32 protein-coding genes and 1 tRNA gene are annotated in these 45,729 nt (G+C 37.8%); 16 read left to right on the top strand and 17 right to left on the bottom strand.

What is annotated here, in order from left to right; genetic code table 11:
• Positions 1–93: 93 nt before the first annotated feature.
• Positions 94–1,020, bottom strand: coding sequence for a DUF58 domain-containing protein (locus FEDK69T_RS13170; RefSeq protein WP_023574670.1), 927 nt, complete (start codon positions 1,018–1,020; stop codon positions 94–96).
• A 78-nt stretch (positions 1,021–1,098) separates the two neighbouring features.
• On the opposite strand from FEDK69T_RS13170, the gene FEDK69T_RS13165 reads away from it, so the two are divergent.
• Positions 1,099–1,461, top strand: coding sequence for a nuclear transport factor 2 family protein (locus tag FEDK69T_RS13165; protein ID WP_035630720.1), 363 nt, complete (start codon positions 1,099–1,101; stop codon positions 1,459–1,461).
• Positions 1,462–1,613: 152 nt separating this feature from the next.
• Positions 1,614–4,418: an AsmA family protein gene (locus FEDK69T_RS13160; protein WP_023574668.1), complete on the top strand. Its 2,805-nt coding sequence runs from the start codon at positions 1,614–1,616 to the stop codon at positions 4,416–4,418.
• Positions 4,419–4,490: 72 nt separating this feature from the next.
• Here FEDK69T_RS13160 and FEDK69T_RS13155 read toward each other — a convergent pair whose 3' ends face one another.
• The gene (locus FEDK69T_RS13155; RefSeq protein ID WP_023574667.1) at positions 4,491–5,294 is read right to left on the bottom strand and encodes a bestrophin-like domain; all 804 of its coding nucleotides are present in this window, start codon (positions 5,292–5,294) and stop codon (positions 4,491–4,493) included.
• Between the two features lie 226 nt (positions 5,295–5,520).
• A tRNA-Phe gene (locus FEDK69T_RS13150) sits at positions 5,521–5,593 on the bottom strand.
• A 130-nt stretch (positions 5,594–5,723) separates the two neighbouring features.
• Between FEDK69T_RS13150 and FEDK69T_RS13145 the strand changes: the two genes are divergently transcribed.
• The 4 genes from FEDK69T_RS13145 to FEDK69T_RS13125 all read left to right on the top strand — a co-directional run bounded on the left by FEDK69T_RS13145 (position 5,724) and on the right by FEDK69T_RS13125 (position 10,670).
• Complete coding sequence (locus tag FEDK69T_RS13145; RefSeq protein ID WP_035630719.1) at positions 5,724–6,458, top strand: type III pantothenate kinase; 735 nt, start codon at positions 5,724–5,726, stop codon at positions 6,456–6,458.
• Positions 6,451–7,707: an OmpP1/FadL family transporter gene (locus FEDK69T_RS13140; protein WP_035630718.1), complete on the top strand. Its 1,257-nt coding sequence runs from the start codon at positions 6,451–6,453 to the stop codon at positions 7,705–7,707. The genes FEDK69T_RS13145 and FEDK69T_RS13140 overlap by 8 nt, the downstream gene beginning before the upstream one ends.
• 47 nt (positions 7,708–7,754) lie before the next feature.
• On the top strand, positions 7,755–8,282 hold the full coding sequence (gene lptC / locus FEDK69T_RS13135; protein WP_023574665.1) for an LPS export ABC transporter periplasmic protein LptC: 528 nt from the start codon (positions 7,755–7,757) through the stop codon (positions 8,280–8,282).
• A gap of 285 nt (positions 8,283–8,567) precedes the next feature.
• A complete protein-coding gene (locus FEDK69T_RS13125; RefSeq protein WP_023574663.1) occupies positions 8,568–10,670 on the top strand; it encodes a peptidylprolyl isomerase in 2,103 nt (700 codons plus the stop codon).
• A 57-nt stretch (positions 10,671–10,727) separates the two neighbouring features.
• Here FEDK69T_RS13125 and FEDK69T_RS13120 read toward each other — a convergent pair whose 3' ends face one another.
• Genes FEDK69T_RS13120 through FEDK69T_RS13110 form a run of 3 tightly spaced genes read right to left on the bottom strand, consistent with a single transcriptional unit; the run spans position 10,728 to position 19,526 of the window.
• On the bottom strand, positions 10,728–11,642 hold the full coding sequence (locus tag FEDK69T_RS13120; protein ID WP_023574662.1) for a GYDIA family GHMP kinase: 915 nt from the start codon (positions 11,640–11,642) through the stop codon (positions 10,728–10,730).
• A 6-nt stretch (positions 11,643–11,648) separates the two neighbouring features.
• A complete protein-coding gene (locus tag FEDK69T_RS13115; protein ID WP_023574661.1) occupies positions 11,649–12,965 on the bottom strand; it encodes a hydroxymethylglutaryl-CoA reductase, degradative in 1,317 nt (438 codons plus the stop codon).
• Between the two features lie 54 nt (positions 12,966–13,019).
• Positions 13,020–19,526: a PAS domain S-box protein gene (locus FEDK69T_RS13110; RefSeq protein ID WP_023574660.1), complete on the bottom strand. Its 6,507-nt coding sequence runs from the start codon at positions 19,524–19,526 to the stop codon at positions 13,020–13,022.
• A 228-nt stretch (positions 19,527–19,754) separates the two neighbouring features.
• On the opposite strand from FEDK69T_RS13110, the gene FEDK69T_RS13105 reads away from it, so the two are divergent.
• The 6 genes from FEDK69T_RS13105 (at position 19,755) to FEDK69T_RS13080 (ending at position 27,931) form a co-directional block, all read left to right on the top strand.
• Positions 19,755–21,926, top strand: a complete 2,172-nt coding sequence (locus FEDK69T_RS13105) for a S9 family peptidase (RefSeq protein ID WP_023574659.1) — start codon at positions 19,755–19,757, stop codon at positions 21,924–21,926.
• 37 nt (positions 21,927–21,963) lie between these two features.
• Positions 21,964–23,640: a peptide MFS transporter gene (locus tag FEDK69T_RS13100; RefSeq protein WP_023574658.1), complete on the top strand. Its 1,677-nt coding sequence runs from the start codon at positions 21,964–21,966 to the stop codon at positions 23,638–23,640.
• Between the two features lie 71 nt (positions 23,641–23,711).
• On the top strand, positions 23,712–25,364 hold the full coding sequence (locus tag FEDK69T_RS13095) for a peptide MFS transporter (RefSeq protein ID WP_023574657.1): 1,653 nt from the start codon (positions 23,712–23,714) through the stop codon (positions 25,362–25,364).
• A 9-nt stretch (positions 25,365–25,373) separates the two neighbouring features.
• A complete protein-coding gene (locus FEDK69T_RS13090; protein WP_023574656.1) occupies positions 25,374–26,912 on the top strand; it encodes a peptide MFS transporter in 1,539 nt (512 codons plus the stop codon).
• Positions 26,913–26,961: 49 nt separating this feature from the next.
• Positions 26,962–27,438 (top strand): thioredoxin family protein, encoded by a 477-nt coding sequence (locus FEDK69T_RS13085; RefSeq protein ID WP_023574655.1) that lies wholly within the window; start codon positions 26,962–26,964, stop codon positions 27,436–27,438.
• 4 nt (positions 27,439–27,442) lie between these two features.
• Positions 27,443–27,931, top strand: a complete 489-nt coding sequence (locus FEDK69T_RS13080; RefSeq protein ID WP_023574654.1) for a thioredoxin family protein — start codon at positions 27,443–27,445, stop codon at positions 27,929–27,931.
• On the opposite strand, the gene FEDK69T_RS13075 is transcribed toward FEDK69T_RS13080, so the two are convergent.
• The 4 genes from FEDK69T_RS13075 to surE form a co-directional block, all read right to left on the bottom strand.
• Positions 27,928–29,949, bottom strand: coding sequence for a ComEC/Rec2 family competence protein (locus tag FEDK69T_RS13075; RefSeq protein WP_023574653.1), 2,022 nt, complete (start codon positions 29,947–29,949; stop codon positions 27,928–27,930). The two genes, FEDK69T_RS13080 and FEDK69T_RS13075, sit on opposite strands and share 4 nt — an antisense overlap.
• A gap of 76 nt (positions 29,950–30,025) precedes the next feature.
• Positions 30,026–31,138 carry a lipid-A-disaccharide synthase gene (lpxB, locus tag FEDK69T_RS13070; RefSeq protein WP_023574652.1) on the bottom strand — a complete coding sequence of 371 codons (1,113 nt, stop codon included), beginning with the start codon at positions 31,136–31,138 and terminating at the stop codon, positions 30,026–30,028.
• Positions 31,139–31,140: 2 nt separating this feature from the next.
• Positions 31,141–31,413, bottom strand: coding sequence for a hypothetical protein (locus tag FEDK69T_RS13065; RefSeq protein WP_023574651.1), 273 nt, complete (start codon positions 31,411–31,413; stop codon positions 31,141–31,143).
• 15 nt (positions 31,414–31,428) lie between these two features.
• Positions 31,429–32,190: a 5'/3'-nucleotidase SurE gene (gene surE / locus FEDK69T_RS13060; RefSeq protein ID WP_023574650.1), complete on the bottom strand. Its 762-nt coding sequence runs from the start codon at positions 32,188–32,190 to the stop codon at positions 31,429–31,431.
• 175 nt (positions 32,191–32,365) lie between these two features.
• Between surE and FEDK69T_RS13055 the strand changes: the two genes are divergently transcribed.
• Positions 32,366–34,537 carry a carboxy terminal-processing peptidase gene (locus FEDK69T_RS13055; protein ID WP_023574648.1) on the top strand — a complete coding sequence of 724 codons (2,172 nt, stop codon included), beginning with the start codon at positions 32,366–32,368 and terminating at the stop codon, positions 34,535–34,537.
• Between the two features lie 52 nt (positions 34,538–34,589).
• Here the strand turns inward: FEDK69T_RS13055 and FEDK69T_RS15895 are convergent, their stop codons facing one another.
• Positions 34,590–35,033: a hypothetical protein gene (locus FEDK69T_RS15895; protein ID WP_023574647.1), complete on the bottom strand. Its 444-nt coding sequence runs from the start codon at positions 35,031–35,033 to the stop codon at positions 34,590–34,592.
• 178 nt (positions 35,034–35,211) lie between these two features.
• Here FEDK69T_RS15895 and FEDK69T_RS13045 point away from each other — a divergent pair, with 178 nt between their 5' ends.
• A complete protein-coding gene (locus FEDK69T_RS13045) occupies positions 35,212–35,934 on the top strand; it encodes a DNA/RNA non-specific endonuclease (protein ID WP_023574646.1) in 723 nt (240 codons plus the stop codon).
• On the opposite strand, the gene rodA is transcribed toward FEDK69T_RS13045, so the two are convergent.
• Genes rodA through purH form a run of 6 tightly spaced genes read right to left on the bottom strand, consistent with a single transcriptional unit; the run spans position 35,935 to position 43,196 of the window.
• Positions 35,935–37,191 (bottom strand): rod shape-determining protein RodA, encoded by a 1,257-nt coding sequence (gene rodA, locus FEDK69T_RS13040; RefSeq protein ID WP_035630717.1) that lies wholly within the window; start codon positions 37,189–37,191, stop codon positions 35,935–35,937. It lies immediately after the preceding gene.
• Positions 37,188–39,251: a penicillin-binding protein 2 gene (gene mrdA, locus FEDK69T_RS13035; RefSeq protein WP_023574644.1), complete on the bottom strand. Its 2,064-nt coding sequence runs from the start codon at positions 39,249–39,251 to the stop codon at positions 37,188–37,190. The genes rodA and mrdA overlap by 4 nt, the downstream gene beginning before the upstream one ends.
• Positions 39,248–39,754, bottom strand: a complete 507-nt coding sequence (locus FEDK69T_RS13030; protein WP_035630716.1) for a hypothetical protein — start codon at positions 39,752–39,754, stop codon at positions 39,248–39,250. Before FEDK69T_RS13030 ends, mrdA begins: the two co-directional genes overlap by 4 nt.
• Entirely contained in the window at positions 39,747–40,574 is an 828-nt protein-coding gene (gene mreC / locus FEDK69T_RS13025) for a rod shape-determining protein MreC (protein ID WP_023574643.1), read from the bottom strand. Before mreC ends, FEDK69T_RS13030 begins: the two co-directional genes overlap by 8 nt.
• Before the next feature lie 11 nt (positions 40,575–40,585).
• Positions 40,586–41,614 carry a rod shape-determining protein gene (locus FEDK69T_RS13020; protein WP_023574642.1) on the bottom strand — a complete coding sequence of 343 codons (1,029 nt, stop codon included), beginning with the start codon at positions 41,612–41,614 and terminating at the stop codon, positions 40,586–40,588.
• 55 nt (positions 41,615–41,669) lie between these two features.
• Positions 41,670–43,196: a bifunctional phosphoribosylaminoimidazolecarboxamide formyltransferase/IMP cyclohydrolase gene (gene purH, locus FEDK69T_RS13015; RefSeq protein WP_023574641.1), complete on the bottom strand. Its 1,527-nt coding sequence runs from the start codon at positions 43,194–43,196 to the stop codon at positions 41,670–41,672.
• 290 nt (positions 43,197–43,486) lie between these two features.
• Here purH and FEDK69T_RS13010 point away from each other — a divergent pair, with 290 nt between their 5' ends.
• On the top strand, positions 43,487–44,752 hold the full coding sequence (locus FEDK69T_RS13010; protein WP_023574640.1) for an ABC transporter permease: 1,266 nt from the start codon (positions 43,487–43,489) through the stop codon (positions 44,750–44,752).
• Between the two features lie 142 nt (positions 44,753–44,894).
• Positions 44,895–45,674, top strand: a complete 780-nt coding sequence (locus FEDK69T_RS13005) for a hypothetical protein (protein ID WP_131494763.1) — start codon at positions 44,895–44,897, stop codon at positions 45,672–45,674.
• Positions 45,675–45,729 lie beyond the last annotated feature (55 nt).

The following is a 45,729-nucleotide window of genomic DNA, read 5'->3' as shown; positions in this document are numbered from 1 at the left end:
CCAAACCAGTGCTTTATTGCGGATGCAAATATACAATCATTTTCAAGTCTTCCAAATGTTTTGCTGAAAATAATTTAATTTTTTTTAATGTGTTTATCCAAACTTTTGTTTTTCAATAAGATAAGTGGTTAGTATTTTTTCGAATTTCTCGTCTACAGAAACGGGAACGTATTTTATTTTGTATTGCGAACAGGTATTGGCTACTTTTTCAAAATAGGCTTCCGCCAGTTTTTCATAGTCTTTTTTAATGTTTTCGGCAAAGAGGTTTACCTGTTCTCCGGTTTCCACATCAATAAATTTTCTCGGAGCGTTGTCAAAATCAAAATTGAATTCCGTTTTCTTGTCGATAACATGGAACAGAACCACCTTGTGCTTATTGTGTTTTAAATGCTGCAGTGCTTTAAAAAGCCGTTCGTCATCTTCACCCTGAAACATATCGGTGAATAAAATAATCATGGAGCGGCGGTGCATTTTTTCGGCAATATGATGCAAATACGTGATAGTGTCGGTTCTTTTGGCTTCTTTTGGTGTTTGCAAAATCGATTCCAGCTGGTTTAAAAGCATGCGGTGATGACGTTCGCTTCCTTTTTCCGGAGCATAATAATCATAGGTATCGGAATAAATGCTCAGCCCAACGGCATCACGCTGTTTTTTCAGCAGATTCATTAAAACTGCCGAAGCCAGAACAGAAAACCCGATTTTATTTTCATAGAAAAACTGACCGTCTTTCAACTTCGGATAATGCATGGAAGACGAATTGTCAATAATGAGATGGCAACGCAAATTGGTTTCCTCTTCAAAGCGTTTTGTGTACAAACGATCGGTTTTGGCATATAGTTTCCAGTCGATGTGTTTGGTGCTTTCACCGGCATTGTAGATTTTGTGCTCGGCAAATTCGGCAGAAAAACCATGGAACGGACTCTTGTGCATTCCGGAAATGAAGCCCTCTACAATCTGGTTGGCTAAAAGTTCCAAGTGCTCAAAGCGGGATATCTTCTCTATTTGCTTATCTATCTTCATAGTTTCAAAGATAAGAAAAAAGGAGTGATGCAGATTTGGATTTTATTTCCAATATTTGCGCTATTAATACAATTCAAGATGAGTCCGGATACATTACAATCGATTGCCTTTCGCTGGTTTGAAGCGTTCAATGCGAAACAGTTGGAAAAATTATTGGCCCTTTATGATGATGAGGCGCAGCATTTTAGTCCTAAATTAAAAATTCGCAAGCCGGAAACCAACGGATTGGTTGTCGGGAAAGACGCAATGCGAGAATGGTGGCAGGATGCCTTCGATCGTTTGCCGAGCCTACATTATAGAGTAACTTCGTTAACAGCAAATACGGACAGGGTTTTTATGGAATACATTCGTCAGGTAGATGGTGAAGAAGATATGCTGGTAGCTGAAGTCCTGGAAGTTCGTGATGGAAAGATTATTGCCTCAAGAGTTTATCACGGATAAAATTTTATTTATCTGGAGGTAGATCTTCGATTGAATAGAGGAGGGACTAGTTCCCTCTTTTTTTATTCTCTTAATGAAGCATTTTAACGAATATATAAGGAGTTAGGTAGGTAAATACATTATAAAACGAAATGACTTTGTAATTTTGTAATATGGAGTCGAATCGTAAAGGTTTATTAGTCAAGTTTTTAAAAATCTCTTTTGTAGCGATCGCTTCCTTATTGCTTCTTATGTACTTATTGCCGATTTTGTTCCCCGGTAAAATTGGTCAGGAGGTTAGGGGATTGGCAAATAAAAGACTGAAAGGGGAGCTGAATTTTACCAAAGCCAATCTTTCATTCTTCAAACATTTTCCGTCATTAACCTTCACGGTAGAGGATTTCTCTTTAAAAGGATCGGCTCCATTTGCTAAGCAGAATCTGGTTTCTTCGGAAGAAGTCACTTGTGGGATCAGAATTATGCCGCTCATTTTTGGAGGGGAAGTTAAAATTGACCAGATTTTTATTTCCAAAGCCAAAATAGATATCAGAATAAATGAGAAAGGTGAGGCGAATTATAATGTTTATGTTTCTGAAACTAAAAAAGACGAAAAGGATACGTCGACAGCTTCCTTACAGCTTGATAAAATAGTGATTCAGGATAGTCATTTAGTGTATGATGATAAGTCGTCTAAAATTCTCATTGATGCCAAGGGGTTTGATTATGCAGGAAAAGGTGATTTGCATGAAGCGATTTTTGATTTGAAAACCAAAGCGTCCATTACTTCTTTTGACCTTGTTTTCGAAGGGGAAGAATATCTTAAGCATAAAAAAGTGGATGCCGAATTGATTACCCGAATCAATACAAATTCACTGGAATTCGTTTTTCAGCAGAACAATCTGATTTTAAATAAACTGCCAATTGATTTTATCGGAAAACTGAACATCCTTAAGAGTGGTTATGATATTGATTTAAAAGTGAAATCGCAGAACAGCAAATTGCACGATTTTTTTACGGCATTGCCTCCTCAATACATAAAATGGCTGGAACAAACCGAAATTAGTGGTCAAACAGATTTTTTACTGGTCTTTAAAGGAATTTCAGATAAGTCTAAAAACCGAAACCCGGATTTAACGTTTAACATGAAGGTGCGTGATGGTTTTGTTTCGTATAAGAAAGCCAATGTGCCGGCATCGAATATTTATTTGAATTTCGATACAAAAATCCCTGCATTGAATACTGACAATATGTATGTGAAAGTCGATTCGTTGTTTTTTAATGTCGGTAAAGATTATTTCAGCGGGATTGCTGAAGTAAAAGGGTTGGAAACTCCTGATATCGATGCTAAAATCAAATCGCAACTCGATTTAGGAAAACTGCACCGTGCCATTGGGATTCAGAGTATGAGTTTTAAAGGGATTCTGAAATCGGATATCAGAGCAAAAGGAAAATTTGATCAAAAAGCGCGCCTTTTCCCGGTAACAAAAGGTGATTTGGTGTTGCAGAATGCTGCGATTAAAACGGAGTATTATCCGAACCCGATTGAAAATATCAACCTTAATGCTAAAGTTTTGAATACAACCGGGCAGTATAAGGATTTAAAAGTGGCCATAAAACCCGGTCAATTCAATTTTGAAGGAAAGCCAATTTTTATTGATGCTGATCTGGAGAATTTCGATGATGTTGCATACGATATTAAAGCCAATGGGGAATTGGATTTAGGGCGTATTTATAAGGTTTTTTCAAGAGAAGATTTGGATGTGCAGGGCTATGTGAAAGCGGATCTGAGTATGAAGGGAAGGCAAAGTGATGCTGTAAACGGCAATTATAACAGGCTGAACAGTAAAGGTACTTTGGTTTTGCGTGATATCAGAACGAAATCGGATTATCTTCCTTTGCCGTTTGTTATCAAAGAAGGTTTGTTTACCTTTAATCAGAATGACATGCATTTTAAGGATTTCCGTGCGGTTTATGGCCAGTCCGATTTTAGAATGAACGGGAAAATGCAGAATGTCATCAATTTTATCATGTCGGATAATGCTGTTCTGAAAGGGGAATTCACGGTTGATTCAGATTATATTAATGTGGATGAATTTATGACAAAATCGGTGTCTGTAGATTCGGTAAGTGTTGAAGCTTCTGATGAAAATCTTCCGCAACAAGAGACTGTGGGAACAGGTGTTGTGGTGATTCCTCCCAATTACGATTTCGATCTGAAAGCCAGGGCTAAAAAAGTCAATTTTCAGGGATTAAATATTGATAAGCTGAATGGGGGATTAGCGATGAAAGACGGAACGATTAAGATGAAAGATGCCAGGTTTGAGATGATCGGAAGTCCGTTTACGATGAATGCTACTTATGCAGCATTATCAACTCAAAAAGCGGCTTTTGATTATTCGATAAAAGCGGAAGATTTTGATGTCAAAAAAGCATACAATGAAATAAAGATGTTTCGCGAGATGGCTTCTGCGGCTGAAAGTGCTGAAGGAATCGTTTCTTTGGATTATAAGATCGGTGGTCATTTAGATGGGAATATGGATCCTATTTATCCGTCGTTGAAAGGCGGAGGAGTTTTGTCTGTTCGGGATGTGAAAATGAAAGGCTATAAACTGTTTAACACGGTTGGTAGTAAAACAAATCACGATGAGATCAAGGATCCTAAGCTTTCGAAAATAGATATTAAAACTACTGTTAAGAATAACATCATGACGATTGAGCGGTTTAAATTCAAAGTCTCCGGATTCCGTCCGAGAATAGAAGGACAGGTTTCCCTTGACGGAAAACTGAATTTAAAGATGCGCTTGGGATTGCCTCCGTTTGGGATTATAGGGATTCCTATAACTATTACGGGAACGCAGGATAATCCTAAGGTAAAAGTCGGTAGAGAAACCGAAGATTTGGAAGAAAAAGAATATGATGAAGAGATTACCGGTACCGGTGTTGCAGTAAATGACGATATTTTAAATAGTGAACCTTAGATTTATAATACTGACTTGGTTTAAAATCAAATGTTTGGGTTTGCCAGTTTTTCAAAAGAAAACAACTGTATTTTAATTTGTTGGTTTTGAATTGATAAATTTCTGCAAATCGACCATGGGCTGTTGGGAAACCCTTATAAAATTGTTCTGCGGACGGTCCAATACTGCAATCAAAGTTATTACTAAAGAAAAAGAGATTGCTAAGATAAGGGTTGACCATGATCGGGTGGAACCGGCAATGGCCATTTGGTAGCCAACCGAAAACATGGAGAGAACGATGAGGATATAAAGGACTAACCAAAATAGGTTTGGAATCCTGGCCTGCCAAGAGATAGCTACTCTTTTATGGTGCATATTGATCATTTCGTTTACGGATTCAACGTATAGGGCGCCTATATCCGAGTTCAGGTCCTTTTTTCCATTGGAAACGGCTATGTCGAAAAGTTGGTTGTGGATTTTTAAAGACTGGCTGATTGCTTTTTCGATTCTTATTGTTTTCTCTTGAAAAGATTCATGGATTTGGGGAAGATTGACGCGTATGTTCAAATATTCTTTAATTAATTTTTGGCTTTTGCCGCGGTTTGGCTCTTCAAGAAACTCTGATCTTAACCATACGTCCCGAATCGATGCGGCTTCCTCACGTACAATGGCTCTTTTTGTGTCATAACGTTCAGATACGATGTTAAATGTGAAGACCAAAATGAAGGCAAGTAATCCCAAAATAGAACCTGAAATGCCTGATACGGGGGATTCTTTTTCTTCGAGGGATTTTTTGTGGACTTTGGCGCCAATTCGATAGCCTCCCTCAATACAAAGAACCACCAACAGACATGTCAGTAAAAAAAAGAGCCAGATAGGAACATTGTCCAGTGCCATCTTCTAATCTTTCTTAAAAACAGTGGTTAGCACTGTTTAAATTTTATCACTTAAAAGTACGAAAAAATTGCAAAATTATGTTGAAAATGACTGACTTTGTAAGTTTAAATGCCTGATAATTAATTGTAAGGTGTTTAAAAAAGCAGGTGAAAAGAGGAGTGGTAGTTGTTGTGTTTTTTTATTGGGTATAAACAAAAAAACCACTCGTAAAGAGTGGTTTTTGATGTGGTGCCTCCAGGAATCGAACCAGGGACACATGGATTTTCAGTCCATTGCTCTACCAACTGAGCTAAGGCACCATTATGTCTGCTTTCGTTAAGCGTGTGTTGCTTGCTGATTGCGAGTGCAAATATAGAGTCATTTTTCATTTATCCAAAACAATTTTTTAAAAAAATCAATTTGTATCTTTGTTTTCACAATCCAGAAAATATGCTTTTAGCCGTCGATGTGGGGAATACCCGAATTAAAGTTGCTGTCTTTGAGAAACATACCATTTTAACTCAAGATGTTTTTTTGAGAGAAGAGGCGCAAAAAAAAATTGAAAATATTTTTAAAAAAAATCCAAAAATTACAGAATCGGTCCTTTCATCGGTCGGAAAACTCGATGATGAGGTAGTTGATTTGATAAAAAAACATTCAGTTTTGAATGTGATTTCTTCCGAAACCAATTTCCCTTTTCAAAATAATTACGAAACGCCAAAGACATTGGGGGTGGATCGAATGGTTCTTGCTTCCGGCGCAACTCTTATGTATCCGAATCAAAATCGTTTGATAATTGATGCCGGAACCTGCATTACCTATGATTTTGTTACGGCAGACAATATTTATCTGGGTGGGGCCATTTCGCCAGGGCTACGATTGCGTTATGAAGCCCTTCACAATTATACGGCTAAATTGCCGTTACTTGAGTTGGAACAACCGGCTCATTATATTGGAAATTCGACAAAAGAAGCTATTCACTCAGGAGTTGTTAACGGAATTTTAAATGAAATCGACGGATTTGTAAGTCAATACCGTCAGCAATATCAAGTTTTAACAGTAATTTTAACAGGAGGCGATGCCGAATTTTTGGCTAAAAACATAAAAAACACCATATTTGCCAATTCAAATTTTCTTTTGGAGAGTTTGAGCCATTTACACTATTATAAAATCGAAAATGATTAAAAAGATAATTTTAGGCATTAGTTTGCTTTTTTCTGCTGGGCTTTTGGCTCAGGAAAGTGTAGCCTCACCTTATTCGTTCTATGGAATCGGAGATGCTAAGTTTAAAGGAACAAACGAGAACAGGGCCATGGGAAGTGTTGGTGTGTTTGTAGACAGTATTCACATTAACTTGCAAAATCCTGCATCTTATTCATTTTTGAAATATACATCGTTAGCAATTGGTGCTACAAACGTTAAAAGTACTTTTAAAACAGATTCGCAAGAGGAGAAAGCTAACAGAACTTCGATAGATTATCTTGCGATAGGATTGCCTATAGGTAAAGCGGCTGTCGGGTTTGGATTGGTTCCCTATACATCAGTGGGATATAATGTGCAAAATGTCGATGTTTCTGATGAAGATACAAGAACCAGCACCTATGAAGGAGAAGGAGGGCTTAATAAGGTTTTCTTAGGCGGGGCGTACAAGATTACGCCTAAATTGAGTTTCGGTGTGGATTTTCAGTATAATTTCGGAACTGTGGAGACCTCTTCAGTTGTGTTCATAACAGAGCCCCAGGTACCGCTGGGGTCACGAGCTAAAAACAAAACGATTTACAGTGGTTTTGGTATGGTGACAGGATTGTATTATCAGACTAAATTGCAAAATAAGCTGGAATGGTCCAGTAGTTTGACTTATACGCCTCCAACTAATCTGAATGCTGAAAAAACAAGAAACGTTGCTACTGTTTCCTATACGATTAACGGTACCGAAATTGTTAATGATAATGAGGATATTGAGGTGCCGGATGCAAAAATAAAAACGCCTTCAAAAGTGTCTTTGGGTACGGCATTTGGTAAGAGTAAAAAATGGTTTGTAGGTACGGAATTTACGTTCCAGGACAGTAACGATTTAGGGAGTCAGGATAATTTGCCGGGTGCGAGTTTTGAAAGCTCTACGCGATTTGCTGTAGGGGGGTTTTATATTCCTAAATACAATTCATTCACAAGTTATTTTGATCGTGTAGTGTATCGTGCTGGATTCCGATATGAAAATACGGGATTGGTTCTTAATGATAAGACAATTAGGGATACTGCTGTCAGTTTGGGATTTGGGTTTCCAGTAGGAACCAATATTTCCAATATTAACATAGGATTGGAATACGGGAAAAAAGGAACAACAAGCAATAATCTGATTCAGGAAAATTATTTTTCCATCAATGTTGGTTTATCATTGAGCGACCGTTGGTTTGTTAAACCAAAATATGATTAATATAATCTAGGCAGATAGTGAGGGTGTTTCTTAAAAATAGCATAATCATGTTGGTCACTGTATTAGCCGTGACTGTGTTTTTTTCGTGCGAAAGTAATTTTAAGGAAGTAAAGCGAATAAATTCCGTGGCGTTTTCTCCTTCCGGAGAGGCGGATAATGTGGATTTGAAGTATACGGATTCCGGGAAAATCAAAGCGATATTGGTGAGTCCCAAAATGTTGGATTATTCGAATGCGAAATATCCGTTTACCGAGTTTCCTAGAGGGGTTCATGTGACACTTTACGATGATAATCAGAAACAAAGTTTTGTGGATGCCGATTATGCCATTACTTATGCGCGAACGGATATTATCGATTTGCAGGGTAATGTGAAGATAACTTCCAGTGATGGAAAATTGCTTCAAACGGATCAGTTGTATTACGATCAGAAAAATGAATGGTTTTTTACGGAAAAAAACTTTAAGTATACCGATGAAGCCGGCGGTTATTTAGAAGGGCCGGGTGTTGATTTCAGCAGGGATTTCAAGGTTTTTAATATGCAGAATAGTAGGGGAGAAGTAACCAAATTAGAATAGAGATGAAATTTTTACAGTACATACATTACATGTATCTTATAATGGCGGTTTTATTTGTATATGATGGAATTGTCAGAGTGCAGAACAATGAAAATTCGATATTGAGTTTTCTTTTTGCGGCAGCAGCCGTATTTATGTTTTTCTTTAGAAGGCGTTTTTCCGAAAAAATTAAAAATAACAACAAATAATTCAGGATAACAGGGTAAAAAACTTTGTATACTATTTTATTATTTAATAGATAATTGTATTTTCGCCCACTGAACAAAAAATTTAACTAGAATAAAAATGGCAGTTTTATCAAAAATTAGACAACGTTCCATATTGCTTATCGGAGTGATTGGGTTTTGTTTATTAGCATTCGTTGTTGGTGATGTAATCCAAAACGGAGGTTTTAGTCAGACCTCAAGAAATGTAGGGAGCGTAAACGGTGAGGATATTTCGGCTCAGGAATTTTTACAGAGAGTTTCCATGGCAGAGAAAAATGGCCAGGGAATGAGTAATACTCAGGCTGCAAATGGAGTTTGGGATCAGGAAGTAAAAAGAATTCTTTTAGAGGGAGAGTACGAAAAATTAGGTTTGAAAATTGGAAAGGACCAGTTGTTAAACGTAATGAAGCAAAATCCTAACTTTGCTCAAAATCCTCAGTTTTTAAATTCTGCCGGAATTTTTGACATTAATAAATTCAATGAATATTTAGCGACTATTAAAAGTTCTCAGCCGGAGCAGTGGAATGCTTGGTTAGACTTTGAAAAACAAGTTGAGCAAATGGCAACTGAGCAGATGTATACAACCATGATCAAATCAGGATTGGTGACTACCAAAGTTGAGGCTAAAGCGGCTTACGCCAATGAGAACGACAAAATAGATTTTGACTTTGTAACGGTTGCTTATTCTACAATTAAAGACGATCAGGTAAAAGTTTCTGATTCTGAAATCATGGATTACATGAAGAAGAACGAGAAAAAATATAAGTCTGAAAATTCAAGAGATATCGAGTTCGTTTTCATCGAAAATAAACCTTCTGCAGCTGACGAAGCTGAAATGAAAACTACTATCAATGGTTTGTTGTCAGGAAGAGTTGTTTATAATGATAAAACAGGTAAAAACGATACATTGCCTGGATTTAAAGCAGCTGTTAACGCTGAAGAGTTTGTAAATGCAAATTCGGACATCAAATATGATTCTTCATATATTGCTAAAAAAGATTTACCGTTAGAAAACCAAGAACAATTATTCAACTTGCCTCAAGGAGAAGTTTTTGGACCGTACATTCACAATGGTCACTACTGTTTATCTAAAATGCTAGGAAGACAATCAGGTTCTTCAGCAAAAGTTAGCCATATTTTACTTTCTTATGAAGGAAGCAAAGCACCTGCAGCTGTTAAACGTACTAAAGAAGAGGCAAAAGCAAAAGCAGATGAATTATTGGCTCAGGTTAAAGCTAATCCGGGAAGCTTCCCAATGTTAGCGATGATGAATACAGATGATACTGGTTCTAAACAAAACGGTGGATCTTATGATAACGTTACTAAAGGTCAGATGGTAAAACCATTTAATGATTTCTTATTCAATAATCCTGTTGGAGCAATGGGAATCGTTGAAACGGAATTCGGTTACCATGTTATTAAAGTTGACGCTAAATATGATGCAGTAAGATTAGCTACAGTTGCTAGAAAAATTGAGCCGTCTGAAACTACTGCAGATCAGATCTATACAAAAGCTACTAAATTTGAAGCTGACGCTAACGAAAAAGATTTCGCAGCTGTTGCAAAAGAAGCTAAGTTAACTGTTAAACCGGCATCGGTTAAAGGTACGGATGAGTATCTTCCAGAAGTTGGAGCTCAAAGATCGGTTGTTTCTTGGGCATTTAACAAGGACACTGAGGTAGGTGATGTTAAGAAATTTGACAATATGCAAGGACACATCATTGCCAGAGTTAAAGCTAAAAACGAAACTGGACTTATGTCAGTGGAGCAGGCAAAAGCTATGGTGGAGCCTATCTTGAAAAATAAAAAGAAAGCTGAGTTGATCAAGGCTAAGATGGTTGGTTCTACATTAGAAGCTGTAGCACAGAAATCGGGTGCTACTGTGTCAAACGCTGTAGCGGTAGCTCTTGCTAATCCATCTATTACAAACGTAGGTTATGAACCGAAAGTTGTTGGTAAAGCATTTGGATTAGGTGCAGGTAAGACTTCTAAATTGATCGATGGTGAAATGGGAGTTTATATGATCAGAACAAAAGCAGTTGCAAAAGCACCAGCTTTACCTGATTACGCTACTTATGTAACAAGACTAAAATCTCAAAGTCAAGGTTCAGCTTCAGGAAGAGCAGTTATGGCTCTTAAGAATGCTGCTACTATCGAAGATAACAGAGTAGAATTTCAATAAGAACAATCACTAATTGAATATAAATAAAAAAAACGCTCCTGAAAAGGAGCGTTTTTTTTATTTTATCATATCCCTGTAAGGAACTATAATTGTAAAACCTTTTGTTTGAAAATAAGGTGTGGGGTTTTCTTCAGATATGGCTAAGATAAAATCGCCGCCCCAGGCTCCCAAACTTTTTATGCCTCCGGTAAAATCCGAAAAAAAGGCTTCTTTAACCGTTTGCATTTCCAGGACATCAGACATGATTATTTCATGGTGATTAAGCGCCGCCGAAAACTCCAAAAGGCTTTTAGTATTTATTATGATGTTTGTAATCGCATCTATTTTTTCAATGATATTTGCCATTTGTGGCCGTTTCTTATAGTAAAATGCTATGGCTTCTTTACTGTTTTGTTTCTGATTTAAATACACAAAGTAAAGATTGTTGGCAAAGATTGGATTAAAAGAAACTGACTCGATTATAGGTTTATCATTTTCCAGGCTGTACAAGATAGGCGAATCGTTTTGTGCACAGGCAATATCATACCCGCTGCCCCCGAAGCTTTCTCTCAACAGTTCAAAGGCGTCGATTTTCAACCACTGAGCTATGTTGTTTATGAGTGTGGAAGAAGTTCCCAAACCCCAAAATCTCGGAAAAGTCAATTCGGTGGTTACAGTGTAGCCATCTGAATTACTAAGGAAATCATTATTTTGAAGATAAGCTTGGTGTAAGATTTCGATCAGGGTTTTTTTTATCCCTTGAGACGCATCAAAACTTGTTTTGTGCTTTATATCATCAAATAAAATAGTGTCTTCAAACCAAACCGAGCCGTCTGCGTCAAAGCTCTTCCAGGAAATAATTTGGTTTTTTCCGGGTGAAACGTGGAGATATTGCCCTGATTTTGTAGGTAAGGCCAATGCCTTTGCGCCATCAAGAACCGAATATTCTCCTGTTATAAGCAGTTTGCCGTTACTGTAAAATGTTTGTTGCACAATTTGTTATTTTCTGATTTCTTCCAAATAGGCAACGACAGCTGAATGGGAAACCGTATGTTTATCAAAGTGTTTCACTACCTGTTTTCGTTCCTCTTCATTGGCATTGAACTGATTTAAAATATTCATCAGGTGCATTTTCATATGCCCTTGCTGGATTCCGGTTGTGGTCAACGAACGCAATGCGGCAAAATTTTGTGCCAAGCCTGCAACTGCTACAATTTGCATTAATTCATGTGCGGACGGGTTACCCAACATTTCCATCGACATTTTAACGAGTGGATGCAGGTTCGTCAATCCACCAACGGTCCCTAAAGCCAATGGGATTTCCATCCAAAAAGTAAAAACGCCGTTTTCCACTTTGGCGTGAGAAAGACTGGAATATTTTCCGTTTCGGGACGCATAGGCATGTACGCCGGCCTCTACGGCTCTAAAATCGTTTCCGGTGGCCAAAACCACCGCGTCAATTCCGTTCATGATGCCTTTGTTGTGTGTCACTGCGCGGAAAGGTTCTACTTCGGCTATCTGAACAGCACGTATAAATTTTTCGGCGAATTCTTCCTGAGAAATGTGTTTGTCTTCCTTTAGTTCGGAAACCAGACAGGAAACTTCGGCTCTGACAATACAGTTAGGAACGTAGTTTGACAAAATACTCATTACAACCTGAATATTTTTTTCTTCTTCAGATAATAAAGTGCTTTTTTGAGCTTCGTCTTTTAATGTTTTGGCAAATTGTTCCAGACAGGAATTGATGAAATTTGCGCCCATGCTGTCCTTGGTTTCAAAGTTCACATGCAATTGGTAATAGTCTTCTAATTCACTTGTTTTGTCGCGTAGTTCAATATCTAAAATTCCACCGCCTCTTTTTTGCATGTTTTTGGTGAGGCTTTCAGTTTCACTGAAAAACTTAGGTTTGATTTCTTTTATGAATTGTACAAGGCTTTCTTTATTTCCGGTGTAGATAAAATGAACCTGGCCGATTTTCTCAGAGTTGATTACCGAAGCTTTAAATCCTCCACGATGCGACCAAAATTTAGCAGCCTTAGAAGCAGCAGCCACAACGGAACTTTCTTCTATGGCCATCGGGATGGTATAGTTTTTTCCGTTGATTAAAAAATTTGGGGCTACACCTAGCGGCAAATAGAAATTGGTAATGGTATTTTCGATGAATTCATCATGAAGTTTTTGTAAATCAGCATCTGAATTCCAATATTTTTTTAATGTTTTTATTGCTTCTTCCGGATTCGAAAAGTGTGTGTTTGCAATCCAATTTATTTTTTCGTCTTTCGATAGTTTCGAAAAACCGCTAACTGCTTTTGTCATTTTATTTCAGTTGAATACTTTTGAGTGCAAAGATACATTTTCAGGTATTATAAATTAATTTTTCAATTTATTAGTCCATTTGAGAATTGCATTTTCAAGTACCTTTTTTTCAATTGGTTTAGTTATATAGTCATTCATTCCCATGGATTTGCACAATTCTTCTTCACCTTCAATAATCCCGGCCGTTAGTGCTATAATAATGGAGTCTTTGTCCTTTTTTCGAATTTTTTGAGTGGCTTCATATCCGTTCATTAACGGCATTTGGATATCCATCAATATAATTTCAGGATGATGACGTTCAAATTGTTCCACTGCTTCAATACCGTTCACTGCTTCTAAAATAATTGCGTTCGGGAGGATTTTCTGAATCAGTGTTTTTGAAAGCAACATGTTGATTTTGTTATCCTCAACGATAAGTACTTTGTAGGTGGTGTCTATTACAATGGCATCAGCGTCTTTTACTTTTTGTGGATGCGTTTCTTGTGTTTCTTTGTTATTGATTTGGTTGAGGACATGTTGTAATACATGTATTTTAACCGGTTTTACAACTGGTTTTATAATCGTGTTTTTAGGGTATTTAATTTCTGTCGAATTTGAATTTTGCATGAGAATGATTGGTTTTTCAAATTTTGATAGTTCATCAAGTCCTTTTTTTCCAATCAGTTCATAATCTGCCAAGAACAAATCGATTTCTGGGGCGTATTTATAAGCATTCTGATAGTTTTTATTGACAAGCGATGCGATGTTATAGTGGTTCATCATTCGTTGGATAACCTGACAATTGCTTGCATTATCATCTATCAGTAAAATTTTGGCTATTTTATTGTTTTCGAGCTCATTCAGTGAACCGCATGGTTTTGCTTTTACTTCCAAATCAAAGAAGAATATGGTGCCTCCTGTCGGACGGTCTTCGATTTGAAGTCCGCTGTTCATCAAGCGCAACAGGCTTTCTGAAATTGGGATGCCAAGCCCGGTACCACCATACTTTCGGGTAGTCGAGTTGTCTTCCTGTGAAAACGCCTCGAATATTTTCTTTTTATTTTCCGGACGTATTCCAATACCCGTGTCTTTTACCGAGAACTTCATTCGGAATTGGTCATCATGCACCGGTTGGTGTTTGATTTCAAGTTCTATTTCGCCTTCCTGAGTGAATTTAATGGCATTGGAAAGCAAGTTGATCAGAATTTGTTTCAGTCGGATTTCATCAATCCAGATGAGGCAGGGGATGTTTTCATCAATATTGACAATAAGATCGAGTTTCTTTTCGTGTGCCGAATATTTAACCATATCAACAATCTGATTGATCAGGTCGTGTAAATTCGTTTTTGTGATGTAAAGTTCGAGTTTTCCGGCTTCAATTTTGGAAAGATCCAGAATGTCGTTTACTATTTCCAGCAGGGCATCGGCCGACTGGTTTACGGTCACCATATATTGTTCCTGTACGGAAGTCAGATTTGATTTCAATAACAGATTACTGAAGCCGATGATGCCGTTTAACGGTGTTCGGATTTCGTGGCTCATGTTGGCCAGGAATTGTGTTTTTGCTTTGTTGGCCGCTTGTGCAACTTCTTTTTCCTTGATTGCATCTTCCATCTTTCTTCTTTCAGTGGTCTCGATTATAACGCCTTCAAGGTGCGGTATTTCATTCTCAGTGGCGATAACCTCACCGTATTCGTCTATCCAGGCAATTTCTCCGCTTTTTTTGACAAGGCGGCAGGAAATATGGAAAGGAACCCCATTTTTTACGGCATCATCTATCTCTCTTCGAATCCGATCTCTTTCCTCAGGGTGATACAATTCAAAGATGTCTATTTTACCTTCAAAAAATTCTTCTCTGGAATAGCCTGTTAATTTTTCAATTTCATCGTTCAGGAAAAGTTTGGTTCTTTCGGGATTGTATTTAACCATATATACCGTTGCTGGAATATTGTTTGCTAACAAACGGAATTTTTCTTCACTTTCAGTTATGGCTTTTTCGTTATTGATTCGCTCGATTGTAGAGGCAAAATTGTTTGTGAAGGTCTGTAGGATGTTTATTTCATCTACTGCCCACTCTCTTTCAGTGGTGCAGTCATCCAAACCGATAAACCCATACAGTACATTTTTTATGAACAATGGTAAGATTAGGAAGGATTTTACATTCTGATTTTCCAAAATGGTTTTAATCTCTCCGTCATTCATTTTTTTTACAATTGCCTGGTATGGTTTGTTTTCAAGAAGGTCATTCGCAAATTTAGGATATTCAGAAAGTGGGAAATTGTGCAGTTTATGATTTTCTATTTTGTTGAATTCCGTATTTCTGACCCATTGCAAACGCTGGCTGATACGATTTGTTTTGGAGTCATTTTCAAAGTAATACAATCGGTCTGCTTTTGTTGCCTCACCGACATAACCCATCGACTTTTCGAAAATTTCATTTAAGCTGTTACTTTTTAACAGTTCTTCAGTCGTTTTTGAAATAGAGGACAGAACCTCGCTCTTGTAAACGATAAGTTCTTCAGCGCTTTTTCTTTTCAGGGTCTCAATAGCCAGGGCGATGATATCCGAAACGGTTCTGGCAAAATTGATTTCATCAGTTGTCCAGTTTCTTATTTCCTTGGTGTTTTCATAGCAGGTGATTCCCTTCAGTTCTCCTGAAACATAAATAGGGAAATCCAGTAAGGATTTGATATCAAATTTTTCAAAATAATTACCCATAAATTCAACCGTAATCGGATCGGTTTTGACATCGGAAGCTACAATAAAAGGCCTGGTCTCTATGGCGCTGAAATATCGCGGGAAGTCGGCTTTCTGTAAAGCAATAGCATTTGAAAAAGTGTTATTGTCCTTTTCATACAGAGAAAACAGTTCGACCCCAATTTCCGTTTTATTCCATAAACTTACCCGGCTTACATCCAATGCTAGTGCGGCTTCTTTGATAATATGCTGGATCAGTTTTTCCTGGCTTCCGTAAGTAAAGAAATTCAGTGTATAGAGTTGATTCAACGTTTGGTTTAACAATAGGTTTTTTTTCTGGCGTAAACTTTCTTCGATCTCTATTTTCTTTAGTTTGGTGATGTCCCTTACGATTGCGGAATAACCTGCGATTTTTCCATTTTCGTCTTTTTTTACGGTAACTTTCTGAGATACCCACATTTCTTCGCCATCGCTTTTTAAAATCGGAAACTCGATAATGTCAAAATCTGCCTGGCTTCCACTTTGTCTTATGTAGAAATCTTCAATGGTCTTCGAATGTTCCGGTTTGATGAGGGTTGAAAAATGCTTTCCGATGAAAAACTCCGTCGGGTAACCTAACGACTTTTCGGCAAATTGATTCACAAAAGTGAAAAATCCTTTTTTGTCTACCTCGAAAATAATATCGGAAGCAAACTGAACCAGATTTCGGTATTGTTCCTCCACCATTATTTTGCCGGTGATGTCCTGCCCGTTGGCAACAAAGAGATTGTCGCTGTATTTTTGATCGGTCCACTGAATGTATTTGTATGTGCCGTTTTTGCATTTCAGTTTTCGTGTATATAGCGAATCAGGAACATAGACGTCGTTGTAGTCAATATCCTGAAATTCGGTGTCTTGAGTAAGTTTCCAGAAATTTTCGCCCATAACTTCTTCCGGTGTGTATCCTAAAATCTTTTCGATTGATTTTCCGCAGAAGGTCAGTCTTCCTTTTCTGTCAGTTGCTATGGTTAATGAGTTCGAGTTGTTGATAATGCTGTTTGAAAATAAAAACTTGTCGTTGTTGTTTAAGATGGAAATACGTCTGGCGTAATTAATGACCAAAACAATAAAGGAAGTGTTGATTAAGGTGATGATTTGTTCTGTTTCCGCAGGGATATTGAAAAGTAAAATCAGAAGGGAGGCCAGTAGCGCAATCACAAAGGCTGTATATTGTTTTACATTTTTAAACGCACTATATGAGAAAAATAAAATCAGTAAAAACTCAGTATAGGTGATTAAGTCGAAAGGTTGTGAAGCAATTTTAGTAATGATATGTATAGAATAGCTGACTAAAATCAGAATAAATAAAGGTCTGAGATATTTGTCAAGCAGAGTAGATTTCTTGGATATTATATAAAGGGAAATGAAGAGTAGCCCTATGAATAGGTTAGCTATTAATTCAGAGTTAGGGCGCTTTATAAAATAAAGGTTTATGATTTCGGTAAGAGGAAAAATGATTCCCAAAAAGAAAAAGAAAGTCTGTATTTCTTTATTGTCTTCCCCTGTTTCTGAAAAATGCTTGATAAAATCTTTATTGTAGGTGGAAGCGCGGTCAAAGATTAATTTCATGAACAGCCCAATGAAACAGAATACAGGAAGCAGGAACCACCACTTAAAGTAATACGGAGTGTCAATCCTAAAAGTATATGATACAGGAGAACTTTTTATATTCCCAAGGTTGTCGACCAATCTTACCTGAAAGGTATAAAATCCGTATTTTAAATTGGAATAGGTTACCTCATTGGATTTGGAAGGGGGTGACCAATTTTGATCTGTTCCTTTTAAAAGAAAAGAATACATTAGCTCCTCATCTTCTAAATAATTAACCACTCCAAAAGTAAACGTGAGTTGGTTTTCCTGTGGATTAAAGATATAGCCTTGTCTTGGGATATTAAACCAATAGCCGTCTGTTGCATCGGAGTTTTTCCAGCTTTTGGATTGTTTGAAAACGTCGATATTGGTTATTTTTAATACCGGAGCGGATTTTGCCTTCGGGGTGTAGTTTGTTAAATAGATGTAAAGACCGTTGGCGGTCCCAAAAAACAGATTTCCGTCGCTGTCCTGTGTTTCTGCCCTAGCATTGGTTTCCAAACCAGTGAACCCGTTTTCCGAATTATAGTTTAAGATGTTTTTGATTGTTCCGTCTTCGTCAACTTTGATTTTTGAGATCCCAAGGTTATGTCCTGTATAAACAGCTCCTTTTTTATCTGCCGAAAGTGTAAAAATAAATGTTGATGTAAGGCCATTTTTTGTGGTGTATTTTTTAATCTTTTTTTTGTTTACATAGTAAAGGCCGTCTCCACTGGCAAACCAAAAATTACCAAAACTGTCTTTGCAGGAGGTATTAATGGTTTTGCGGATAATTGGTTTAACGGAAAAAGTATTGGTTATAGTTTCAGAAAGAAGGTATAGGCCAGTGTATGTTCCTATGTACCATTGTTTTTCATTTAGCGGTTCCAGTGTGGTTACATTCTGGGATTCAAAAAGGTCGATGGATTTAATGAGATTCTCATTTTCGTCCAATAAAAGCAGTCCTTTTGAATAACCAACGAAATATCGTTTTTGATTATCCTGCCAGATAAATCTAATGGATTTTTCTTCGGGGAGTTTTGCATTGATGGGCAACGGGATGAGACGGCCTTCAGCAATTTTGAATAGGCCGTTTCTGGATCCGGCCAGGATTTCTTTTTTATGATTTTCGTATAAAGCTGTTGCTCTTTCGAGCTGCGGGTATTTTCTTTTGAGCTTAAGATCCCCGTTTTGGTCGGGCTCGAAATAAAAGACTCCATCGCTAACTGTTCCTGTATAAATCCCTTTTTCTGTGTTTAGAATGGAAAATATATACGGAGTATTTAATTCCGGGACATTATTGTAATTGTAGAAGATTTGCGAGTGTGTTCTGTACAATCCGGTGCCGTAAGTACCGAGGTAGAGTTGACTGCTTTTGTCCTGAAACATGCACAATACATTTTCTCCCGTAAAACCGTTTGTATTGTTGATAAAACTAAGGATGTCTTTTTTGTACATGGCCAATCCTTGTTTTTTGTCACCAGCCATCCACACAAAACCACTTCTTCCAAGCAGCATTTTTTTGATGAAAAAAGCTTCTTTATTGGGAAGGATAATTTTGCTTTCCAATTGAGTGTCATATGTGCCTTTTGCCAGGTAGGAGAGTTTCCAGACTTCGCCTTTATGGTTTCCTATCAAGGCTTTGTCCTTGTCTATGGATACTATGCAGGTGTATCCTGAAAACTGTTCTGGTTTAAATGAGCTTGCTGAATTGTTTTCAATTTTTAAAAGCCCTTCGTCGGTTCCGACAAAAATGGTAAAGTACTTGTCGCAAAAAACGGAATTTATAATTGTAGGTTTGTCAAATTTGGCAATGGGTTCAATGGAATAATCCTTTCTAAGCAAGAACACTTCTTTCTGTGTAAAACAATAAACACCATTTGGAGTTGTATAAAGCCGTTGCACAAAGTCTCCTTTAAAGGAAGAATTATTTTGATTAAAATCTTTAATAAACTCTTTTCCGTTATAAACCAATAGTCCGCTGTATTTTGTTGAAACTATGATATTAGCGTTGGTATCTTCAACTAAATCGGTTACGAAAAATCCTTCACTTTTTTTTGATTTATCAATGATGTCGAAATTTTTTCCGTCATATCGGACCAAACCGGCACCGTCGGTACCAATCCATATCAGGTTGCGGCTGTCCTGAATTACAGCAAAGACAGTTGAAGAAGGAAGTCCATTTTTCTGATTAAGTATTTCATAATCAAAAACTTGTCCAAAGGCGCCTTGGATGAAAAACAGAAGATAGATACAAAACGCCGCTTTTTTAATCATAGTTACGATTATTGTCTTTTGTTGGGAGGTTTAAAATAGTAATAAATTAATTGATTTCCTACAGCCTGTAGTTCAAATTTTTTGATGAAGTATTTTTTGTCGATAAAGGGTAAAAAAAACCGACGTGCAAACAGTGGATTGTTGTGAGTATTTTATCCATTTAACAAATTAAATTGCGTTAATTGATAAAATTTCACTAAAATTGGGGGTTTTTTTACCATCAAATTTATGAAAAATACTTTTAAATGTTTGTTTTTGTTTGTGTTAGCATCGTTTTCGGCGATGGCACAACAAAAAATCACCCTTGAAGAAATTTGGGGAGGTGCTTTCAGGACGCAGGGAATGACTGCTTTGGAAGCAATGAAAAATACCAATCAGTACACGGTGCTTAATTTTGACCGTGCTACCAAGTCTTCACAAATCGATTTGTACGATTTTGCAACTTTGGAGAAGGTGGCAACTTTGATTGATTCCAAAAATTTTAAGGAATTGGAAGGGGTTGACAGTTACAAGTTCAGTAAGGACGAAAAGAAAATTCTGATTGCTAATCACACTGATCATATTTTCCGTCATTCATTTGTTGCTGATTATTTTATTTATGATATCGCATCAAAATCATTGACAAAATTAGCTGACTTCAAAGTACAGGAGCCTACTTTTTCTCCTGATGGTTCAAAAATCGGATATGTTTATCAGAATAATTTATACGTATACGATTTAGCGGCTAAAAAGCATACTCAGATTACTACTGACGGAAAGAAAAATGCCATAATTAATGGTGTTACTGACTGGGTTTACGAAGAAGAATTCGCTTTTGTGCGTGCTTTCGACTGGAATGCAGCCAGCGACAAGATCGGTTTTATCCGTTTTGACGAATCACAGGTTCCTGAATTCTCTATGGACATGTATCTTCAGGGATTATATCCAACTCAAAATGTTTTCAAATACCCGAAAGCAGGTGATAAAAATGCTTTGGTTTCGTTGCATGTTTATGATGTGAAATCGGCGACAACCAAAAAAATAAACTTAGATAAATACAACGATTTTTATATTGCCAGAATTGAGTGGACTAACGATGCAAACACGTTGAGTGCCCAGATTCTAAACCGTCACCAGGATAATCTGGACTTGTTGTTTGTCGACGGTAATTCAGGTGCAACCCGTGTTGTATTGAATGAAAAAGACAAAGCTTACATAGCAGTTACCGATAATTTAACGTTCCTGAAAGACAACAGTTTTATCTGGACGAGCGAAAAAGATGGTTTCAACCACATTTACCACTACGATAAAAATGGTAAGCTTAAAAAACAAGTTACAACTGGTAAATGGGAGGTGACTTCTTATTACGGTTTCGACGAGAAAAATGGTACAATCTTCTTCCAGTCTACAGAAAATGGTTCAATCAACCGCGATGTGTACAGTATCAAATTAAACGGTTCTTCCAAAACACGTTTAACAGCACAAACAGGGACTAACAGTGCTACATTCAGTCCAAATTTCCAATACTTCATCAATGCCTATTCAAGCGCTAAAAATGCGCCTAAATATACTTTGAACGAAGCCAAATCCGGAAAATTGATCAAAACCATTGTTTCTAATGAAGCTTTGGAAACGAAATTGGCTAAATACGATTTGCCTTCAAAAGAGTTCATGGAAATAACTACTGTAAAAGGTCATAAGCTAAATACCTGGATGATCAAACCGAAAGATTTTGATGCAACCAAAAAGTACCCGGTATTAATGTACCAATATTCAGGGCCTGGTTCACAACAAGTGAATAATGATTGGAGCAATTCTGATGATTATTGGTTTATGATGTTGGCACAACAGGGTTATATCGTTGCTTGCGTTGACGGTCGCGGAACCGGTTTTAAAGGTGCTGATTTCCAAAAATGCACTCAAAAAGAGTTAGGCAAATTTGAATTGGAAGATCAAGTAGATGCTGCTAAAGTTTTCGGATCATATGCTTATGTTGATAAATCCAGAATCGGAATTTTTGGTTGGTCTTACGGAGGATTCATGGCTGCAAATTGTATTTTCCAGGGAGCTGACGTGTTTAAAACAGCTATTGCTGTGGCGCCGGTAACAAGCTGGAGAAATTACGATACAATTTATACTGAAAGATACATGCAGACACCACAGGAAAACGCAAGTGGATATGACAATAATTCACCAATCACCCACGTAAGTAAATTAAAAGGAAATCTACTTGTGGTTCACGGAACAGGTGATGATAACGTTCACGTTCAGAATACTATGAAAATGGTTGAAGCGTTGGTGCAGGCAAACAAACAATTCGATTTGATGCTTTATCCGGACAAAAATCACGGAATATACGGTGGAAAAACACGTTTACAGTTGTATACGAAAATGACCAACTTCCTTAAAGAAAAATTATAATACTAACTAAATACCAAAAACAGAAACAAAAGAAAAAATGAGCGAAACAACAGCAAAACAAGGACATCCAAAGGGGCTTTGGGTATTGTTCGGAACCGAGATGTGGGAGCGTTTCAATTTCTACGGAATGCGCGCACTGTTAACCTTATTCCTGGTTAACTCGTTGATGATGAAGGAAGAAGAGGCTTCTCTAATTTATGGAGGTTTCCTTGGATTATGTTATTTGACACCAATGTTGGGAGGTTTTATCTCCGACAGATTTTTAGGAAACCGTAACTGTATCATGTTAGGAGGTTCCCTTATGGCTATCGGGCAGTTGTTGCTTTTCACAAGTGCATCTGTATTCCCTTCTAATTTAGAATTGGCCAAAACCTTAATGTATGTGGCATTGGGTGTAATCATTTTTGGTAATGGTTTCTTCAAACCGAATATTTCCTCGATGGTAGGAAGTTTGTATCCGAAAGAAGAAAAAAGCAAATTGGATACGGCTTTTACTATTTTCTACATGGGTATTAACATCGGAGCTTTCTTAGGGCAATTCATCTGTCCAATCGTTGGAGACGTGAAAGACGCCGGCGGAATGCGTGATATCCACGCTTTCAAATGGGGATTCCTGGCAGCAGCTCTTGCGATGATTATCGGAACTTTGGTGTTCTTCTTTCTTAAGAATAAATATGTGGTAACTCCTGAAGGTAGACCATTAGGAGGTCTTCCGAAACATAATGACGCTTCTCATTTTGAAGAAGGCGAGGCTACTAAAGCGCATTTTACAGGTCAGGCATTAGGAATTGCAGTTGTTGCATTTGTAGCTTTAGGATTATTATTCCACTTTGCATTCGGACAAAACTTGATTTATTCCTTGATCTATGGAAGTGGTTTAACATTAGCCGGGTTGATTTTATCAGATAAATCGTTGACAAAAGTAGAGAGAGATCGTATTTTAGTAATCTATATCGTTTCGTTCTTCGTAATCTTCTTCTGGGCGGCTTTCGAACAGGCAGGTTCTTCGTTAACGTTCATTGCTGACAACCAGACAGACAGAAACTTTTTTGGATGGCAAATGCCTCCATCGATGGTGCAAATCTTCAACGGATTGTTTGTAGTTCTTTTGGCAGTACCATTCAGTATGTTATGGGATAAATTAAGAGCTAAAGGGAGCGAGCCTATTTCACCAATGAAGCAATCTTTTGGATTATTGTTGATAGCAGTGAGTTATTTCATCATTGCTCACAATGTAAAAGATTTAGGAAACAGCGGTTTATTATCAATCTACTGGTTGATCTTATTGTATTTGATTCAGACTTGCGGAGAGTTGTGTTTGTCGCCAATCGGATTGTCGTTGGTAGGTAAATTATCTCCTAAGCGTTTTGCTTCTTTGTTATATGGAGTATTCTTCTTATCAAATGCCTCAGGTTACGCTTTAGCTGGAACTTTAGGGTCTATCTTACCGTCTACGGGAGATAAATTCAAAAAAGCACAGGAATTAGGTATTAACCTTCAGGATGTTTTAGATAAAAAAGTAGTGCCGACTGCTGAGCAGGCTAAATTGTTGGCTGAAAACCAAATCAGTGATCATTACCCGGTTTTCGCAGGATTTGAAATCCACAATTTATTCGAATTCTTCATGGTATTCGTAGTATTGTGTGGAGTTGCTTCTGTAGTATTGTTCTTATTGACGCCAATGTTAAAAAGAATGATGCATGGTGTAAAATAATCACTTTAAAAAATATTTTATATCTTTCAAGCCCGTAGGAAAACCTACGGGCTTTTTTTAATTCAACCATTATGAGAAATAAGCACCCCAGGGGGTTACTGTTTTTGTTTTTTACCGAAATGTGGGAGCGTTTCGGATATTATTTGATCATCGGAATTTTTGTTTTATACATGATCGATCCGGCCGCTACCGGAGGAATGGCTTTTTCCGATAAATATGCCGATGATATCTTCGGAACTTATATCGCCTTAACCTATCTGACTCCGTTTTTGGGAGGCTATCTTGCTGACCGGGTGTTGGGTTACTTTAAAGCAATTTATCTTGGTGGATTCCTGATGGGATTGGGCTACATCGGGTTAGGGATTCATGATACTACTGCTTTTTATGTGTCGATGGCGCTTATTATCGTTGGTAACGGATTTTTCAAGCCGAGTATTTCGACGCTGGTTGGAAATTTATATTCAACTGAAGAGTATAAAGCCAACAAAGATGCCGGATACAATATTTTCTATATGGGTATCAACATCGGGGCGTTCATTTGTAACATCATAGCCGCGTTCATGCGTAACCAGTACGGATGGAGTGCTGCTTTCATAACAGCAGGTGTGGGAATGTTTATTGGTCTTATCATTTTTACCTTGGGAAGAAAACATCTGCAAAGTGCCAATGTGATGAAACCAGTTCAGGAAGGCGATATTAGTCTAGCCCGAATTCTTGGGATGGTTTTTTTACCGGCCATCATTTGCGGAGCTATAGGGTGGATGATTCCGGATAATATTTTCAAGAGTGATTCTACCGATGCCTTTATTTTTGCCTGTATACCAATTATTATTTTCTATGTCCGTTTGTATCTCAAAGCCAATCACGAAGATAAGCGTCCGTTGGGAGCACTGCTAGCTATCTTTGCTGTAGGAATGTTATTCTGGGCGGTTTTCAAACAGAATGGTACAGCCTTAACCCGTTGGGCAAACTATTATACGGATAGACAGGTGACCGGTTCAACTGAACAGGCATTGTCGTCCATTTATCTGGTGGATAAAAAAGATTTCCAGACGAAAGAAGTTCAGAAATACGACAATCAGTTTCAGGCTGAAAAAGACGATGCGGGAGAGCCGATAAAAGTACAAGGTAAAGATGTTTATTTTACCAATATTTCGAATGAACAGCGTGTCGAATTGGAAAAAGATCCTACTCAGACGGTTTCATTAATCAATACTGAATTGTTCCAGTCGGTTAACCCGGGTTGGATTATTCTGCTGACACCTGTGGTGGTTGGATTCTTTTTATTTATGCGTAGAATGGGCAAAGAACCTTCAACGCCTTCAAAAATTGTTCTGGGATTATTTATTTCATCATTGTCCTGTTTGGTAATGGTGGCAGCGGTTTATATAGGCAGTAATGGAGCTGTTAAAGTTTCACCGCTATGGCTGGTGGGTACTTATGGGGTCATTACTATTGGTGAATTGTGCTTGTCTCCGATGGGACTTTCGATTGTTTCCAAACTAAGTCCGCCACGATTGACCGCATTAATGATGGGAGGTTTCTTCCTGTCAATTTCCATCGGGAATAAATTATCAGGAGTATTGGCAAGCATGTGGTATGATTATGAGAATAAAGCGAATTTCTTCTTGGTAAACTGCTTGCTGCTCTTGTTTGCTACTTTGTTAGGATTGTCTATCCTGAAACGTTTGAATGCTGTAATGAAAGAAAAGGGATTAAATTAATAAGTTAGTATGAGTTCAACAATAGATGAAATTCAGGATTTCAAAGGGATAAAAGTGGACGATATCCAGAATTTTAAAGGTAAATACCCAAAACAGCTTTGGTATTTATTTTTTAGTGAGATGTGGGAGCGTTTCTGTTTTTACGGGATGCGCGGAATGTTGGTGGTCTTTATGGTTAGCCAATTGATGATGGATGAAAAGACAGCCAATCTGCAATACGGGGCAACTCAGGCGTTTGTTTATGCATTCACATTTATAGGCGGACTGTTCGCCGATAAGATTTTAGGTTACAGAAAGTCTTTGTTCTGGGGTGGTTTACTGATGATTGCCGGAAGTATTATTCTGGCTGCGGATCCAAAACAATTCTTTTTCTTCGGAATTAGCTTTACCATTATCGGAACCGGATTTTTCAAACCGAATATCTCCACAATGGTAGGTAAGTTGTACAAAGACGACGATCACAGAAGGGATGCCGGCTTTTCTTTGTTTTATGCAGGGGTGAATTTAGGCGCCTTGATCGGTGGTTACATCTGTATTGCCGTTGCTAACGGAAATATGTTGGCTTCTTATGTTCCGCAGCATTTGCGCTGGAATGTGGCCTTCGGATTTGCAGCAATCGTAATGATTATAAGTTTGCTGACTTTCACGCAAACGCAGAAAAGTCTGGGTGAAATTGGTTTGTCCCCGTTATCCCATTTGGAAATTTCCAAGCGAAGAATATTTGAAATTGCTACGTATGTAGGTTCTTTGGTAATTATTCCGGTTATCATGACGATGGTGGCCAAAACAGAATACACAGACTATTTTATGTTTGTTATAGGGCCTGCAGCGTTGTTGTATCTGTTTTACGAGATGCGTTATTTCTCTTCAGCAGAAAATAAAAAATTATTGGCTGCTTTGGTGTTTATCATCTTCTCCATTTTCTTTTGGGCCTTTTTTGAGCAAAGTGGTGGGTCCCTGAGTTTATTCGCGGCTAACAACTTGCATAATACGGTGTTGGGAGTTAAATTGGATCCTAATGGAGTTAATAATTCAGCGAATTCGTTATTCGTAATCGGTTTTGCGGCTTTGATCGGAATGGTATGGTTGTGGATGAACAAACGTAAATTCGAGCCGAACACGGTGGTGAAATTCGGATTGGCATTTTTGTTTTTGGCCGGCGGTTTCTATGTGTTTTATTACACGAAATTCTTCGCGGATGCTTCAGGGAAAACATCTTTGGATTTGTTCACATTTGGTTGGTTCATCATTACCTTTGGAGAATTGTGTTTATCACCAATCGGAATGAGTGCGATGACCAAATTGTCTCCTCAAAAAACACAAGCGGTTATTATGGGGATGTGGTTCCTGGCGAGTGCATACGGACAGTATTTTGCCGGATTGTTAGGGGCAAATATCGCAGAGGCTTCTGAGAATGCAACGAACCTTGAAAAGTTAAATGTGTATGCAGACGGTTACCAGCAATTGGCTGTGTATGCGGTGATTGCCGGAATTGTATTGATAGCTATTTCCCCGTTCGTGAAAAAATTAATGCAGGACGTTAAGTAATAATCGGCATTATTTTTGTTATTTAGTAGCTGATTTAAAAAGGGATACAATGAAAAAGATACTTTTAGGATTACTTATCTGCTTAAACACGTTAGTCTTATCGGCCCAGGAAGGCGGATTGACATGGCATACCAGCATTGATAAAGCAATGGAGGTTTCCAAACAGGAAAAAAAACCGATGATGTTGTTTTTTACTGGAAGCGATTGGTGCGGTTGGTGTGTTCGTTTGCAAAAAGAAGTTTTTTATAAAGAAGAGTTTGTAAAATGGGCAAAGGAGAATGTGGTTTTGGTGGAAGTAGATTTTCCTAGAAAAAAACAATTGGAACCCATTTTACAGCAGCAAAATTATGCTTTACAAAATGCCTTCGGAGTCCAGGGATATCCAACCGTTTGGTTTGTGAACGCCGATATCAAGGAAGGAAAAACAAATTTCACCCAACTTGGCAGGACAGGTTATGTTGCCGGAGGACCGGAAGCTTGGATTTCAGGAGCAAATCAGATTTTAACAAACAATAAAAAAGGATAAATAAATGAAAAAAATACTATTTGCCGTGCTTTTCGTTTTAGGAAACCTGGCGGTTCATGCTCAAGATGCAGAAGTTAAAGAGATCAAATGGATGACTTTAGATGAGGCATTAAAGCTTCAGAAGGATAAACCGAAAAAATCAAAGCCAATTTTCATGGATGTGTACACCGACTGGTGCGGACCATGTAAGATGTTGGATAAAAATACTTTTCATGATCCTAAATTTGTAGATTACATCACTGAGAATTATTATCCGGTTAAATTTAACGGAGAAGGTAATTTTGAAGTGACTTACAAAGGGAAGAAGTATGCGAATCCGGGATATGACCCTAACAGGAAAGGACGAAATTCGGTTCATGAGTTTACAATGTTTTTGCAAGTACAAGGGTATCCGTCAATGTATGTTTTCGATAAAGCAGGGGAAGTGAAAAACCCGATAGTGGGTTACCTAACCGCCGATCAGGTAATCGAAGAACTAAAAAAAATAAATTAATTTTCAATTTTATAGAATCCCTTTTCTGCGGTAGCGTGAAAAGGGATTTTTTTTGTTTCGCACGTGGATTTCCATCGGTTTACATAGCTTTTGTAATTCGTAGCATCCGCTATTACTGCTTTCGGATGAATAGTTTCAATTACACGATTCAAATTTACTTTCGGCGATTGAATCAATAATAGAATGTCCGTTTTTTGATTAAGTGAGTAGACACCGAGACTGTCAATAACTAAAATTTTTCGGTTGTCATAAAACAATACGTTTTGTAGTGGCTGCACTTCTAGAGTTTGATTGAAATTACCACAACTATAGGCTTTCAGGTTTTTATTTTCCTTTGGCAGACTGTCGTTGGAATACACGCTGATTCTATCCTTTCGTTTCTCTGTCAGCAGCGTACTTTTTTTGTTGTTGAAAACGATGAATTCGCTTCCTTGTTTTGATTGCCATAACGTAAATAAAATCAAAATCTGAAAGGCGAAGGAACTGCTTAAGAATAAAATGAGCCTTGAATATTCTTTTTCGTATAACCAAAGTACCAAAGCGGTAAGCATCAGATAAAAAATCAGCAATAACGAAAATGAAAACGGAATATCCTTGATTGCAAAAGTTTCGAAGGATGCAATCCAGGCAATGTACTGATTCATTATTTCGATGGCGAATCCCAGGAGTTTCCCTAAAATTATAGCCAAACCAGGTATAGTGAAATTGAAAGCCAATATTGCAATTCCTAAAATCAATACAAAACTAGACAGCGGGATTACTACAAGATTAGCTAGGAAAAATAACAAAGGAACCTGATGGAAGTAATACAAGCTTAATGGTAAAACCCCAATTTGTGCCACAAATGAAATCGTGAGGAGATCAACAAAATAATTAACTAATTTGAATCGGGAAGGTTTGAACGAACGATAAAAAGGTTGTAACCAGACAATAGAAAATACCGCAACATAGCTTAGCTGAAAACCTACATCAAATAAGAAATTCGGATTACACAACAGGATAATCAGCATTGAAACCGCCAATATGTTATAAATGTTTCCTGAGCGGTTAAGGTATAGCCCGAAACTGATAAGGCTGAACATAACGACAGAACGTACCACAGACGCAGATAAACCGGACAAGATTGCGAATAGCCACAAAAAGACTATTATGATTATGAATTGCAGTAGTTTTCCGTTTTTAAACCGGTTTAAAGGTTTGAGAAAGAAAAGCAGCAACGCATATAATATTGCAATGTGTAAACCTGAAATAGCCAAAATGTGGATCACTCCCGCATTGGTGTAATTATCCGTCACTTGACTATTCATATCTTGTCGTTGACCCAGCAGCAACGCATCGATTATGTGATTGATGTCGTTTGTGAAATGATGAATTTTAAAGCTTCCCAATAATTTATTTCGATAGGTTTCCACATAAAAGTCAAGGTTGTGATTTGTTGCTGCTTTTAGGTAAGTTCCTGCTTTCAAATTTAACTGATGGAATACATTTTGTTTTTCAAGATATGAAGCATAATCAAATTGATAAGGATTGAATGATTTTGCTATAGGCGTCAACTCTCCTTTAATATACAACTCGTCGCCAGCGTGGAATTTTTCTGTGCTGACTTTTTTAGGAACTGTCAAAAGAATTTTACCGAATACTTTTTTATCGTTTATTCGGGTTATTTTGAAATAATATTTTTCGGCGTAGTCATTGGATTTAAGTCTCTCTGAGATTGTGCCTTTCATTAAATCGGCATCCGATAAAAAATGACTGTAATGATTTTTATATCCCGGATGATAATGAAGCGAATACGTTAACATCCCAATGCAAAAAGAGAGCAGACAGGTAAAAAGGCTGAAGTAAATTTTTTGAAAAAAATGCTTATTTGATAGTCGGAAATGAATTCCGAAAAGGATCAAGACTGTCAGGTTTGTTACCGCTATCCATGTCGTATCAAGTCGCCAATAAAAATTGGCAACGATACCAAAAATAAAAAACAAGGCAATTAAAACTGTAGGAAATTTTATTGTTTTCATACTGTCGAAGATAGACAGAATGAAACTTATAAAAAAGAAAATTCTTACATTTTTATATAATCCAATTTGTGTTGCATCAATTCACTGCTGTATAAATTAAATGCGCCGTTTTTTCGCTGGCTCCTTCACCACCCAACTTCTCTTCAAGCAATTCATAATTATGTAAAACTTTGGCGCGGTATTCAGGGTTCAGCAACTTTTCAAGTTCGGTTTTTATCCTTTTCGGATTACATTCGTTCTGAATTAATTCGGTTACTACTTCCTTATCCATGATTAAATTTACCAGGGAAATGTATTTCAGAGTGATAATTCGTTTGGCAATGTGATAAGATATAAAGCTTCCTTTGTATAAAACAACTTCCGGAACTTTAAAAAGTGCGGTTTCCAAGGTTGCGGTCCCCGAAGTTACCAAAGCCGCATGTGCTACACTCAGCAAATCATAGGTTTTATTTGAAATAAAATGAACCTGATCGTTGGTTAAAAATTGCTCATAAAAAGAAAACTCCTGGCTTGGCGCCCCAGCAATTACAAACTGATAGTCTGGGAAGTCTTTCATCACCGCTAGCATTTCGGAAAGCATTTTTGAAATTTCCTGTTTTCTGCTGCCTGGTAAAAGCGCAATTATAGGCCTTTCGTCCAAACCATTTTCTTTTTTGAATAGAGTGGGATCGGTTTTTTGTCGGTTATGAATCGCATCAATCAGCGGATGGCCCACAAATTCAACAGGGAAGTGGTGTTTCTTCTCATAAAAATCTTTCTCGAACGGAAGGATTACATACATTTTATCGACATCGCGCTTAATGGCTTTGATGCGGCTTTCTTTCCATGCCCAGATTTGAGGAGATATGTAATAATGATTTTTAATTCCGATTTTTTTCGCCCATTCTGCTATACGCATATTGAAACCCGGATAGTCGATATATATAATAACATCGGGCTTAAATTTGAGAATATCGCTTTTGCAGATTTTTATATTGTTCAGGATGGTCTTTAAATTCATCGCCACTTCGGCAAAACCCATAAAGGCCAAATCGCGATAGTGTTTCACCAAAGTGCCGCCGGCTTGTTGCATTAAATCGCCTCCCCAAAAACGGATTTCTGCGTTAGGGTCCTGTTTGAAAATGTTTTTCATCAGGTTGGAACCGTGTAAATCCCCGGAAGCTTCTCCTGCAATGATGTAGTATTTCATTCTTATATGATTACCGTTAGAATGGCCAAAAGTATCGTTGCCAAAATTACGCCTCTTGCCATTAATTCTTTCTCGAGTCTTAATAAAATAAAGAAAGCAATTAAGTTAAAAATAGCGCCAAGAGTGATTAATTTTCCCATCAATCCCTGAGCACGAACTATTTTTACATCTTCCAGGGAACGGGCATCGGCAAAGAAATATAAAAATAACCCGCAGCCTAAAGTCGCTGCTATTATTCCGATTAAAAAGCCAATAAACAAATCTTTTTTATTCATTTTTAAGTCTTGTTATTATAATTCCCAACTGTTTAACTGCTGAATGGCGTGATGTGCCGTAAAATCAAACTGAACAGGTACTACTGAAATGTAGTCGTGTTTCAGTGCCCATTCATCGGTGTCTTCACCTTTGTCTAAATTTACGAATTCACCGGTAAGCCAGTAATATTCTTTTCCTTGCGGATTTGTTCGTTTGTCGAATCGTTCTTCCCAAACGGCTTTCGCCTGACGGCATACCTTGATTCCTTTGATGGGCTTTTTAGGAAGATTAACATTGAGAACAACACCTTCAGGTAGTCCTTTTTCCAGTACTTCCAAAACTATTTTTTTGACATAAGGCTTAACAGGTTCAAAATCGGCGCTCCAACTGTAATCCAAAAGGGAAAAACCAATGGCGGGAATTCCTTCAATACCGGCTTCTACGGCGGCCGACATGGTTCCGGAATAAATAACATTGATGGAAGAATTGGAACCGTGGTTGATTCCCGATACGCACAAATCCGGTTTGCGCTTCAGGATTTCGTGTACTGCGATTTTAACGCAGTCTACCGGTGTACCGGAACAAGAGTATTCGTTTTTTAGTTCTTTATCGATGGTGACTTTTTCAAGATGAAGGGTGTTGTTGATTGTAATGGCATGTCCCATGGCTGATTGCGGACTGTCGGGCGCCACTACGATGACTTCGCCAATTTCTTTCATTACTTCAATCAGTGCACGGATGCCCGGTGCGGTTATGCTATCGTCATTCGTGACTAATATCAAAGGTTTTTGTGTCATTCCGGCAATATTTTTTTACTTTCGCTAAAGTAAGCAATTTCTAAATGAATGCTGGTACAATTTTTGATTTTGAATTTGCAGTACTGGAGTTTGGTTCGAACAAACCTTTAACAAAAAATTATTGGAACATTAAGAAAGAGGCTTTCTTTTTTATGTAATTTAGTGAAAAATAGTAATGAACACTTTTTGGCAGTTTATGAAGAGAAATTATAAGATTGTATTGTTGATAATGGCTTTATCAGCAGTACTATGGAGTTTTATGCCTAGTAAAAAAGAAGATCCGGAAAAAGATAAACTTTTGCTGGAGTTGCTTTCTTTTGTGCTGGAAAAAGGGCATTATGACCCTATAGCGATGGATGATACGTTTTCAAAAAGTGTTTATAAGGAATATATCGATGCTATTGATCCTTCCAGACGTTTCTTTGTTCAATCGGATATTGATGAGTTTAAAAAATACGAAACTCAGATTGACGATATGATTAAAAACAAAGATTTGAGATTTTTTGAACTGACATACAACCGTCTTGTGGAGCGTATGGCTGAATCTAAGAAAATCTACAAAGAAATTCTTGACAAACCATTCGATTTCAATAAAGAAGACAATATTAATACGGATTACGAGAAATTGCCTTTTTCTAAAAATAAGGCAGAATTGAAGGACCGTTGGGAAAAACAACTTAAACTTTCTGTTTTGTCTTCGATTACCGATAAGTTGAAATTAGAGGATGACAAAAAGAAAAAGGATTCAAACTATAAAGCTAAAACATTCGCTGATTTAGAGGAGAATTCACGTGAAACCACAATGAAATCACTGAATGAATATTTTGAATTTGTTGGTGAATTGGATAGAAATGACTGGTTTTCTGTGTATTTAAATGCAATTGTGGAACGTTTCGATCCACATACATTCTATTTTGCTCCTGAAGAAAAGGATAAGTTCGATATCAGCATGAGTGGAACCCTTGAGGGTATTGGTGCTCGTTTGGTTAAGAAAAATGATATTACCGAAGTCTCAGAATTGATCCCTGGCGGACCGGCATGGAGAGGGAAAGAATTGGAGCAAGGAGATTTGATCTTGAAAGTAGCCCAAGGGAACGGTGAACCGGTAGATGTTGTGGGGATGAGAATCGATGACGTGGTTAAAAAGATTAAAGGTAAAAAAGGCACCGAGGTGCGCTTAACGGTTAAAAAAGTTGATGGTACAATAAAAGTGATCAGCATTGTCCGTGAAGTGGTAGAGTTGGAAGAAACCTATGCAAAATCAAGCGTGGTTAAAGACGGTAATAAAACTTATGGGATTATTTACCTGCCGAAATTTTACATCGATTTTGAAAATAAAGATAAAAGAGATGCCTATAAGGATGTGGCTCAGGAAATTGAAAGACTGAAAGCCCAAGGGGTAGAGGGTATCGTTATGGATTTGAGAGACAACGGTGGAGGTTCGCTTCAGACTGTTGTGGATATGGTTGGATTGTTTATTGAAGACGGACCCGTTGTTCAGGTGAAATCCTCCGGAAAGAAAAAAGATATCTTATACGACAAAGATTCACGAGTGCAATGGGATGGTCCTTTGGTAGTTATGGTGAATAATTTCTCGGCTTCGGCATCTGAAATTTTCGCTGCCGCCATTCAGGATTACAAACGCGGAATCGTGATCGGAAGCAAGCATACTTATGGAAAAGGAACCGTACAAAATGTTATTGATTTGAATCAGTTTGTAAGAAGCAGTTCTTTTGGAGATCTTGGAGCCTTGAAAACAACTACTCAAAAATTCTATAGAATAAATGGAGGGTCAACACAAAGAGAAGGGGTTCTGAGTGATATTGTTATGCCAGACAGATATTCATATATCGAAATGGGAGAACGCGATGTTGACAATGCAATGCCTTGGGATAAAATTGACGAAGCACCTTATAAAGTCAGCAAAACTGCTTCTTTTGATGATGTAATTGCAAAAAGCAAAGCCAGAATGGCAAGCAGTACGCAATTCAAATTGATTGACGAGAATGCAAAATGGATTAATGAGCGTAAGGATATCAACACTTACAGTTTGAATTTTAAAAAATTCAGAGCTGAAGAGGATGCAGTAGAATTAACTGCCAAGAAATTCAAAGCAATTACAGATTACAAAAATACTTTGAAGTTTACATCGTTGCCATACGAACAGGAAATGTTTAAAAAGGATACTGTACTTGCTCAGAAAAGAGAAAGATGGCATGAGAGTTTAGCCAACGATGTTTATGTTGAAGAAGCAATGCATATTCTTTCGGATATGAAGTCTACTGCAGTAGCAAAAGGAACTATCAATTTGAAAGATAAAAAAGTTAAATTGGTAGAGGCAAAATAAAGCGCCTCAGACATGTATAAAAAAAGCCATTCACAAACGTGAATGGCTTTTTTTATTTCATTAATTTGTCTAATGCTTTTTGTTCTTTCTCCAGTTGACGCTGGTATTTTTGTTGTTTTTCGGCAAGTTTTACAAGTTTTTTTCTTGCTTTTAGTTCCTCATCTGTATCTAATTTGCCTTTTTCCATTTTTCGGTCAAATTTTCTCTGTTCGTCTTCCAGTTCTTCTTTGGAGTCTTTCAGTCTGGCCTTGGCTTTTTCAACATCTTTTTTTGCGTCATCGAGCTTTTCTTTTTCTTTTTCCGCTTTTTTAAGCTCTTTCTCCATTTCAGCCTTTTCTTTTTCAGCCAGTTCTTTTTCTTTTGCCGGGTCAACTGTTGGTGTCGATTTTTCTCCAATGTCAACTTTCTTTTCGACTGGTTTTATGGGCTCTTGTGAGAATCCCAGTTGGAATCCTAATACAGCCATTATTACGATTAAATTTGTTTTTATTTTCATAGTGACTTATTTTGAATTAATACCTTTACAAATTTATTAAATATTGTGTCATAAATCGAAAATTTGCGATATATCTTATATAATTGATGATATGAAATTTTTTAGTTTTTTTTTATTGTTGGCCTTTTTTTCGCTAAAACAAAATGAGACAGAATCTATAACCTACAAATTAGATTCTTTGACTGAAGGAGCTATCAGGGCGGATGGGATTAAAACATTTTCGACAGTCTCTTGGTTTGATTTTCATCCAACATCGTCCTCAGGAACTATAATTCATCGTGATGGTTATTCCTTTTCGTATATGGAAAAATATGAACAGTCCGAATGGGTGGCTTACGAATTGTCGTCAGCCGATTTTTCAAATCGCGATTTCAAACGCCCCTATTTTGTCCAGGATCCGAAAGTCAAAACGGAATCTGCCGATTGGAGAAATTATAAGAAATCTGGATATGATAAAGGGCATTTGTGTCCTGCCGCCGATAGGAAAAGTTCCTATCAGGCTTATGCGGAAACCTTTTTTACCTCCAATGTAACGCCGCAAAAACATGATTTTAATGATGGTGTTTGGAACCGATTGGAGCAAAAGACTCGATATTGGGCCAAAAAATACAACGGACTTTATGTAGTGACGGGCGGCGTACTCAAAGGGAACCTGAAAACAATCGGAAAAGAGAAAGTAGCTGTTCCTAACTATTTTTATAAAATACTAATGACTAAGGATGCGAAGAAAATGATAGGTTTTCTAATGCCTCACAAGGAGTCTGACCTGCCTTTGTATAAGTTCGTTGTTTCTGTAGATGTTATAGAAAAAACGACAGGAATTGATTTTTTTCCGAAACTGTCTGATGTAAAGGAAAGCCAGTTGGAAAAAGAGTCCGATTATAAAAACTGGAGCTTTTAACTACCATTCATTCACCTTATTGGCATCCATCTTGATAAAAACATAAAGCATTATCGTAAACGCCCAAAGACTTGAACCACCATAGGAAAAGAAAGGAAGCGGTACTCCAATGGTTGGGAATAGTTTTATAAGCATCGCTATGTTTACCATAAAGTGGGTAAACAAGTAGGTAGCCACGCAATAGCCATAAATTCTGCTAAATTTTGTTTTTTGTCTTTCTGCAAGATAAATTATGCGGAGAAAGAGGCATACGAACAGAAAAATGACCACAGTTGCGCCAACAAAACCCCATTCTTCACCAACTGTCGTGAAGATATAGTCAGTGTGTTGTTCCGGTACAAAACCTCCTTTGGTTTGGGTTCCTTCAAGGTATCCTTTTCCAATCCAACTGCCTGAACCAATGGCAATCATTGATTGGTTAAGGTTGTAACCTTCTTTCTGCATGTTTACATCTTCCCCAATCAATACATTGATACGGTCTTTTTGGTGCGGTTCCAATACGTTTTCATACACATAGTCTACCGATAATACCATTCCGGTGATGGCTACAAACAGGGCGGCGTAAATGATCGGGTTTCTGGTAATTCGCGCATTCAAAATGAAATGGATGATCATAACCAACAATACAAAACCAATCAAGAATACCGGTTTTACAATCAAAGCGAGTATGAATAGAGCTATTCCGATAAAACCCGTCCAAAGGTACCAGCTTGGTAAACCTTCGCGATAAAGAACAAAAACTAGCGAGAGGAAAATCATAGCACTTCCTGCATCGGGTTGCATTAAAATAAGTAATACAGGAAAGCCGAAAACAGCCAGCGCAATCAGCTGGTGCTTAAAGAGTTTTAAATTGATTTGAGTGTCGCTGACCAATTTAGCTAACAAAAGAGCCGTGGCTGTTTTTACGAACTCAGAAGGCTGAAAACCAAAACTCCCGAACTGATACCAGTTGGTTTGTCCTTTAATTGTTTTACCAAATGCGAATAAACCCAGCAGTAAAAAGATTCCCAATATATAAAAGACAGTGGAATATTTTTCAAATATTTTGGCATCCATGGAAAGGATTACCAAAATCAACGGAATGGCCATGATTATGAAAAGCATCTGTTTTCCATAAATCTGCGTCAAATCGAAAAAGGAAGTTTCTTCAAGTGGTAATGAAGCGGAATAAATATTCATCCAACCCAAAATCACAAGTATGGCGTAGATAAGTACCGTAATCCAATCGATGTTATTTACAACGCTTTGATTTTTCATTTCTTTTCCGACTTCTGTTTTTTATTGGTAGTAACGGTTGTTTTTTTATCCGTACCCGTTGTTTTTATGTTTGGGTTATTTTTTTGAGGGCTTTCTTTTTTTTCCTCTTTTTTAGTGCCGGATTTAGTATCTGTTTTTTTCTCGTCTTTAACTTCTTTGACTTCAGTTTTTTTGTCGCCCTCAACCTCATTTTTTTTCTCCCAATTAGGATCGACATAAAAACCATTGATGACTTTATCGTATTCGGCCTGAAGACTTCCTTCGAGCATGCGTCGCTCAAGATCAACACGAGTAATGGTGTCTTTCTTGATGTATTTCTCAATCATCAAACTTGAAATTGGCGCAGCCCAAGTCGCGCCATAGTGCCCATTTTCTACTAATACGGCTATAGCAATTTTTGGATCGTGGCGTGGGGCAAAAGCAACGAAAACGGAGTGGTCCTGTAACTGAACGCGTTTACCGCTAATTTTGGTAAAGTTTTCGGCGGTACCTGTTTTTCCGCATATTTCTATTCCTTCCACGCGCACTCCAGCGGCTGTACCGTGGTTGAATACGTCAAACAAACCATTTACTACAGGTGTGTAATATTGCTTATCGATAGTTGTGATGTGCTTCGTTCTGAATTTTTTATCGATTTGCTGACCTTTGATTTTTTTGATGATATGAGGCGTATAATAGTAACCTTGATTTGCAATGGTAGCCATCATGTTAGCTAATTGGATAGGTGTCATCAAAACCTCTCCCTGTCCGATTGAATTCGAAATAATGGTTGAACTTCTCCAACCTCCATTAGGATACCAACGGTCGTAGTATTTAGAGGTAGGGATGTGTCCCTTTCTTCCTGGTGGTAAATCATACCCCATGAAATTACCTAAGCCAAAACTTTTAAGGTGACCACTCCAAGCATTGACTCCGAAACGGGGTTTTTGGTATTTATCTATTGTTAGTCTATAGACATTGCCAAAATAGGCATTACAGGACTTGTAAATTCCGACATTCAGATTGCGAACGCCACCTCCACAGTGACACTTCATGAAAGATCCTCTTCCGTAGGACCAACCGTGATTACAGACAAATTGCGTTTGTTCGTCAATAACGCCTTCCTGTAAAGCGACTAAAGCGGTTAGTATTTTAAAAGGAGATCCAGGTGGATATTCGGCTAATAGTCCTCTGTCAAACAAAGGCATGGCAATTGAATCATTGTACAAAGCCGTATAATTTTTAGAACGTTCTCTACCAACTAAAATAGCAGGGTCGTATGATGGCGCAGTAACCAAGGCCAAAATTTCTCCTGTTTTCGGTTCAATGGCCACAATTCCGCCTCGTTTATTTTTCATTAAGGCTTCACCGTATTTTTGAAGTTCGGCATCAAGTGTTAACGTAATGTCTTTTCCCTGTACGGCTGTGGTGTCGTAAATACCTTCTTTGTAGGGGCCAATATCTTTATTAAAACGGTCACGCTGACGGTATTTTACGCCTTTGATTCCGCGTAAAACCTCTTCGTACATTTGCTCTACTCCCTGCATACCAATCAAGTCTCCGCTTTTGTAGTACGGATTTTTCTCTATGATAGCATCATTTACCTGGGTGATGTATCCAAAAACATTGGCGCCCACTTCAACCTGATAATCGCGGAGAGAACGTTTTTGAATGTAGAAACCTTCGTATTTTCTGATTTTTTCCTGAAAAGCAGCATACTCGTTTTTGTTCAACTGCGCTAAAAAAACTGAGGGAAGTCTGGGACTGTATACCTTGGCTTTTTCGATTTTCTTAATAAACTCGTCTTTGGTGATTTTCAAGATGGTGCAAAACTCCAAGGTGTCAAGGTTTTTTATCTCTTTAGGGATGACCATGATGTCATAAGAGGGCTGGTTGGCTACCAAAAGAGCTCCGTTTCGATCATAAATATAACCGCGCTCCGGATAATCGTATACGATTTTAATAGCATTGTTGTCTGATTTCTTGATGTAAGAATCGTCCAATATCTGCAAATAGAAAAGCCTTGCTATCAGCACAGTTGCTATAACAATAATAAAACTGGGTAAAAATAGCTTTCTCATCGTTTGCTTGGCTTAATCAAATAAATAATTATAAAGCAAAGTAACAGTGTAAACGTTGTTGATAGCAAAGTTCGCCATAAAATTTCCCAAAAGAAATTAAATCGGAAGATTTCTAATAGGTATAACACCATGTGGTGTAATAATACTGCGATAAGAATAAATGAAAAGCGTTCCGGGGAAAACTTGTCGGCAATTTTAACGGTTTGGTATTCATAACTGATACCAAAAGCAAATTTAAAAATCGAAGGTCTGAAAAATGCTAAAACCAAGCAGGCAGTAGCGTGTACGCCTCCCGAATTAAGAAACATATCCATGGCTAGGCCAAGTAAAAAACTTGCGGCAAGCAATCCGGCCCTGTTGCCGTTTACCGGATACAGGATTATAAATAAAATGTAAGGAAAAGGATTTACGAACCCCAGAAAGTTAATGTTGTTAAACAGCACAATCTGTAGGGCCAGCAAAATCACAAACCGAAAAATATTTAGGAGAAAAGTGCTATTCATCAGGTTTTGTTTCTTCTTCTAATTTAATGATTTCCTTTCGTTTTACATTTTCAATCACATAAACGTGACCTAAATTTGTCATATCGTTGAACAAACGGATGTTGATCGTGTAATAGTTTGTTGCTTTGTCGATGAATATCTTGTCGATTTTTCCGATTGGGATATTTTCCGGAAAGATTACCGAACGTCCACCGGTAACGATGGTGTCACCTTTGCGCACGGAGGCAAGTCTCGGCACGTCTATTAACTGGGCATAACCAACGTTTTTAGCATTCCAGATTAAAGAACCGAAATGGTTCGATTTTTTAATCTTGGCATTAATTTGCGATTTAACGTTAAGGATACTCTGAACAGTAGCGAAATTTTTAGATGTTTTCTCTACGATGCCGACAATTCCCAAACTGTTTACAACGCCCATGTCCGGTTTAATTCCGTCTTTGCTTCCGCTGTTAAGGGTAAGGTAGTTTTCGGGAACGTTGAATGAGTTTTTGATTACCTTCGATTGAATTACCTTGATGTCTTCATATCCTCTCGGAATCAGTTCGGTCGAAGCGATTACCGTATCGGGTTTGTTGTAAAGTAATTGTTTCAGATAGGCATTCTCCTTGGCGAGTTCATCGTTTTGAGTGCGTAAATGGAAATATTCTTTCACATTGTTGATTCGCTGGTAAACCCCTCCGGTCACATCGTTGGCAGAACTTACAAACTGGCTTCTGTGATAAGAATGCGATTGAATCGTAAGAGTTAATGATGTTATCAAAAGCAGCAAAAACAGCAATCGGATGCTGTTTTTAAATATAAAATTAATTATTTGCTGCATGTATTATTTCGTTATTTGATAAGAATACTTCTAAATTTTTGTAGGTTTTTCAATGCCATTCCGGTTCCTCGTACAACTGCTCTCAGTGGGTCTTCAGCAATGTAAACCGGTAGGTCTGTTTTTTGTGAAATTCGCTTATCTAATCCTCGTAACATCGAGCCTCCTCCTGCAAGGTAAATACCTGTGTTATAGATGTCGGCTGCTAATTCAGGTGGTGTTTGGGACAAAGTTTCCATAACCGCATCTTCAATACGCTGGATGGATTTGTCAAGCGCTTTGGCAATCTCGCGGTAAGAAACGTTAACCTGTTTTGGTTTCCCTGTTAAAAGGTCACGTCCTTGTACTTCCATGTCATCCGGTGGCGTATCCAGATCTTCTGTTGCGGCACCGATGGCAATTTTGATTTTTTCTGCAGTGGTTTCCCCAACAAAAAGGTTGTGCTGAGTTCTCATGTAGTAGATAATATCGTTGGTGAAAACGTCACCGGCAATTTTAACCGATTTGTCACACACGATACCGCCTAAAGCGATAACGGCAATTTCTGTGGTTCCTCCACCTATATCCACAATCATGTTTCCTTTCGGTTGCATGATGTCAACCCCGATACCGATAGCCGCAGCCATCGGTTCGTGGATCAAGTATACTTCTTTTCCGTTTACACGCTCACACGATTCTTTTACCGCACGCATCTCCACTTCGGTAATCCCGGAAGGGATACAGACCACCATGCGGAGTGCCGGCGTAAACATTCTTTTCTTTAAGGCCGGAATGCTTTTTATAAACATGCTGATCATTTTCTCCGACGCATCGAAGTCAGCAATAACCCCGTCTTTTAACGGACGAATAGTTTTGATATTCTCGTGGGTTTTACCCTGCATCATGTTCGCTTCCTTACCAACGGCAATAATTTTTCCGGAGATACGGTCGCGGGCAACGATAGACGGGCTGTCGATAACAACCTTGTCGTTATGGATGATTAAGGTATTTGCGGTTCCAAGGTCAATTGCGATGTCCTCGGTCATGAAATCAAAAAATCCCATACTCAAAAGAGGGTTTAATTTATTTATAAATAATTAGCCTACAAAAATAATAAAATTAATGTTTAAAATGGCGAACTCCTGTAAATACCATTGAAACTTTGTTCTCGTTGCAATAGTTGATACTCAATTCGTCTTTTATAGAACCACCCGGTTGGATAACCGCAGTAATCCCGGCATTTTTTGCCAATTCCACACAATCAGGGAACGGGAAGAACGCATCACTTGCCATCACGGCGCCATTCAAATCAAATCCGAATGAGTTTGCTTTTTCAACAGCGTGACGCAAAGCATCTACTCTTGAAGTCTGTCCGGTTCCGGAAGCCAGTAGCTGACCGTTTTTAGCAAAAACGATAGTGTTGGACTTCGTGTGCTTACAGATTTTAGAGGCAAACAGTAAATCAGCTACTTCCTGTTCTGAAGGCGATGTTATTGTAACGACTTTCAAATGCTCTTTATTGTCTGTAATATTGTCTTTATCCTGAATTAACAAACCGTTAAGACAAGTTCTCACTTGTTTTGTAGGTAATGCTACTTCGTTTTGAATCAAAATGATTCTGTTTTTCTTTTCTTCTAAAACTGCAATTGCTTCATTATCATAGCTTGGGGCAATTACCACCTCGCAGAACAGCTGGTTGATTTCATTGGCTGTAGCCAAATCAATATTTCCGTTTGCAATCAAAACACCTCCGAAAGCTGAAGTTGGGTCTCCTGCAAGAGCCTCCAAATACGCTTCTTTCATGGTGTTTCTTGTCGCTAATCCACAAGCGTTGTTGTGTTTTAAGATCGCAAATGTCGGGTTGTCATTTTTGAATTCACCCATTAAATTCACTGCTGCATCTACATCCAATAGATTGTTGTAAGATAGCTCTTTTCCGTGAACTTTGTTGAACATTTTTTCAAATTCTCCGAAGAAAAATCCTTTTTGGTGTGGGTTTTCTCCGTAACGTAAGATTTGTCCGTCAGCAATACTTGTTTTATAGATGGTTTCGTCTGTATTGAAGTAGTTGAAAATAGCTCCGTCATAGTGAGAAGAAACGTGGAATGCCTTGGTAGCCAGTAGTTTTCTTTCTTCAAGGGTTGTTGTTCCGTTTCCTTTTGTAATCATGTCAAGGAACAAAGCATATTCATTCACAGATGCCACGATAACGGTATCTTTAAAGTTTTTAGCCGCTGCACGGATCAATGAAATTCCGCCGATATCGATTTTCTCGATGATATCTGCTTCACTTGCGCCAGACGCAACCGTTTTTTCGAACGGGTATAAGTCCACAATCACTAAATCAATCTGAGGAATCTGATATTCTTCCATCTGCGCCACGTCACCTGCATGATCCTGACGGTTTAAGATTCCTCCAAAAATTTTCGGGTGTAATGTTTTAACTCGTCCGCCAAGGATTGAAGGGTAAGAAGTTACATCTTCCACCGCCACAACCGGAATGCCGAAGCTTTTAATGAATTCTTCCGTTCCGCCGGTAGAATAAATCGTTACATTGTGCTCGTGTAATTTTTTTACGATTGGCTCTAAACCTTCTTTGTCGAAGACCGAAATTAACGCTGATTGAATAGTTTTTGCAGTGTTCATTGTGTCGTTATTTTTAAAGGTGCAAAAGTAGGTATTGTAACGTTAACATTAAAACATTATAACATAGTTTTTTATATTTTTTTGAAGCGAATGGCATGGTGCTTTTTTGTAAACCATGTTCCTGCCGTCCGTTTTATTTTTATGACTCACAGGTTTTTACTGCCTGTGCCTCATAAAAGATGCCACTCCCATCAGGGCTAGTAAGGATTTGTATTGTATTTCTGTAACATTTTTGGTGTTTTTTATACAAATCAGGTATTGCTTGCAAGCAATTTCAAAATCACAGATCCATGAGTCATCACAACAATGCTGTTCTTTATGCCCGACTTTTAAAAGAGAGTTTGAGCTTTGCACTTAACGCACTTCGAAACAATAAGTTGCGAACGCTGCTTTCGTTGTTGGGAGTGACTATTGGGATTTTTTCCATCATTGCGGTTCTGACTGCGGTCGACTCCATGGACCGAAAAATAAAAAGCGATTTGAGCGGATTGGACAAAAATACGATCTACCTCTTCAAATATTCATTTGGTCCAACAGATGTACCGGATTGGAAAGTGGGGCAGTTTCCTAATGTTTCGTACGACGAATATTTATACTTAAGACGTTCGATGAGCAATTTGGATAAGAGTTGTTTCGCCTATTTCACCAAAAGAGAAAATATTAAATTCGAAAAACAAACTGCCAGCGATATTGAAATTGTCCCGTCAACAAACGAAATTGAAATTATTGACGACGTGAAGGTAGGTGAGGGGAGGTTCTTCTCGGAAGCCGAATCAAATGCAGGTTTGGGCGTAATTGTTTTAGGTAGTGAAGTGGCTACAACCCTTTTTGGGGATATGAATCCGATTGGTAAATCCGTGCGTTTGTACGGCCAACGCTATAATGTAGTCGGGATTTTGAAAAAGCAGGGAGAATCCATTTTTGGAAGTAACGATACCAGAGCTTATATTCCGAGTAATAATTTCAGAAGAATTTACGGTGACAATAATGATGCACTGACTCCGGTAATTGAACTAAAGCCTGAAAAAGGTACCGATATTGACGAGTTTAAAGGAGAACTGACCTATAAGCTGCGTAATTACAGAGGGTTAAAAACCAGTGAACCCGATAATTTCTTTATCAATATTCTTTCCGGATTTACGGAAATGATCGACAACATTGTCGGGCAAATGAATATGGTAGGTTGGATTATCAGCGGATTCTCGTTATTGGTTGGTGGTTTCGGAATTGCAAACATCATGTTCGTTTCGGTGAAAGAGCGTACCAATCTTATCGGTATTCAAAAAGCATTAGGTGCCAAAAACCGATTTATCATGTTCCAGTTCTTGTTTGAAGCGATTATTCTTTCGGTTATTGGCGGAATAGTTGGGATGCTTCTGGTGTGGGGAATTGCTGTAGGAATGTCCAAAGCCTTGGATTTTGAATTCGTGCTCGGTTTCTGGAATATATTTATAGGAACTTCACTGGCAGCGTTTATTGGACTCGTTTCAGGAATCGTGCCTGCTATAGCGGCTTCTAAATTAGATCCGGTTGAGGCTATTCGCAGTGGGATGTAAAACTGTAATTTGGATTTAAGCTGTTAAAAGAGCGGTTGTTTTATATTTGGTATAACTTGTTCTTTTAACAAAAAACTAATTTTTTTGTAAATATTTTCTACTTTCGCTCGTTCAAAATTAAATTATGAATAAAATAATCTTAATGCTCTTGACCTGTGTACTTTTGAGCTGCTCAAGTGATGATACTGTGTCGGCTCCAGAAGAGCAATTGACCACGAACGGGACAAAACTTCGAAAATATGTTGAAAAAGGTTCTAACGGTGATATAATTCTTGGAACTGAGTATGAGTATGAGGGTGACAAATTGAATCGGATGATTTATTCAAATGGCCAGATAAGAAAATTCTTCTACATAGATGATTTAATTACTAAAATTGAAGATTATGGAGGAAATGTTATAGGTGCAACAACCTATTTTTCATATGATCCAAACGGGAAGGTGTTAGGTATTGTTTCGCATCGAAATGATGGCCATAGTGGACGAGCTGAATTTTTGTATAATGCAGACAACACTGTAACAGTCAATAATTATGGAGGTGATGCCGAGAGTCAGGACTTGTTTGGCGGTAGTTCGAAGTTTTTTTTGGAAGATGGTGTTATAGTGAAGAACGAGAGCAGTCAAGTTGGTGTGACAGGTACAAGAACATGGACTGAGGATTTTACTTACGATGATAAAGAAAATCCTTTGAATGTTATTTTAGGTTTTGAAAAGTTACGCTTTTACTTTTATGAGGAAATTTTTATTCATCAAGGGGATCTGCATAATGTTGTAAAAGAGGTGCATGTCAGTTCAGAATTTACCGGAATACATACAAAACTTAAAACTTTTACTTATAATGATTATGGTTTTCCAATTAAAGCTGCAATAACTTCTGATGGGAATTTTGATGGAACAACAGAATACTACTATGAAGTGCAATAGAGTAGATTATGACTGTTTAATTTTGTTTTAGAAAATAATTAATAAAAAATCCCGA

Source organism: Flavobacterium enshiense DK69 (genome assembly GCF_000498495.1).
Lineage (GTDB): Bacteria > Bacteroidota > Bacteroidia > Flavobacteriales > Flavobacteriaceae > Flavobacterium > Flavobacterium enshiense.
Note: the sequence above shows the minus strand (reverse complement) of the source record. Positions and strands in the feature narration are given on the sequence as shown.

Excerpts from the sequence above, each read along its gene's own strand:
- FEDK69T_RS13165 (WP_035630720.1), top strand. The coding sequence starts at position 1,099 with ATGAGTCCGGATACATTACAATCGATTGCCTTTCGCTGGTTTGAAGCG.
- FEDK69T_RS13100 (WP_023574658.1), top strand. The coding sequence starts at position 21,964 with ATGAGCGAAACAACAGCAAAACAAGGACATCCAAAGGGGCTTTGGGTA.
- FEDK69T_RS13090 (WP_023574656.1), top strand. The coding sequence starts at position 25,374 with ATGAGTTCAACAATAGATGAAATTCAGGATTTCAAAGGGATAAAAGTG.
- FEDK69T_RS13145 (WP_035630719.1), top strand. The coding sequence starts at position 5,724 with ATGCTTTTAGCCGTCGATGTGGGGAATACCCGAATTAAAGTTGCTGTC.
- FEDK69T_RS13055 (WP_023574648.1), top strand. The coding sequence starts at position 32,366 with ATGAACACTTTTTGGCAGTTTATGAAGAGAAATTATAAGATTGTATTG.
- FEDK69T_RS13140 (WP_035630718.1), top strand. The coding sequence starts at position 6,451 with ATGATTAAAAAGATAATTTTAGGCATTAGTTTGCTTTTTTCTGCTGGG.
- purH (WP_023574641.1), bottom strand. The coding sequence starts at position 43,196 with ATGAACACTGCAAAAACTATTCAATCAGCGTTAATTTCGGTCTTCGAC.
- FEDK69T_RS13110 (WP_023574660.1), bottom strand. The coding sequence starts at position 19,526 with ATGATTAAAAAAGCGGCGTTTTGTATCTATCTTCTGTTTTTCATCCAA.
- rodA (WP_035630717.1), bottom strand. The coding sequence starts at position 37,191 with ATGAAAAATCAAAGCGTTGTAAATAACATCGATTGGATTACGGTACTT.
- FEDK69T_RS13105 (WP_023574659.1), top strand. The coding sequence starts at position 19,755 with ATGAAAAATACTTTTAAATGTTTGTTTTTGTTTGTGTTAGCATCGTTT.
- FEDK69T_RS13005 (WP_131494763.1), top strand. The coding sequence starts at position 44,895 with ATGCTCTTGACCTGTGTACTTTTGAGCTGCTCAAGTGATGATACTGTG.
- lpxB (WP_023574652.1), bottom strand. The coding sequence starts at position 31,138 with ATGAAATACTACATCATTGCAGGAGAAGCTTCCGGGGATTTACACGGT.
- mrdA (WP_023574644.1), bottom strand. The coding sequence starts at position 39,251 with ATGAGAAAGCTATTTTTACCCAGTTTTATTATTGTTATAGCAACTGTG.
- mreC (WP_023574643.1), bottom strand. The coding sequence starts at position 40,574 with ATGCAGCAAATAATTAATTTTATATTTAAAAACAGCATCCGATTGCTG.
- FEDK69T_RS13075 (WP_023574653.1), bottom strand. The coding sequence starts at position 29,949 with ATGAAAACAATAAAATTTCCTACAGTTTTAATTGCCTTGTTTTTTATT.
- FEDK69T_RS13115 (WP_023574661.1), bottom strand. The coding sequence starts at position 12,965 with ATGACAAAAGCAGTTAGCGGTTTTTCGAAACTATCGAAAGACGAAAAA.
- FEDK69T_RS13020 (WP_023574642.1), bottom strand. The coding sequence starts at position 41,614 with ATGGGATTTTTTGATTTCATGACCGAGGACATCGCAATTGACCTTGGA.
- FEDK69T_RS13160 (WP_023574668.1), top strand. The coding sequence starts at position 1,614 with ATGGAGTCGAATCGTAAAGGTTTATTAGTCAAGTTTTTAAAAATCTCT.
- FEDK69T_RS13155 (WP_023574667.1), bottom strand. The coding sequence starts at position 5,294 with ATGGCACTGGACAATGTTCCTATCTGGCTCTTTTTTTTACTGACATGT.
- surE (WP_023574650.1), bottom strand. The coding sequence starts at position 32,190 with ATGACACAAAAACCTTTGATATTAGTCACGAATGACGATAGCATAACC.
- FEDK69T_RS13085 (WP_023574655.1), top strand. The coding sequence starts at position 26,962 with ATGAAAAAGATACTTTTAGGATTACTTATCTGCTTAAACACGTTAGTC.
- FEDK69T_RS13080 (WP_023574654.1), top strand. The coding sequence starts at position 27,443 with ATGAAAAAAATACTATTTGCCGTGCTTTTCGTTTTAGGAAACCTGGCG.
- FEDK69T_RS13095 (WP_023574657.1), top strand. The coding sequence starts at position 23,712 with ATGAGAAATAAGCACCCCAGGGGGTTACTGTTTTTGTTTTTTACCGAA.
- FEDK69T_RS13170 (WP_023574670.1), bottom strand. The coding sequence starts at position 1,020 with ATGAAGATAGATAAGCAAATAGAGAAGATATCCCGCTTTGAGCACTTG.
- FEDK69T_RS13065 (WP_023574651.1), bottom strand. The coding sequence starts at position 31,413 with ATGAATAAAAAAGATTTGTTTATTGGCTTTTTAATCGGAATAATAGCA.
- FEDK69T_RS13125 (WP_023574663.1), top strand. The coding sequence starts at position 8,568 with ATGGCAGTTTTATCAAAAATTAGACAACGTTCCATATTGCTTATCGGA.
- FEDK69T_RS13030 (WP_035630716.1), bottom strand. The coding sequence starts at position 39,754 with ATGAATAGCACTTTTCTCCTAAATATTTTTCGGTTTGTGATTTTGCTG.
- FEDK69T_RS15895 (WP_023574647.1), bottom strand. The coding sequence starts at position 35,033 with ATGAAAATAAAAACAAATTTAATCGTAATAATGGCTGTATTAGGATTC.
- FEDK69T_RS13010 (WP_023574640.1), top strand. The coding sequence starts at position 43,487 with ATGAGTCATCACAACAATGCTGTTCTTTATGCCCGACTTTTAAAAGAG.
- lptC (WP_023574665.1), top strand. The coding sequence starts at position 7,755 with ATGTTGGTCACTGTATTAGCCGTGACTGTGTTTTTTTCGTGCGAAAGT.